A 56,311-nucleotide genomic window follows, 5' to 3' on the forward strand; every position below is an offset into this window, starting at 1 on the left:
CCGGGTTTCGTGCAGGTGTACATGCGCGGTGTGGCCAGCGGTGGCGATGGCAACCACTCCGGCTCACAGCCCAGCGTGGGCATGTATCTGGATGAGCAGCCGATCACTACCATCCAGGGCGCGCTTGATATCCACATGTACGACATCGACCGCGTCGAAGCACTGGCCGGCCCGCAAGGCACCTTGTACGGGGCCAGCTCGCAGGCTGGTACCGTCCGCATCATCACCAAAAAACCAGATCCCTCCGGCTATGCGGCCGGTTTTGCAGTGGAAGCCAATGCCATCGACGGTGGCGGCATCGGGCATGTGCTGGAAGGCTTTGTCAACTTGCCGATCAACAGCGGCAGCGCGGTGCGTTTGGTGGGCTGGCAAAAGCACGATGCCGGCTATGTGGACAATCTGCATGGCACGCGCAAGTATCCCACCTCCGGGATCGTGGCCGACAACGCCAACTTGGCCGAGAACAACTACAACACCGCAGACACTGCCGGTTTCCGTGGTGCTGCGCGTTTTGATATCAATGATCGTTGGACGATTACGCCGCAGATCATCGCGCAGAAGCAGAAGGCCTACGGCAGTGCCGGCATCGACCCGATGGTGGGCAGTGCCGCCGCAGGCTATGACGCATCCACCGCAGGAATGGCGGTCAAGCATTTCCATCCGGAATCGTCCGATGACCGTTGGTGGCAGGCGGCGCTGACGGTGGAGGGCAAGATCGGCAATTTCGACCTGACCTATGTGTTCTCGCATCTCAAGCGCGACGTGGATTCCGAATCGGACTACAGCGATTACGGTTATTGGTACGACGCACTGGCCGGCTACGGCGCGTATTTCTACGACAACAGTGGCGCGCTGGTGAATCCATCCCAGTACATCCAAGCCACCGATGGCTACACCCGCACCAGTCATGAGTTGCGCATTGCCTCGCCGCAGGACAACCGTTTCCGCGTAGTGGCCGGGCTGTTTTGGCAGCAGCAGGAACACCAAATCCATCAGCGTTACCGGATCGACAATCTGGCCGATTCGTTGTCGGTCAGCGGTTGGCCCGACACCATTTGGCTGACCCAGCAGGAGCGCCGCGACCGCGACCAGGCGATCTTCGGTCAGCTCAGTTTTGATGCGACGGACAAGTTGGAATTGAATGCCGGCGGGCGTTGGTTTACCACCCGCAATAGCCTCAAGGGTTACTTCGGGTTTGCCAATGGCTATTCGTCCGGCAGCAGTCTGGATCCTGTCAATCGCTATGGCGAAGCCGGTTGTTATGCGCAGTACGGTGCCAAATCGAATTGGGTGCCGTTTGAAGGTGCGCCGTGCGTGGTGGTGGATAAGGGGGTGAAAGAAAACGATGCCATCTACCGCCTCAATGCCACCTACAAGATCGATGACAAGAAGCTGGTGTATGCCACGTGGTCGCAGGGCTACCGCCCTGGTGGCATCAATCGGCGCGGGACCTTGCCGCCGTATGTGTCGGATTTCCTGACCAACTACGAGCTGGGTTGGAAGACGTCGTGGGCCGACGATACCTTGATCTTCAATGGTGCACTGTTCCGCGAAAACTGGAAAGATTTCCAATTCTCTTATCTGGGCCAAAACGGGTTGACCGAAATCCGCAATGCCAACCAGGCCAAGATCGACGGCCTGGAGCTGGATTTGACTTGGGCGGCCACCTACAACTTGCAAATCTCCGGTGGTTTCGCATGGTATGACGCCAAGCTCACCGCCAACTTCTGCGGCTGGCTCAAGCCCGATGGCAAGCCCGAAACCGTATGCCCGGCCGGCTCCCTGGACCCCAATGGCAATGTGATCAGCGGGCCACAGGCACCCTCAGGCAGCCAGCTGCCGGTGACGCCGCGCTTCAAGGGCAGCTTGAATGCTCGTTACACCTTCGACTTGGGGTCTGGCGAGGCGTATTGGCAGGCGTCGTTGTCGCATGCGGGCAAGCGGCGCGTGGATATGCGGCAGGCTGAAACCGCGTTATTGGGTTATCTGGACAGTTACAGCTTGCTGGATCTCTCCGCTGGTTGGCGCAAGGACAGCTGGGCGATTGATGTGTTCTTGAAGAACGCCACCAACGAGCGCGCGCAGATGAGTCGTTTCGCCCAATGCGCGGCGCTGACCTGTGGCCACGAGCCCTATACCGTGATCGCCCAGCCGCGTACATTGGGGGTACGGTTCAGCAAGGAATTCTGAGTTCAGTGGACCGGACGTTGTAAGCCGAAGGCCGCCGAAAGGCGGCCTTCGTGTTGCATGCAGTGGCGAATCATTTCCTAGCCGCCTTGTCCATTGTTTCCCGCACCGGCAAGCTGACATTGCACAGGTCGATATGGCCCGGTGGGTCGGTATAGAAATCGTCCTTGCGGTTGCGGCGTGCCTCGGTGGCGTCGATAAAGGCCTGGCTGTCGGTGCGCAGCAATTGCAGCGGGGTGCGTTGTTCCACCGGGACTTCACTGGCCAGCTTGATCGACACAATCGGCGTGCGCAGTTTCGGGTCGGTGTAGAAGCCCATCGGGGCCGGCCCTCGCGGGATCACGCTGAGCAACTCCATGCCTTTCACCACCCGGCCCACCACGCTGAGCTGATGATCCAGTGCACGTGGCGATTGGCCGGTGACGACATACAGCTCGGCGCCAATACTGCTATCCGGGGCATTGTTGCGGCCCGCGCCCAGCGTGCCGTAGCAATGCGTTATCCACACCTTGCCGGTCTTGGGGTTGCGCCCCACCGGGAAGCCATCCACAAAGCCTACCTGCGGTGCCCAGCCATCCACATCGGGCAGGCGGTCGAAGTGCACGCCGTTGTCGCTGCGGGTGAATTCGGCGGGTAGATGGGTTTGGGTGCCGGCAGGATACGGTTTGGCTTTGCCGGCTTCCTCGCCATCGGGGTCACCAAACTGCACCACGAAATTGTCTTGCGAGCGGTAGATGTTCAAGCCATCCCAGAACCCGCCTTTGGCCATGGTCTTGATATTGGCCACGTGCTCGGGGGCAAACCCCGGCGCCAGTTCAATGATCACGCGGCCGCTGGCCAGCTCCATGTACAAGGTATTGGCCGGATCGAGATCGCGCCACGCACTGGCCGGCGCGGCGTCGATGATGGCTTGCGCGGATTTTTGCTTGGCCGGCGTTGCGGCGTCGGCGGCCAGTGCGGGCAGGGCAATGCTGGCCGCGATGGCTAGCGTGAGCAGGTGGATACGCATGGACACCTCCGATGGATGTGCCAAGCGTAGCTGTTGCCCGTCAGTTCGGCGAGCCCCGCTGTTGCCGTGTGGCGGATACTGCGGCGCCTGTGTGCGCGGCAATGAACTGCCGCACCTGCGGGTACACCTCGGTGCGCCAGCGACGGCCACTGAAAATGCCGTAGTGGCCAGCGCCTTGCGCGGTCAGGTGTTTGCGATGTGGTGCCGGAATGCCGGTGCACAGGTCATGTGCGGCGCGGGTCTGGCCTTGTCCGGAAATATCGTCCAGCTCGCCTTCGATGGTGAGCAGGGCGCAGTCCTGGATCTTCGAGGGGTCCACCCGCTCACCGGCCACATCCCACAGTCCGCGTGGCAGCAAGTGCTCCTGGAAGACGGTGCGAATGGTGTCGAGGTAATACTCGGCCGGCATGTCCAACACCGCGTTGTATTCATCGTAAAACTTGCGGTGTGATTGCGCCGAACTGAGATCGCCCTTGACCAGATCCTGATAGAAATCCCAATGCGAGGTGCCGTGGCGCTCGGGGTTCATCGCCACAAACCCCATGTGTTGCAAAAAGCCCGGATACACGCGGCGACCTGCGCCGGGGTAATTGGCCGGCACCGTATGGATGACGTTGTTTTCGAACCACCACAACGGCTGGCGGGTAGCCAGATTGTTGACCGAGGTGGGGGATTGGCGGGTGTCGATGGGTCCGCCCATCATCGTCATGGAACACGGCACCGCTTCGCCGCGTGCGGCCAACAGCGAGATCGCCGCCAATACCGGCACAGTGGGCTGGCACACGCTGATCACGTGTAGATTGTCGGTGCCGATATGGCGAATGAATGCTTGGATGTAGGCAACGTAATCATCTAGCGTGAACGCGCCGCGCTCGGCCGGCACCATGCGTGCGTCGGTCCAGTCGGTGATGTACACCTTGTGGTCGGCAAGCAGGGTGCGCACGGTGTCGCGCAGCAGGGTGGCGTGATGGCCAGACAAGGGTGCCACCACCAGCACCACCGGGTCATCTTTCATGCGCGCCAGCCCGTCGGCTTGGTCGTGGTAGCGCTTGAAACGCAGCAAGCGGCAGAACGGTTTTTCCACCGCCACGCGCTCCACCACCGGGATGGAGAGCCCTTCCACGTCAATCTGATGGATCCCGAATTCCGGCTTTTCGTAGTCCTTGCCCAGCCGGTACAGCAGCTCATAAGAGGCCGCCGTGCGTGGCGCACCGGGCAGGCTGGACAACCAGCTTTCATGATTGGAAAACATCTTGGCACCGGCGTCGGCCCAATAGGTGCAGGGCGCCAAGCTGGCGCGCCAGAGTTCATGCCATTGGTAAAGCATCATTAGTGTGGTTCAACCCCATTTGCGGCGATGCAGCATACCGTATCGCATGTTAGCGGTTGTGACCTGGGTCGCGGATCAGCCTGGAAGCTCCAATGCAGTGGCGTGTGCTACCAGCGCCGGTGACAGCCAGCAATGCGAGCCTAACGGGTGCAGGCCAAGTGCGCGCAAGCGGTTGCGATAAAACACGGCGCTGCGCAGCTTGAATTCGTGCTCGTCACCCACCGCACCATCGCTGCGTGTGAACACTTCGATGAAGGCCACGCCGCCACACAACTCGGCCAATGCGGGCAAGCCCAGATCCAATTCGCGTGCCTCCAGATAATGCAGCACATCGCTGCACACCAACAGATCGACCGGCGCACAGGGGCGCAGATGCTGGAAGTCGGCAAAGCGTGCGTGATGCAGATTGCGGGCGCGGCCATGCCGCGCAATCGCATAGTCGCTGCTGTCAAAGCCTAGGTACTGTACTTTGGGGCGCAGTTTCAGCAGTGCTGCGCGCCACGCACCCTCGCCACAGCCAATGTCCAACACGCTGCGTAGCGGGCGCTCCAAGTGGTATTCGGCGGTAGCCACGGCCAGCGCTACCTTGCGCGCCAGCCGCGCTGCGCCACCAATTCCTCCGCTGCGATACCAGCGGTCGAAATAGGCGCGATCGTAGAGTTTGCTCATCGTGGCATCCTAGCGGCAATTCGTATTCGAGACCTGGCATGGCCTACTTGCTGACCAAAACGCTGCATATTGTGTTCGTGATGGCATGGATGGCGGCGGTGTTCTACCTGCCGCGTATCTTGGTCAATCTTGCCGAAGTGGGCGATGCACCCGCTGTGCGCCAACGTTTGCTGTTGATGGGGCGGCGGTTGTACCACTTCGGGCATGTGATGTTTGCCATCGCATTCTTGCTGGGCTTGGTGTTGTGGCTGCATTTCCACATCGCCGGTGGCTGGCTGCATGCCAAGTTGCTGCTGGTGGCACTGTTGCTGGCGTACTACATCGTGAGTGGTCGCAAATTGAAGCGTGCAGCGCAAGGCATGCAGCTGGGATCCTCCACGGCACTGCGCTGGTTCAATGAGTTGCCATTGCCGCTGCTGGTGATGATCGTGTGGCTGGTGTTGGCCAAGCCGTTTTGAGCTGGGTGAGAGCAGCGCTTGGCTGCGCCCGACATGTCACGGTTTTGGCAGATTCACCGGTACGCCATTGCCGTCACATGCGCCCTTGGCGCACAGCGCCGCACGCAGGCGCGGAGTGGCTTGCACGATGATGTGATACAGCGCGTTTTGCTCCAGCGAGCCACGCACCGCGTGGCTGCCGGGGCCGCTGGCCCACACGCCCACGTCTTCGCCACCGTGGGTTTCGCCGTTGAGTGGTACCAACGCTTCCTGCATGTAATCGACGGCGGTGGTGTCCACGTTGGACAGGTCAGGCCGGCCACTGGCGGGCATTACCAGCTGCCTGGGCCAGTGCGGATAGCGCTTGGGTCCAGCCGGTTGTGCGTCGGTGCCGCCGGTATTGCCTGCGCCGTTGGCATAGTTCAGGGTGGTGTAAGGCAGGCCCGCCAAATCCAGCGCCAGCTTGCCGGGTACGCCGTCAAAACTGTTGCTGCCGCGCACCTTGCCCAGGATGGGATTGCCTCGCGTGGGGTAACCGACAAAGTTGAGGGTGTGCGAATGATCGGCGGTTACCAGGATCAAGGTATCCGTGGTTGATGTCATGTCCATCGCAACCCGTACTGCATCCGAGAACGCAATGGTTTCATCGAGTGCGCGGAAGGCGTTGCCATCATGGCTGGCCATGTCGATGCGTGCACCTTCGACCATGAGGACATAGCCCTCGCGATGGCGAGACAACTGCCGGATGGCAGCGGCGGTCATATCGGCAAGGCTGGGTTCGACTGCGCCATCGGCTTTGCGATCCACATCAAATTGCATGTGGTCGTAATTGAACAACCCCAAGACCGGGGTGTTGTTGGGGTGAGCGGCCAATTGTGCAGCGGTTTCGACATAGGCCCCTTGCGGGTGTGCCTGCTGCCATTCCTGAATCAGGTTGCGCCCATCACGCCGCAGGCCGTGTTTGTCGGCAAGCCGTGAATCACTGTCGGCTGTTGTCAGGAATTCTTTGCGACCGCCCCCCAGCAAGACCGATGGCCCGCGCCCGGCGCGGGTGGCCTCGATCAATTGCAGGGCGATGTCCTTGCAGCCTTCAGTCACTGCCTGCGCGGGCAGGGTGGCATCGTTTTCCCAGTTGCGATTGGGTACGTGTGCATAGGTCGCCGCCGGTGTGGCATGGGTGATCCGTGCGGTCGTCACGATGCCAGTGGCAAGGCCTGCGGCATCGGCCAATTCCAGCCAGGTTTGGGTGTGCTTGTCCAAGCTGTCGGCGCAATTGTTTTTGTCGCCGGCGGCAACCCCAATGGCACCCATGTGCGATTTCACGCCGGTGGTAATGGCCGTCATGGTGCCGGCCGAATCCGGGACTTGGGAGTCGGTGTTGTAGGTTTTGCTAAGGGCGGTGGCCGGGAAATCCTCCCAGCTCAGGCGGTTTTCTTCGCCACTGCTGCCCTTGCGTTGGCCTTCCAGAATGCGTGCTGCGGCGACGGTGGTCAGGCTCATGCCATCGCCCAGGAACACGATGACGTTTTTGGCCCGGCCGCTCATGGCGCCGCGCTGTGCAGCCTGTGCGGCTCCATCACGGTACCACCAAGCAGGCGTTTCTCCGGCCGGGTGCGCCACGCGGGGAACATCGACCTGGATGGAACTGGCTGCAGGATTTGGCGGCGGCACACTGGCGCAGGCGGCAAGCACCAGGCTGAAGGTCAGTGCGAGTGGGCCAGCGATGCGATGCGAGATGGTCATTGCATCATTATGGCTTGTATCCAAGTCCGCAGTGTTGCACGCATGACACTGCCGCAAGGACGAGCCGTCAGGTATCGTTTGCGCTGGTTTGGATGAGCTCGCCCGCATGTTTGATTGGTGGTTCCGCATCAAGTTCTGGAAGCGCGTGGCCGCGGGCTTCGTGCTGGGCGCGCTGGCGGGATGGATCTTCGGGCCGAATGCAGATGCCTGGTTCAGCCCGTTGGGGGATCTGTACGTCACGCTGATCAAAATGATCGCGGTGCCCTTGGTGTTTTTTGCCGTGATCAATGCGGTGGCTTCCTTGAGCGGGCAAAAATCCATCGCCGCGCTGGCCGGGCGCACCTTTTTGTGGTTTGCACTGACTGCGATACTGGCGGTGGGCGTCGGCTTGTTGTTTGGCTGGTTGATCCAGCCGGGTGCCGGCGTAGGCACTTTGAAGATTGCATCGGACTATTCGCCCAAGGATGTACCCAGTGCGCTGGACATGCTGATGAATCTGGTGCCAGCTAACCCCTTCCAAGCCTTGGGTGGTGCGGCAAGCGCGGAATTGAGTGATGGCACGAAAGTATTGGTGCCGCGTAATGGCACCGTGCTGCAGGTGATTTTCTTCGCGGGGCTGGTCGGCTTTGCGATGGTCAAGCTGGGCGAAAAAGTAGCCGGCGTGCGCAAGTTGGTGGGCGAAGCCAGTGAGGTGATGATCCAGGTCACCCGCTACGTGCTGGAGTTCACCCCATTGGGGACGTTTGGTTTGATTGCGGCCTTGGTCGGTGGTTATGGGTTTGATCAGCTGCGGCCGTTGCTGATGTTTGTGGTGGCGCTGTACGCCGCTTGCGCGTTCCATATGGCAGTTGTTTACAGCAGTTTGTTGCTGCTGCACGGGCTTAACCCGCTGAAGTTTTTCCGGGGTGCGGCTCCGGCGATGGAAGTGGGCTTTGTGGCCTCCAGCAGTTTTGCCGCGCTGCCGGTCTCGCTGCGCAGTGCAACCCACAATTTGGGTGTGGACAAAGATTACGCCGCATTCGCGGTCCCGCTGGGGGCCACCATCAAAATGGACGGTTGCGGCGCGATTTACCCTGCATTGGCCGCAGTGTTTATTTCGCAATATGCGGGAATTGAATTGTCGTTGACGCAATACCTGATTATCGCGTTGGCTTCGGTCTTGGGAAGTTTTGGTACCGCCGGGGTGCCGGGTACCGCCGTGATCATGGCCACCGTGGTGTTGTCGGCGGCAGGGTTGCCACTGGAGACCATCGGTTATTTGTATGCCATCGACCGCGTGCTGGACATGATGCGCACGATGACCAATGTCACCGGCCAGGTGTTGGTGCCGGTCTTGGTGGCGAAAGAAACCGGGATGCTTGATCGTGCAATCTATGAGGCTGCACCGACCAATGTCGGCCTGCGTGAGGGTGATCCCAGCTAGCGGTTTTGATTTGTGTGGTCGTAGATTGCGATTGCTCCTGCAGATAGGCAGCCCTTGCTGAACAGGGACAAACGCAGTGTGCCTGCGGCGGGTATGGCTTGGTGAAGATTCAGCTGGCGCGTGCTGAAATCGACTGCGGATCAGGGGAACACCCAGCGGAGTAGCCAACATGCCCAAGAACAATACCATCGCCGTCGCTGTGGCCGCCTTATTGGTTGGTGGCGTGGCCACCGCCGGCTACATGAATAGCCGCAGTCACTCAAACACGACTCCCGTGCCACAGGCCGTGCCCGTCGCCGCACAATTACCTGCACCGACCACCGCAACTGCCTCTGCACCAGCGACGATGGCGGCCCCGCTTGCAACTGGCTTGATCTATGCCGATGTGCTGGATGTCAAACCAATCAACGCACGCGAGCCGCTGTATGCCAGCGTGATTGGCAGTGAGCCGATTCGCGAATCCAATACCGTCAACACGCCGCAGCAGGAATGCCGTGACGTGGTAGTGCAAGAACGTTTACCCGAACGCGATGGCAATGTCGGTGGCACGGTGGCCGGCGCGCTGATCGGTGGTTTGGTGGGCAATCAGGTGGGGCGTGGCAATGGCCGCAAGGCCGCGACTGTGGCCGGTGCGGTCGGTGGCGGCTATCTCGGGCATGAAATCGACAAGCGCCACCAGGGTGGTCGCGTGGTCGATCGCACCGAGCGTCAATGCCATACCGTGAATGCGTCCTCCACCCGTTCGCAAACCGTGGCTTGGAACGTCACCTATCGCAATCCCGATGGCAGCACCGGCCAGATGCGCATGGACAAGAAGCCCGGCAGTCGCATTGCGTTGGGTGATGGCAGCAGGACCGTGGGCTATGACGTCACCTATCGCTACAACGGCCAGCAGCGCACCGTGCGCATGGATCATGCGCCGGGCACGCAGTTGCCTGTGATCGATGGTCAGGTGGTTACGCAAACGGCATCGGTCGAGGGGCCGGTCAGTCGCTGAGCCTGTTGCGACAGTCGTGAACCGCCCCAACGGGGCCGGACACTCCGGCCCCGTTTGCTTTCCGGCAGAACGTTCGCGGACACTGGCAAGAACGGCATTTTGCACAGAATAATTGGGCAAATCGAACGTACCGATTGCACGGCCTGCGCGATTACAATGGCGGTTCGTCCAAATCGACCTCGCATCCATGGCCCTGCATCCGTACGATCTGTTTGATGTCCGTTCCCTGCTCAGTGAAGAAGAACGTGCGGTGCAGGACACCGTGGCGCGCTTCACCGACGAACGCGTGATTCCGATCATTGGCGATGCCTTCGACCAGGGCCGTTTCCCCAAGGAATTGGTGGCGGAAATTGCCGATCTGGGGCTGCTGGGCAGCTCGCTTCCCGAGAAGTACGGTTGCGCGGGTTTGAATGGCGTCAGCTACGGCCTGATTTGCCAGGAGCTGGAACGCGGTGATTCGGGTATTCGCAGTTTCGTGTCGGTGCAAAGCTCGTTGTGCATGTACCCGATCTATGCCTATGGCAGCGAAGAGCAGCGCCAGCGCTGGTTGCCGGACATGGCGGCAGGCAAGGTGATCGGCTGCTTTGGTTTGACCGAACCGCACGGCGGTTCCGATCCGGCCAACATGAAAACCCACGCCAAGCGCGACGGCGATGATTGGGTGATCAATGGCAGCAAGATGTGGATTACCAACGGTAATCTGGCCGATATCGCCATCGTGTGGGCGCAGACCGACGACGGTATCCAGGGCTTCCTGCTGGAAAAGGGCATGCCCGGTTTTTCCGCGCAGGAAATCAAGCACAAGATGAGTCTGCGTGCGTCGGTGACGAGCGCGCTGTTCTTCGACAATGTGCGCGTACCTGATGCCAGCCGCCTGCCCAATGTGAAGGGCTTGAAAGGCCCGCTGGGCTGCCTGACCCAAGCCCGCTACGGGATCACCTGGGGGCCGATCGGTGCGGCGATTGCCTGCCTGCATGAAGCGCTGAATTATTCGAAAGAACGCATCTTGTTCGACCGCCCGGTGGCGGCCACGCAAAGCGCCCAGCTCAAGCTGGCCGACATGGCGCGTCGCATCACCACCGCGCAATTGCTGGTGCTGCAATTGGGCCGCCTGAAAGATGCCGGCACCATGCAGCCGGCACAGGTGAGCTTGGCGAAGTGGAACAACTGCCGCATGGCGATTGACATCGCCCGCCAGTGCCGCGACCTGTTGGGCGGTGCCGGCATCACCACCGAGCACGCCGCCATTCGCCACGCACTGAATCTGGAATCGGTGATTACCTATGAAGGCACCGAGACCGTGCACCAGTTGGTGATTGGCCGCGAGCTGACCGGCATCAACGCGTTCTGATCTTGCTCGTCATTCCGGCGTTTGCTGGAATGACAAATCGGAGAGATCATCATGGCGTTCCCCGACATCCACATCGAAACCGAGCGGCTGATCCTGCGCCCACCGCATGCCGAAGATTTCGATGATTTCGCGCAGATGCAGGGCGATCCCGATGCCGCGCGCTTCATCGGTGGCGCGGTGAGCCGTGCGGAAGCTTGGCGGCGTTTTCTGTGGCAACCCGGCGCGTGGCTGGTGCAGGGGTTTGGCATGTTTGGGGTGATTGAGAAGGCCACCGGATTGTGGCTGGGCCAGATCGGGCCGTGGAAGCCGGAAGGCTGGCCGGGCAACGAGATTGGCTATGCGTTTCACCCGCGTGCTTGGGGTAAAGGCTTTGCCACAGAAGCCGGTAGTGCCGCCATTGATTGGGCATTTTCCAGCCTCGGCTGGAGCGACATCATCCACTGCATCGATCCGGACAATATCGCCTCACAAAATGTGGCGAAGCGCTTGGGCTCGACGCTGCAGGGCCCGGGCACCTTGCCGCCGCCGTTTGAACATGTGGCCATCGAGGTCTGGGGCCAGACCCGTGTGCATTGGCAACAACGACACCTGCCTTAATTCAATCACGAGAACAGCATGAGCTTCGCCACCGTTCCCAATCCCATTCCGGCCCGCATGAAGGGGCTCAACCGCGCTGAAATTTGCGATGTCAATTTCAGCGAGTTTGTGAAAGGTTGGGCGGGCACGCCACAGTCAAAGCCGGCGCCGGGGGAAGCCATCCTCGAGGGCAGTGCACTCACTGCGCAGGGCTTTCGTGAGCTGTTTGAATCGCAGTTGATTTCACGGCATCTGGATTTGATGGCGCGTGTGCTGCGCGTGCAAAACAAGGTTTTCTACACCATTGGCTCCAGCGGTCACGAAGGCAATGCGATGGTGGCGCGGGCGGCGCGGCATACCGACCCGGCCTTCTTGCACTATCGCAGCGGCGGCTTCATGGCCGAGCGCTTCCGCAAATTGCCCGGCATGGATCCGATCATGGATTCGGCACTGAGTTTTGCCGCCAGCGCCGAAGACCCGGCCAGCGGTGGCCGCCACAAAGTGTGGGGCAGCAAGCCGTTGTGGGTGTTGCCACAAACTTCGACGATTGCTTCGCACCTGCCCAAAGCATTGGGCACGGCGGTGGCGATTGAAGCGGGCAAACGCATTGGCCATGCATTGCCAATCCCCGAGGATAGTATTGCTATCTGTTCCTTCGGTGATGCCTCCAGCAACCATGCCAGCGCGCAGACCGCGTTCAACGCCGCCTCTTGGACGGCCTATCAAAAACTGCCCGCACCGGTGCTCTATGTGTGCGAAGACAACGGTATTGGCATCTCGGTAAAAACGCCAAGTGGCTGGATCGTGGAGAACTTCAAGCACCGTCCGGACCTGGACTATTTCTTTGCCGATGGGCTGGATTTGGCCGCCGGCTACGGTGATGTGCTGCGTGCGGTAGAGCACTGCCGCAAGACGCGCCGGCCCACTTTTTTGCATCTGCGTACCAACCGCATCATGGGTCACGCCGGCACCGATTTTGAAATCGAGTGGCGCTCGATTGAAGAATTGTGCGCGGTGGAAGCGACCGATCCACTGCTGCGCAGCGCGGCCATCGCGCTGGAGTCGGGCTTGATGGGCAAGGACGAGATCCTTGCGCTGTACGAGGACACCCGGCGCAAATGTTTTGCCGCCGCCGAAGATGCCGACCAGCGCCCGCGCATCGAAACACTCGAGCACGTGATGGCCCCGCTGGCCCCGTACACGCCGGACAAGGTGGCCGCGGAAGCGGTGCGGATGCCATCGCTGGAGGCGCGCATCAAAGCCTTCGGTAGCGAGGACAAGTTGCCGGAGAAGCAAGTCCAGAAGCATCTGGCAATCCAGATCAATCAAGCGTTGCACGATTTGTTTGCGAAATATCCAGAGACGCTGCTGTTCGGCGAGGACGTGGCGCAAAAGGGCGGCGTGTACACGGTCACCAAGGGCCTGCACAAGGCCTTCGGCAACAAGCGCGTGTTCAACACGTTGCTGGATGAAACCATGATCCTCGGCATGGCGCAGGGCTTTGCCAACATGGGCATGTTGCCGATTCCCGAGATTCAATATCTGGCGTATTTGCACAACGCGATTGATCAGCTGCGTGGCGAAGCGTGTTCGCTGCAATTCTTCAGCAATAATCAATTTGCCAACCCGATGCTGGTGCGTATCGCCGGGCTGGGCTACCAACGTGGGTTTGGTGGGCACTTCCATAACGACAACTCGGTGACTGCGCTGCGCGATATTCCGGGGCTGGTGGTCGGTTGTCCCTCGCGGGGTGATGATGCCGCGATGATGCTGCGCACGCTGGCCGCGCTGGCCAAAGTGGACGGGCGCGTGTGCGCCTTCCTCGAACCCATTGCGCTGTACATGACCAAGGATCTGTACGCGGCCGGCGATGGCCAATGGCTGACCGACTACCCGGCGCCCAACCAAGCCCTGACCTTGGGCGAAGAACGTGTGTACCACCCGGACGCCAGCGACTGCGTGATCTTCAGCTTCGGCAATGGCATGCCGATGAGCCTGCGCGCCGCACGCCAGATCGAGGCCACGCATGGCTGGAAGGTACGGGTGGTGGATCTGCGCTGGCTGGTGCCACTCAACCACGCCGCCATCGCCAAACATGCCGGTGAATGTGCGCGCATCCTTGTGGTCGATGAAGGCCGCCACAGCGCCGGTATCAGCGAAGGCGTGATCACCGCGATCACCGAAGCCGGCCACGGCGGCAAGCCACTCCAGCGCGTGGTGGGGGCGGATACCTACACCCCGCTGGCCGGCGCGGCGTTCCTGGTCATCCCCAAGGATGAGGACATCGTGGCGGCGGCGGGGTTGCTGGCAGCGTGATACCCGCCACACGCCTTCCATCTTGGAAGGCGTGTGGTAGCCACAAGGTCAAGCCAGCGCCAAGCCCACAATGGCTGCAAACACGCAGGTGGCAAGCCCCATCACGCTGAAGACCAGTGTGCGCGGGCTGCGGCCACGGGCCCACATCCAGATCCCCGACAGGCCCAGCAACACCATGCCGATGGCGAAGCTGTCGGCCAGCAGCACCCACAGCAGGCCACCGCCAATGGCTTTGTGCAGGCGGTTGAGTGCGGCCAGCGGCGAGTGATGGCTACGCTTGAGGGTGGCGGTGTCGCTACCCGGCATGTATTCCACCGACCACGAATTGCCCGCCGTGCCGCCACTCAAATTCCACTTCGGGGCAGGCTTGCCTTCACTGCCACCCGGCCCACTCTTGCGGATGAGCTGGGCATCCAATTGCCGATGCTGGCGCAACCACAGTGAGAGCTGCTCTGGTGTTGCGCGGGCGTCTGCCGGAATACGGAGTGTGATGCGTGCGGTTTCGGTGCTATCGCCTTGTGGCCAAGCGCCATCCCCGATGCGATGGTTCATCACCAGCCCGGTATAGCCGTACAACATTGCGGCCAGTGCGCCCCAGGCGCCAATCCATAAATGCAGCTGACGCACCCAGCGGTAGGTGATATTGCGGCGGCGATTTTGCGTGGTGGTGTCCATCGTGATACTCAGAACCGGAAGTTCACGCTGACCCATGCACTGCGCGGTGCGCCGGGGCTGATATTGCTATTGCTGTTGGCACTGGCGAAATAGCGTATGTTGCCCAGATTTTCCACATTGAGCTGGAGCTGCAAGCTGGGGTTGAGCGTCCAATACAACGCGGCATCCACGCGGGTGAATGCAGGAATGGCGACCATGTTATCCACGCTGGCATAAAAATTACCGCGATAGATCACGCCCAGTCCTGCGCCAAACCGGTCGCTGAAGTCATAGCGGTTCCATAGCGATGCCGAATGGTTGGGCAGTTGCGCCAGCGTGTTGCCTTTTACCGCCGTGGCCGATTGCGTGGTGGTGATCTCACCGTCTTGCCACGCATAACCGCCCATCACTTGCCAGTGCTCGGTCAGGCGGCCGGCCAGGCCAATTTCCACGCCCTTGCTGTATTGGCCATCAACCAAGATGAGCTTGGTCGAATCCGCAGGATCCGTCACTGCGACATTGCTGCGCTGCAAGCGGTACACCGCAAGACTGGCTTGCAGATCCTTGCGGATATCCCACTTCGCGCCGATTTCGCGGTTGCGGAAACTTTCCGGCTTCAGCGCGGCATTGCTGGCCGACAGCGAGGCCAGTTGGTCCCCGGCGCGTGGCTGGAACGCTTTGCTGTAGGTGGCGTAGAACGACACCGTGTCCAGCGGCTTGTAGATCAAGCCCGCACGCGGCGACAGCATGCCGTCACTGCTGCTGAAGTTTTGGCCATTGCGGTTGTTGTGCAGGTCCACGCGGAAATCGTCGTGGCGCACGCCTACGATGGCCTGCCACTGCGGCGAGAATTCAATTTGATCTTGCAGATACAGCGCCGCGGTTTTGGCGATGCCGTGGTTGTCGGCATCGGTAGCACTTTGGCTGAAGGTTGCCGGCACATTGACGTTGGGGTTGGATAGCGGAACGATATTCGCGCCCGGTGCAAAGTATGCGGTGGTGCGGTAGTTATCCGTAGCCTGGCGTGCCAGCTCCACACCGGCAAGGACGGTGTGATGGAGCGCACCGGACGCCACTTTCCACACTAGATCCGTTTGGTTGAACAGGTTGCGGCGCGAGCTGTCACTGCGATAACCGGCCAGCGTCACCCGTGTGCCGCTGGCATCCACGCTGCTTGGGAAAATGTTTTGGTAGTACTTGTCGTAATTGGCCAGGCGCAGGTGGTTGCGCAGGTTGAGGTTGTCGCTGAATGCGTGGTCGAGGATGGCGTCGAACGCCGCCACATCGGCTTCGGTGCGGCTGAGTTTTGGGTTGCCGAAGAACGTTGATGGGGGGGTGTTGACCGGGCGGCCATTGAACGATGGGATGCCGCGGTCAGCGGTGCGGTCATCGTGAAACCTTTCAAACGACAGTTGCAGGCGTGTGGCCGCACCGACGTCAACGCTGAAACTGGGGTTGATGCCGTAGCGCTTCAAATACGCATCGTCACGGAAGCTGTTCGAATTTTCATAGACCGACGTCAGGCGGAAGCCGGCCGACTCGCCAAAGCCAATGCCGTAATCCAAGGTACCACGCCGGCGCAGGCCGGAGCCCAATTGCAAGGTGCCGCTGGCATGGTTCATGCCATCGGCCAACTTAGTGATGCGGTTGATCACGCCGCCGCTGCCGCCACGGCCAAAGATCATCGCGTTGGCACCTTTCAATGCTTCGGCGCGCTCCAGGTTGTAGGTATCGCGGTAGTAGGCGATGTCATCACGGATGCCATCCACATAGAAATCGGCATTGCTGCTGTTGCCACGCATCACCGCTTGGTCGCGGTTGCCCTCGCCCTGTGAGGTGCCCACGCCGGGGATGTAACGGAAGGTATCGGACAGGGTGGTGATGGCCTGGTCGGCCACCAGTTTGTCGGTAATCACGGTGACGGCTTGCGGCACATTGATCAGCGGGGTGTCGGTCTTGGTGGCACTGCGCGTTTGCCGCACCTGATAGTCCGGCAGGTAGCGTTGGCCGACCACGATCACCGTATCCACATTCTTCGTGGGGTCGCGCTTGGCGTCCTCTTCGCTGGCGTCACCGGCAAAGGCGTGGGCACTCAGGATCAGGCCGATGGCCAAGGTCAGTGGGGTGCGAAGCGGACGAAAAGCAGCAGAACAGGAAGGCGACATGGGGTCTCATGGGCATGTTGCAGCGCAAAACGCGCCGAAGTTGCGCATGCTAACGAGAATGATTCGCAAATGCAATAATGAGGGTGGACAAAGCAAATCAGCGATCGTCACGCACCAGCACTTGGCCGTTTTCGACCTTGACCGGGAACTTTGCCACTGGCTCATAGGCGGGCGCGCACAGTGCTTTGCCATCGCGAACATCGAACTTTGCGCCATGCAGCACGCATTCCACTTCGCCGCTGCCGGCATCGAAATGGCCGGCCGACAGCTCGAAATCCTCATGTGTGCACTGGTCTTCCAGCGCGTACAGCATGCCATCCAGATTGAACACGGCGATGGGTGTCCCGGTGATGTCATCGAATGCCACTTTCATTTCGCCGGGCAGCAGCTCGGCAGTGGTGCAGACGAAGGTCCAAATGTCGCTCATGCAGTGGTTTCCACGGGCAGCGAGGTTTCAAGCAAGGATTTTTCGAGGACTTCAAAGCGCAGGTCGTCCCGCTTGGGATGACCGAAGCGTGCATCGCCATATGGAAAAGGCTTGAATACGCCAGTACGGTGGTAGCCGCGGCGCTGGTAAAACGCGATCAGTGCATCGCGCACGTCAATCACCGTCATGCGCATGACGGGGAGTTGCCAGTCCTGTTGGACGATGCGCTCGCATTCGGCCAACAGTCGCTTGCCAATGCCGCCGCCTTGCAAGGTGGGGGCGACCGCAAACATGCCAAAGTAGCCTGCGCCGTCATCCTCGGCCACATGTGCGCAGGCAAGCAGGTTGCCGGCCTGTTCCAACACCACGATCTTGCTGCGTGCTCGCGCAAGGTCATGCCGCAACACGGCAGGGTCGATGCGCTCGCCTTCCAGCAGATCGGCTTCGGTAGTCCAGCCGGCGCGACTGGCATCGCCGCGATAGGCGGAGGTCACCAGCGCAACCAATGCGGGGATGTCATGCAAGGTGGCGAAGCGCAAATCTGCAGAGTTCGTGGCATCCATCCGCGTATGCTAGCGCGTGGGTCATTCTTGCGGTGGGAACTCGGTCTCGGGAAGCGCAAAAAATACCCAGAACGGAATATCCCGTTGTTGCCAATCCAGTGCGGCGGTATCAAGGATGTCCAGCAAGATGTCGAAGCTGGCTTCGTCGGCATCACGCAGGTCTTCGGTATGCGACAGCAGCACACTGTAGCCGTCCGCAGCCGGCAGCCAGGACAGGTCACGCAACTGGTCGGACAGGGCATCCCAATTGCGGCCTTGATCGGCGGGAAACTCCAGGGCATTGGCCAAGTGCAGCAGCAGCGCGTCTTTGTCGGTGCAGTCGCGTAAGTCGATGGTGCGCAGCAATAACCGGGCGTCATGCGTGGAGTCGGCGAGCGTGCCCAGATCGTCCTCGGTGACGAAATAGACACCAGCCTGATTGGCGTCATGCAGGTCCAAACTGAAGGCTTCGTCGTCGTGCATGGTGTGCCTCAATGAACGTCGAAGCGACGGAAGCTGGCGTAGTGATCATCGGTGTAATACCACTCACGCGGCGGCGTACCACCGGTGATGATGCGGCGCGTGCCGCGATTGCGCGCACCCGGGGTTTCCACCGTGTATTCGTGATACCAGCCACGCGGTTGGCGCGGCAAGTGACTTTCAAAATTGCCGAATACACCGCCATCCTGGTAGTGTGGGAACGGTCCGCCGCGTTGAATCAGCGTGATGCTGCGCAAGGCTTCGGCAGGCAGAAAATCCGGGAGTGCACTTGCAGCAGAGCTGGTAGTGAGTCTTGCAGCAGGTCCACCCCGCGATGCTGCGGTAGTCTGTGCGGCAACCGTGCGGGCGCCGTTCGCAGTCGACACCGTTGGCGTGCGTGCACTCCCCACCTGCGCGGAGCGATCTTGCATCCACCAAACACCAGCCAGCACCAATAACAGCAGACCCCACGTCAGTGGCTTACGCATGCAGGAATCCAGGCTCAGAATGGGCGGATATGAAAGGGCGGATGCTCATTCAAGCGACCATCCGGCTCCAAGGTGGCAAACACTTTGCGATCGCCATCGAAGATCACCGGGACGGACGCTTTGAACAGAGGTTTGCGGATGAATTTGAGTTCCCAGCCAAAACGTTCCAAGCCGACCAAGGTGTCGATTTGCGCTTCGTTGAGCTCACGCCGCAGCGTGCGACTGAGCGGGGTGATCGTGCTGCGACGTTCGGCAGTGGCCATGTCGCCCCCTGTTTTCGTGGTTGACACCGGCGCAGAATGCGCGCAAGTCCATTTGTGTGCAACTGCCATGCCCCATGACCCACGTATCGACGCTTACATCGCACGCGCCGCACCGTTCGCGCAACCCATTCTCACGCATGTACGCGGGTTGTTGCACGATGCCTGCCCGGATGCCGAGGAAACGATCAAATGGGGCATGCCGACCTTCATGTATGCGGGCAGCATCCTGTGCGGGATGGCGGCGTTCAAGCAGCACGCTTCGTTCGGCTTCTGGAAGCATGCGCTGGTAGTGGGTGAAGGCGAGCCACACGACGGCATGGGCAGCTTTGGCAAACTGACCTCAGTGGATGACCTGCCATCGAAGCGAACCTTGCTGATGCAGATTCGCAAGGCGATGAAGCTCAACGAAGATGGCGTGAAGTCGCCGCCGCGTAGGTCTTCATCGAAGCCGCAGGCGGAAATGCCAGAATCATTGTTGGCTGCATTGAAGAAGAACAAGGCCGCGCAGGCGACATTCGAGGCATTTCCACCAAGCTGCAAACGCGAATACATCGAATGGATCGCTGAAGCCAAGCGTGAGGAAACTCGCAGCAAGCGAGTGACGCAGGCGGTGGGATGGATGGCCGAAGGCAAGCGCCGCAACTGGAAGTACGAGAACTGTTGAATCCTCAATAAGCCGTGCCCGTACGCAGCACCGGATAGCGGTTATAGCCCAGGTCCCACGCCGGGTGCCGACGCGCGAAAAAATCCAGACGCGCCATCGGGTTCTTGGCGAATTCGGGATCGTCTTTCAACTTCTTGTCAAATTCGGCCTGCAGCGCGGAATCTTTGGCCAGCATCAGCCGCGCCTGTTCTTCGGCCACGTAGCTTTCCATGTATTCCTTGCGCTCAAAACTGTTGTTGAAGCCGCCCCATGCGGCGATGGAGTCGGGGGCTTGTGGCTCAAGAATGGCCATGACCAGGCGTGCCTTGGCTTGCGCGATGGGCACAAATAGCGCCCCCGCCACCAGGTTGGCGGATGCAGGCTTCCAGTTGCCGGTGAGTGTGGTGCGCTGGTGGCCTTCGCTAGGCGCGGCTGCAAACTTCACGCTGTCGGCGATAAAGGACTCCACCTCGGCGTTGGCCTGCGGTGTTGCAAGTGTGCGAAATTCAATGCCGTGCAAACGCAGCGCAGCGCCGACTTGTGCGGCGTATTCGGCAGGCACCAGATAACCGGCCTTGGGCGCGATGACGGTAATGCCGGGAACGATGGTGTCACGCAGCGGCAGCATCCACAGCTGCGGGGTGCGCTCGTCATACACCACCATGTCGGTGCCGGAAACCGTGGATGGCATGCGCTTGTAGGCATAGCCAAGGAAGTCGATGATGCGTTTTTCCTCGGTGGTTTTGTAATCCAGCGGGACGGGTTTTCCGGCCAGTTGCGCGGCGCGCGTGTCGGCATCGAGCTCCAACTGCCGCCACTGGCTGCCGTGTTGCGCCACCAGTTCCAGTGTATCCAGCACGGCGTTATATGTGCTGTGCACGCGCTCGGGGTAGGTCTTCCACGAGTGGGTTTCGATCAGCATCACCAGCCGGTTGCGCAGCGGGAAATAGCCGCTGGAAAAGCGCGGGGTGTAGGCGGTTTCCACAAAGCCGCTGGCGGGGTCGTCATAGTCGGCAAAGCTGGGGTAGAAATCCACCGGCAGCGAGCCCTGGGTTTTGAGCTTGGCAATGATGCCGGCCTTGAGCGCCTTGCCGGCTTCGCGCAGGGCGGTATCGCCCACGTTGACCGGGTCGCCGGTGACGGAAATGTCGTGGCGGAATTTGGCGCCATCCGTGACATGCAAATCCAATGTGGCCAGCGGATCCCAGGCATTGACCAGCGCCAGCATCGCCTGCATTTCCGGGGCGTCGGCTTTCACATAATCACGGTTGAGGTTGTAGCGCTGGGCGGTCACCCGGAACCCCATTTCCGCCGGCCCGCGCTGGTTGGGGCGGTTCCATGCTTTGAAGTTTTCGTGGCCATCGACATTGAATACCGGCACGAACAGCAACACCTGCTTGTCCAGCAGACCCTTGCCAACCTTGCCCTGCAACAGATCGCGCAGCAGCCCGAAGCCAGCGTCCTTGCCGTCGATTTCACCGGCATGGATGCCGCCCTGCGCCAACACCACCGGCACGCCCTTGGCACGGGCATCGTCAGCCGTCAGTGCGCCACTGGTGGACACCGCCAGCGCCTTCATTGGCCGGCCCTGCGGGCTGGTGCCGAAGTCAAAGCAGCGTGCTGATTGCGGAAATACCTGTTGGAAGGCGGCACACAGGGCAATGACCTCATCATAGCGACCGGTCTGCTGGTAACCGCTGCGTTCGGCCACGGTGCCAAGATTGGGTTTGGCGGCCATCGCAATGGTTGGCACGGCGGTTAGCAGGGCCAATGCAAGAATGCTGTGACGCATGGGGGAGTCTCCTGAACGGTGCAGGGATGGTAGTCCACGGTGACCGTTGCGCAGGACTGCCCAAAGTCACGCTGCGCTGGCATGGGCATGTGTGAGAATGGGGCATCTCCCGGATTGGATGTGGATGCTGCGATGACGACCTTGCTGTATTACGCCCCCGGTTCAGCCAGTTTTCTGGTGCATTGGCTGATGCTTGAATTCGACATGCCCTACGAGTTGCGGTTGGTCGATTTTGCAAGCCGCGCGCAGAAATCTCCCGAGTATTTGGCGCTCAATCCGAACGGCGTGGTGCCCACACTTGTCGTGGATGGCAAGCCGCAGCATGAGGCCGCAGCATTGGCGCTTTGGCTGGCCGAACGCCATCCGCAGCACGGGCTTGCGCCGCGTGTGGATAACCCATTGCGGATGGATTTCCTGCAATGGATGTTCGATCTGGCCAACGAAGTGCAGCCGCTACTGCGGCAGTGGTGGTATCCGGGTGAAGTGGCGGGTGAGGACAATCGCGATGCCGTGCATGCGCATGTCGCGCAGCGTGTGGCGGCACATTGGCAGCGTCTGGATGCCCACCTGACGGCGCACGGGCCGTACCTGTTGGGAGATGCGCCCAGCGTGCCGGATTTCTATCTGGTCATGCTGATGCGGTGGGCACGCAATACGCCAACCCCGGCCACTGACTTCCCGCAGTTGGCCGCACTGGCGGCGCGCATGAAAGCGCGGCCGTCGTTTGCCAAGTTGTATGCCGCCGAGGGGCTGACCGAATGGGCTTGAGCGAGGTGGCGCGGCTGCCGCGGCAGATTCCATACATCATCGGCAATGAAGCTTGCGAGCGCTTCAGCTTCTACGGCATGCGCAACATCTTGGTGCAGTTCCTCGTCTCCAGCGTGATCTTGGCGTATGTGCCGGAAACCGAACGGCAAGGTGTGGCCAAGGATGTGTTCCACAGCTTCGTGATTGGGGTGTATTTCTTCCCGCTGTTGGGCGGCTGGCTGGCTGACCGCTTCTTCGGCAAGTACAACACGGTGCTGTGGTTCTCACTGATTTACTGCACTGGCCATGCCTGCCTTGCATTGTTCGAGAGCGATCGCAGCGGATTCTATACCGGCTTGTTTTTGATCGCGTTGGGCAGCGGTGGGATCAAACCGCTAGTGGTGAGTTTTTGTGGTGACCAGTTCACCAGTGCCAACAAGCATTTGGCGAAACTGGTGTTCGATGGCTTCTACTGGACGATCAATTTCGGCAGCTTTTTTGCGTCCTTATTGATGCCGTTGTTGCTGCGCAACCTTGGGCCAGCCGTCGCGTTCGGTATTCCTGGCGTGCTGATGTTCATTGCCACCATCCTGTTTTGGTTAGGGCGTGGCCAGTACGTGCGGGTGCCGCCAAGCCACGGTACAGACCCGGATGCGTTTTTCCATGTGGCCCGCACTGCACTGCTGGCGCAGGTGCCGGGGAAGCGGCGATGGGGGCTGCTGGTTGCCAGTGCGGGTGCGCTGCTGGCGATGGCAATGTTGTCATGTTGGGCGCTGCAGGTTGGCTTTGGTGTCGCGCCGGCATTTTGGCCGCAGGCATTTCATTTCGTGATTACGGCGTGCCTGGCGCTGGGTACGCTGATCGCATTTGGCGGCATCGGGGTGTCAATGCAACTGGAGCGTGCGCGCGGTTTGCACCCGGATGCAGCGGTGGATGGCGTGCGTGCGGTGTTGCGCATCTTGATCGTGTTTGCGCTGACCACGCCGTTTTGGTCGTTGTTCGACCAGAAAGCCAGCACTTGGGTGATTCAAGGCAAGGCGATGAGCATCCCGCACGCGCTGTGGTGGTGGCCCAGTTGGCTGGTGCAGGAGGCAGGCCAGATGCAGGCTCTGAATCCGCTGCTGATCATGCTGTTGATCCCGTTCAACAACATCGTGTTGTACCCGGTACTGCGTCGTTTGGGCTATCAGCCAACGCCGTTGCGGCGGATGGGCTGGGGCATCATGTTTGCCGGCATCGCATGGGTGATCGCCGGGTTGTTGCAACTGCAGATTGACAATGGCGTGCCCACGTCCTTGGCATGGCAGACTTGGCCGTATCTGTTGTTGACGTTTGGGGAAGTGCTGGTGTCGGCCACGGCACTGGAATTTGCTTACAGCCAGGCCACCGCCGGGATGAAAGGCGTGATCATGGCATTTTGGTACCTGACCAGCACCTTCGGTAGCCTGTGGGTACTGCTGACCAACGTGGCGGTGCGCAATGAAACGGTAACCGCACGGATCGCCAGCAGCGGTTATAGCGAAAACGCATTTCTGATGTTTTTCTTCGCCCTGTTTGCATTTGTCGCGGCCTTGGCATTTGCGGCCTACGCCCGCACGTATCCCATGCAAGATAACTACCGGATGGCTTGAGCCGTGTTCACTTACATCATCATCGCCATCACCGTATTGGTCAGTTGGCGCAGCTTCAGTGATCAGCACTTGCTGGCGCGCTTGATCCTGTGGCCGCCGGCGGTACAGCGCAACCGCCAATACGATCGCCTGCTGACCTACGGTTTCGTGCATGCGGACTGGACACACCTGCTATTCAACATGATTACGTTCTGGTCGTTTGGCAGTGCGGTAGAGCGGGTGTTTTCGGCATGGATCACGCCGCTGGGGTTTGTGTTGTTTTATCTGTCGGCCATCGTGGTGTCGATCCTGCCCACCTTCATCAAACACCAGCGCGACCCCAACTACCGAAGCCTGGGCGCATCGGGTGGGGTGTCGGCGGTGCTGTTTGCGGCAATTTTGTTCGACCCGTGGACCAAACTCATTATTTTCCCGATCCCGGTGCCGATCCCGGCGTTTTTGTTTGCCGTGTTGTATGTGGGCTACAGCATCTGGATGGATCGCCGTGGCGGCGGCAACGTCAATCACAGCGCGCATTTGTGGGGTGCGGCCTACGGTGTGTTGTTCACGGTGCTGCTGCAGCCGGCCATCCTGGGGCATTTCAGCCGCAGCTTGTTGGGATGATGCAAATTTTCAGGAGTCTGTCATGACGGCTGTCACGCACGACAACGCGGCGCATCGTTTTATCACCCAAACCGATGGCCATCATGCCTATGTGGAATACGCAATGGGCGATGGCCGTATCGTCATCACCCACACCATCGTGCCTAGCGAGATTGGTGGGCGCGGAATTGCAGCGGCCCTGGTGAAAGCGGCGTTGGAATACGCCCGTGACCACGGCTTGCAGGTGGAGCCGCAGTGTTCCTATGCCGATGTATGGATGCGCCGGCATCCGGAGTTTGATGGCTTGCGTGTCTGAAGACTGCGGACCTGATGCCGATCACGCCTCCTGATAGCTAACCGCGATGATGGCGAAGCGCATCGTGCCGCCGGGGAGCTGCACTTCGATTTCATCATCCATGCGCTTTTTCAGCAGCACGCGTGCCAAGGGGGCGTCGATACTGATCCAGCCGCGCTTGGCATCGGTTTCATCCGGGCCCACGATGCGATAGTGCACGGTGTCACCCGAGGCGATGTTCTCCAGTTCCACCTGCGCACCAAAAAACACAGCCTCGCGGTCGGAAGGTGCCGTGTCCACGATCTTCAAGTCAGGCAGTCGTTTGCTGAGGTAGCGCACACGGCGGTCGATTTCACCCAGCTGTTTCTTGCGATAGGTGTATTCGGCATTTTCAGAGCGATCGCCTTCCGCCGCCGCCGCCGCCAAGGCTTTCACCACCTCGGGGCGTTTGATGCGCCAGAGTTCATCCAGCTCCGCTTTCAGCCGGTCATGGCCTGCGCGGGTGATCAGTGCCGTACTTTTTTCGGCAGGCGGACGCCAGCGGCCCATGCGCTTACTTGCGGGTGAGGGTGTGGTTCAGTTGGCCCTCGATCGCTTTGCCTTCGCGGTCGAGCATGGTGAGCTGCGTGGGCGACACGATGGCGTAATACCCGTCGTACTCGTCCTTGTTGCTTGGCCGCAGGTGCAAGGTCTTGCCGCTGCTTTCCAGTGAATACTCACCTTCGGAAACAAAACTGCTGTGATCTTTATCCTGATAGGCATCGGTCAAGTGGTATTTGCCATCGGCCGTCAGCACCAAGGTACTGTCGATACCAGCACAATCGGCGCAGGGCAGAGTGCCGGAAAATGTGCCCGTGATCGTTGCCGGTGCTTGCGCAGCGGGAGCAGTGGCGGTGCTGACGGGCGCTGCCGGTGCCGGTGTCTGTGGCTTGCAGGCGGTCAGGGTGATGGCTGTGAGCATTGCACTCACGATGGCGAAGGATTTCATTGAGAAGTTCTGTCGATGAGGGGTGAATTGGGAGTGCGCGGCAGCGAGGTCAGCGCTTGCCGCCAAAAATGCCGCCCAGCAGCCCGCGCATGATCTGCCGGCCTACTTGGCTGCCCACGGTGCGGGCGGTTTGCTTGGCCATGGATTCGATCATGCCCTGCCGGCGGTTGGTGCCAAACAGCGCATCTTTCACTGCATCGCCAAAGCCGTGGCTGGCACTCGCTTGGTCCTGTTCGCGGGTCTGCGCTTGCGGGGCTTGTGCTTGTTCGGCCTTGGCCTGGGCTTTCCTGGCCAGCAATTCCGAGGCGGATTCGCGGTCGATCAAGGTGTCGTACTTGCCACCCACCGGGCTGCCTGCGCGCACTTGCGCACGTTCGGCATCGGTAATTGCACCCATCCGGCAGCGCGGGGGGGCGATCAAGGTTTTCTCGACCGGCATTGGCACACCCTTGTCCATCAACATCGAAGTGAGGGCCTCGCCCACACCCAGTTGGCCAATGGTGTTGGCAACATCCAGATCGGGGTTGCTGACAAAGGTTTCAGCGGCGGTTTTCACGGCCTTCTGATCACGCGGGGTAAACGCACGCAAGGCGTGTTGAACGCGGTTGCCCAGCTGACCCAGGACATTGGCGGGGATGTCATCCGGAAATTGCGAGCAGAAATACACGCCCACGCCTTTGGAGCGAATCAACCGGACCACTTGTTCGATGCGCTGCTGCAGTGCGGGTGGGGCATCGTTGAACAGCAAATGCGCCTCATCGAACACAAACACCAGCTTGGGCTTATCCAGGTCACCCACTTCCGGCAGGGTTTCAAACAGTTCCGACAGCAGCCACAGCAGGAAGCTGGAATACAGCTTGGGCTTCAGGATCAATTGATCGGCAGCCAGAATATTGACCACGCCGCGACCGTCGTAATTGACCCGCATGATGTCGGCCAGTTCCAGTGCAGGCTCGCCAAAGAACATTTGCGCGCCTTCTTGTTCCAGGCGCAGCAGCGCACGTTGAATGGCGCCGATGGATTGCGTGCTGACCAGGCCATACGAGGTGCTGATGTCCTGGCGTTCTTCGGCAATCAAATTCAGCAGGGCGCGGAAATCGGCCAGATCCAGCAGCAGCAAGCCACGGTCATCGGCCAGTTTGAACAAGATATCCAGCACCCCGCTTTGGGTGTCATTGAGTTCCAGGATGCGGCCCAGCAACGTGGGGCCCATTTCGCTCACGGTGGTGCGCACCGGGTGCCCGGCCTTGCCCCACAAGTCCCAGAACACCACGGGTGCGGCTTCGTTCTTGTAGTCGGTGATGCCGAGTTGTGCAATGCGCGATTGCAATTTTTCGCTGCTGCTTCCGGGCATCGCCAAGCCTGCGACGTCGCCCTTCACATCGGCCAGAAACACCGGCACGCCCAAGCGCGAAAAGCCTTCCGCCAACGTCATCAAGGTGACAGTCTTGCCGGTACCGGTGGCGCCGGCCACAAGGCCATGGCGGTTGCCGTACTGCGGCAACAACACGACATTGCCGCTGTTTGGGGTGGTGACAGCCTTGCCAACGAAGATAGGGTTCATGGTGATCCGCAGGGTGGGGGCAAGCTTGGATTCTATAGCGATGCTGAGCGAACGATGACTGCGAAGGTTGCGGCACCTATCTGCGGCGGCTAACCTGCTGCCCCGTGTTGCATGTTGCTGGTCTGATGAATCCTCGCTTGAAGCACCTCGTTGTTGCGCTGTCGTTGTCACTGTTGGCGGCAGTGTTCACCCCGGCACACTCGGCCGATACCAAAAAAGCGGATGCGGCCGCTGTGGTGCAATTGCAGCAGCGCATGGATGCGGCAGAAAAGCATTATCGCGATGCCATGTTGGCCGAGGACGAGGACGCCGCGGCCACCGCAACCACCAGTGCGCTGGCGGAAATGAAAGCGGTAGTGGATGCGTGCACCAAGCAGCGCGGCTGCGCCGTGGACACCATGCTGACCACCTACGAGCGCCTGCTCAAAGCGACCCCGCAGTTTGACGATGGCATGCCCGCTGCCGATGAAGACCCGTTGGATGAGCGCGATTTCACTGCTGCCAACGTGCCCGATACCGCCAATGCCGCGTCCTTGCTCAGCGAGGATGGCCAGCGCTTCGTCAAGATGGTGCAGTTCAACCCCGCGGTACAGGCAGGTATTCGACGCTGGTTGACCGACATGCGGCCATCATTGATGGACAGCTACGAAAACTATCGCTACATGCAGGCGCAGATGGCCCCGGCGTTCAAGCAACATGGCCTGCCGGAGGCGCTGTTGTTCGGGATCATGGCCAAGGAATCCAATGGCAAGGTGCATGTGGGCTCGCGCGCGGGCGCGGTGGGGCCGCTGCAGTTCATGCCGGCTACCGGGCGGCGCTTTGGGCTGGGCAATGATGGCAGTGGGTTCGATACCCGCTACGACCCCAAAGCCTCCGCCGACGCGGCGGCGCAGTATCTCAGCGAACGCATGGCCCAGCTCAATAACAGCATCGAACTCTCACTGGCTGGCTACAACGGTGGCGAAGGCCGCGCCCTGCGGGTGTTTCGTGATACCGGCGGGCGCAGCTTCTGGGATCCCGATGTGTACAACCAGTTCCCGGCTGAAACCAAGGACTACGTGCCGATGGTGATTGCCGCAGCATGGTTGTTCTTGCATCCGAAGGAATACGGCATCCGCTGGCCCAGCGTCAGTAGCCGCCCGTCCACGATTACCTTGGCGCAGCCGGCATCGCTGTATGAGTTGACGATTTGCCTGGGCAATTGGGGCTCGCGCGATGGCTACCTGCGTGCACTGCGCAATCTCAACCCGCGCTGGGCCGCAGACGACATGCTACCGGCCGGAACAAGCTTGAACGCGACGTTCCGCATCAGCTGGCTGTACCGTTTCAACTGCGCACACGGCCAGCGCATGGCCTTGGCCAAGCAGCTGATGGCCAGCAATGTGCAATCTGCATTAGTGCGGGTGGGCGAGCCCACACCTGCGGGTAGCCCGCAAGTGGCAGTGGCCACGCCTGCACCTTCCGCAGCGGCGGCGGTGCCGGAACGCAAACCCGCCAAGCCCGTCAAAGCCAGGCACTACAAGGTCAAGCGCGGCGACACCATGAGTGAAATTGTGCGCAAGTTTGATTGCGATCTGGGTGATTTGGCGCAGGCCAACAAATTGAGGAAACCCAGGTACGCGCTGAAGCCGGGGCAGAGTTTGAAGCTGGAGGGCTGCAAGGGCTGAGCCTGCTGGGTCCGGTGATGGGGTTGATTGAGGAAACTTGAAACTGGGATGCTATGACGCCATGGCCACCGACACCGATTTCATCGCCTATCTCACGGAACAGGCCGGCTTAGGCGCCCGCCTGACCCACCGCCGCATGTTCGGGGAATACGCTCTGTACGTGGACGAGAAAGTGGTGGCCTTTGCCTGCGACAACAGCCTTTTCATCAAGCCTTCCGATGCCGTCACGCACTTGGCCGCCAGCCTGCCAACAGCGCCGCCATACCCCGGTGCCAAAGACTACCCGGTGGCCGACGAACTGCTGGACGATGGTGACCGCTTGCGTGAATTGCTGCTGGAAACAGCCGCGTTGATGCCTGAGCCAAAGATGAAGCAAGCAAAGGATGCCAAACCCGCCAAGCCGGGCAAGCGCAGGTGATGGCGATGTCAGCTCAGACCCGCGGTCTCATCAATATGGTGATGGCGTGTGCGCACTCCTTGGGCGTGATGGCGTAGATGGAGGCAACATGAGCACGTCAATCCTGTTGGCAGGTGTGCTGTTTGGCGCGGTTGGCGTTGGTTACGTGCTGTACGGGCGCAAACAGCGGGCACCGCTGCCGCTGGTGAGCGGCGTGGCGCTGATGGTCATTCCTTATTTTCTGAGCAATGCGGTGCTGCTGTTTGTGCTGGGTATTGCGTTGGCGGTGCTGCCTTGGGTGGTGCGTCTCTAAGCGGTGCCGTATCAGGCAGCCTTAGCCACGCAGCCCCAACCGCTGCCCCAATTGCACCGGGCTTTCTGCACCCAGCAAGGGTTCCAGAGCGGCCACGCCCTTGGGCAGCAGCACGATGACGGTGCTGCCGTAGTTGAAGCGGGCCATTTCCGCGAAGCGCTCCAGCGTGATGCCTTTGCCACGATAGTCCTTGCGGGTGATGGCGTCGCCGTAGGCGGGGATTTCCACGCCGCTCCACACGGTTTCCACGCCGGAGACCAGCAGCGCGCCCACCATCACCTGCACCATGGGGCCGAAGTCGGTGTCGAAGTGGCAGACCAGGCGCTCGTTGCGGGCGAACAGGCGCGGCACGCCGGCCACGGCGGCGGTACCCACCGAGAACAGCCGTCCCGGCACGTGCACGGTTTCGCGCAGGGTGCCGGTCCACGGCATGTGCACGCGGTGGTAGTCGCGCGGCGACAGGTACACGGTGGCGAAGCTGCCGTCGCGGAACGGCGCGGCATCCGCCTCGCTGCCCAGCAGTTCGGCGGCGGTGAAGCCCTGGCCCTTGGCCTGGAAGATGCGGCCGTCCACGATCGGCCCGCACTGGCTGATGTGGCCGTCGGCCGGCATCAGCAGGGCGCGCGGGTCGGCGTCGGGCGTGCGCGCACCGGGCTTCAGCGCGCGGGTGAAGAAGGCGTTGAAGCTGGGGTACGCGGTGGGGTCGGGCTCCGCGGCTTCGCTCAGGTCCACACCGAACTTGCGGGTGACCGTGTCGATGAGCCATTGCTTGATCGAATGATTCGTCGAATACGCCAATTTGCGTGCCAGTGACGACAGCAGGCGATGTGGCAGGACGTAGGTCAGGGCGGTCAGTGGAGTCATTTTACGGTCTTGGTCAGCGTGGCAAGGTCGGCAGCAATGCCCTTCACATCCAGCGGCGGTTGCACCACGCCAGCCATCCGCACCTGCGGATCCAGCAGTACCAAGGCGGCGCTATGGTCGATGCTGTAATCGTCGGCGGCACCGCTGGCACCGGGTACTTTCATGAACACCAATGACAGCGAGCGAGCAAACGCTTGCAACTGCGGCAGCGGCGCGGTGGCGGCGAGGGTGTCCGGGTGGAAGGCGTGGGCGTATTGCGCTACCAGCTGCGGAGTGTCGCGTTCGGGGTCGGCGGAGACAAACAGCAGGCGCGGACGCGTGGTTGCGGGCAGAGTGGCCCATTGCTTCTGCGCGCCGGCCAATTGCGCCAACGTGGTGGGGCACACGTCCGGGCAATGGGTGAAGCCAAGGAATACCAGCGTCCAGTGGCCTTGCAGTTGGGTGGCTGCGAGCGGCTTGCCGTCGGCCTGTTGCAGCGTAAACGCCGGCACTTCGCGGGGAGTCGGGAATAGCGTAATGGCCTGCGTTGCGGGCAATGCAGGCATTGGTTGTGCTGGGGTGGCCGGGAAATACCGTTGTGCGGCCCACACGCCAACGGCAGCCGCCAGTGCGGCCAGACTCAATAGCAGGGCAGGGCGTTTGGCCATGGGGATTTCGGAAACGGTCGGGCCCCCATGATACCTGCGCACCCCCGCTATAATTAACGGTCTTGTCCGCGCGTGGCCGCCATGTCCCTTGAATTGCAAACCATCATCGACCTGATCCGCTATGGCGCCAGCCGCTTCAACGCGGCCGGGTTGACCTTCGGTCACAGCTACGACAACGCACTGGATGAAGCCACTCAGCTCACCTTGCACGCGTTGCACCTGCCGCACGATCTGCCACCGGCGTATGGCAATGCACGGGTAACGGAAGCCGAGAAAGAGGATGTGCTGGGGCTGTTCCTGCGCCGCATTGAAGAGCGCATTCCCGCCTGCTACCTGACCGGTGAGGCTTGGTTTGCTGGCCTCAGCTTCAAATCTGACCCGCGCGCGCTGGTGCCGCGTTCGCCGATTGCCGAACTGATCGAAGCTGGTTTTCAGCCGTGGCTGGGCGACCGCGAAGTGCGCCGCGCACTGGATCTGTGCACCGGCTCTGGCTGTATTGCCATCGCGATGGCGCACTACAACCCGGACTGGCATGTGGACGGCGTGGACATCAGCGACGATGCGCTGGCGCTGTCACGCGAAAACGAGCAGCGCCTGCAGGTTGAAAATGTGCGCTTTGTGAAGTCTGATTTGTTTGCCGGGCTGGGTGGGCAACGCTACGACTTGATCGTCACCAATCCACCGTATGTCACCAATGACGAAACCGACGCCCTGCCGCGCGAATACGCACACGAGCCCGAACTGGGCCTGCGCGCCGGCGACGACGGCCTAGACCTTGCCTTGAAGATTCTGCGCGACGCCCCACTGCACCTGACCGAAGACGGGCTGCTGATCTGCGAAGTGGGTGAATCCGAGCGTGCGTTGGTCAAGCTGCTGCCCGAATTGCCGCTGGCGTGGGTGGAATTCAAGGTTGGCCAGATGGGTATTTTTGTCGCCGAATGCGCTGACTTGATCGCACACAACGCAGCCATCACCCGCTTGGCCAATGCGCGTGAGCATGCGGGGACACGCACCGCCTGAGGCAGATTGCCCGCGGCCGTGCACACCGCCTGCGGCGTTATCGCGCCAGTTGCGATGCCGCCTGCGCCAACTGCCCAATCCGCGCCCAATCGCGCGCTTGGATGGCATCGTTTGGCAGCATCCATGAGCCGCCCACGCAGGCCACATTGGGCAGCGCCAAATACGACGGTGCCTTGTGCATATCAATCCCGCCGGTGGGGCAAAAGCGCGCCATCGGCAGTGGGCCGGCAAACCCCTTGAGTGCGGCCACGCCGCCGCTGGCTTCGGCGGGGAAGAATTTGAAACGCTGCCAGCCGTGTTCCAGTCCGCGCATCAATTCACCGGCGGTGGCAATCCCGGGAATCAGTGGCGTGGCGCAGTCTTTGGCAGCGTTGTAAAGCGTATCGGTGACCCCGGGGGAGATGGCAAACGCAGCCCCGGCCTTGCTGACGGCATCCAGATCACGCGCATTCAATACGGTGCCAGCCCCGACGCAGGCCTGTGGCAATTCGCGCACCAGCAGGGCAATCGCGTCCAGTGCGCAGGCGGTGCGCAGGGTCACTTCCAGCACCGGCAGGCCGTTATCGGCCAACGCCCGACACAGCGGCAGGGCATCGCCCAAGTGTTCAATCGTAATCACCGGTACCACCGGTGCGCGGGCAAACACGGTATCGACCAATTGGTTGTGACGGATGGTATCGAACATGCTTCAGGACTCCGTGGCGCGTAGCGCACAAGCAGCACCCAACAGGCCGGGGTGGGGATGGGTGATGACGTGGATGGGCACCGATTCCAACAGGGCGGCCATGCGGCCCTTGGCAAGGAAGCGTTCGCGGAAGGCGCTACTGCGCAGGAAGGGAATGAAGCGCGGCATGATGCCGCCGGCAATCACCACGCTGCGTGCGCCGTGGATCAAGGCGCAGTCGCCGGCAACACTGCCCAATACCGCACAGAATCGCGCCAATGCTTGTCGTGCGGGGATGTCGTGGCCTTCCAGCGCGGTTTGCACCACGTCGGCGGGGTCACGCAGTGGTGGCATTTCCAGGCTGGTTTCAGCGCCTGCACTGCGCAGCACGGCATCAATTTCAGACAAGCCTTTGCCGCATAACAGGCGCTCGGTGGAGGTGCGTCCGTGCTGTGCGGTGAGCCATGCCGAAATGGCACGCTCTTCATCACCAATCGGGGCAAACCCGACATGCCCGCCTTCGGTTTCCACCACCTGCCAGCCGCATTGCGGTGAGCCCACCAGCAGCGCCACGCCCAGCCCGGTGCCGGGACCCAGCACGCTGATGGGCCCCTGCAATGGGGTTTCGAAGGTGCCGTGCAGGGTCACCAGGTCATCGGCTTGCAGGGCGGGGATGGCCCACGCCACCGCGCCGAAGTCGTTGAGCATGCGCAATTCGGAAAGCCCCAGCGTGGCTTGCAACTCGCGCTGTGAGAACGACCATGCACGATTGGTCAGGCGGATCTCATCGCTGCCCACCGGGCAGGCCACTGCCAGTGCGGCGCGGCGCGGCTGCGCGGATACGCCCGCTAGGTAATGTTCGATGGCGTGTTGCAGGCTGGCGAAATCGGCATTGGCCAATGACTTGGATTCGCGCAGTTCAATGCCGGGTGCGGACAAGTCCACCAAGGCAAAGCGTGCATTGGTGCCGCCAATATCGCCCACCAGTGCCAGTGCGGACGTACTCATTCAACTGCACCCAACAGCGCGCTGGCGCCATGTTCAGCCGAACCGGCATGGCCGCGCATCAGGCCGAATAATTCACGGCCCATGCCATGTTGGTTGCCGCTTGAATCCAACGGCGCGGCGCTGCGTGCGGCCCATTCGACGGCATCCACCAACGCATCCATCGTGCCGGCTTCGGCATCAATGCGCACAAGATCGCCTTCGCGCAACTTGGCTAATGCACCGCCGGCCACCGCTTCCGGCGTCACATGGATGGCTGCCAATACCTTGCCCGATGCGCCGGACATGCGGCCATCAGTGAGCAGGGCCACGCGCTGGCCACGGTCTTGCAATGCGGCCAGTGTGGGCGTGAGTTTGTGCAGCTCGGGCATGCCATTGGCACGCGGCCCTTGACCGCGCACGACAGCAATGAAGTCGCCGTGAAAGTGCTCGCTCTTGTCCAATTGCCCGGCTTTGAATGCGGCAATCAGCGCATCCTGTGAGTCAAAGATACGCACCGGCGCTTCGTGCTTGCGATATGGCAGCGCCACCGCAGAAACTTTCACTATTGCGCGCCCCAAATTGCCTTGCAGGCAACGCAAGCCGCCTTCGCTATCAAACGGGTTGGCCATTCCACGCACGATCTCGCTGTCTTGCGATTGCGCGGGGGCATCGCGCCAGCACAGTTGCAGATCATCCAAATAAGGTTGCTGCGTTTGCTGGCGCAAGTTGCCGCCGTGCACGCAGAGCACATCTGCGTGCAGCAGGCCGGCATCCAGCAGTTCGCGGATCACAAAGCCAATGCCACCAGCGGCTTCGAAGTGGTTCACATCAGCTGACCCATTGGGGTACACGCGTGCCAGCAGCGGTGTGGCTTTCGACAGCTCGTCCAGGTCACCCCAATCCATCACGATGCCGGCCGCACGCGCCACGGCGACCAGGTGCAGCGCGTGGTTGGTGGAGCCGCCGGTTGCCGCCAAGCCCACCATCGCGTTGACGATGGCTTTTTCACTCACGACGTGCGCCAACGGACGATACGCATCCCCCAGCGCGGTGCTGCGTAGGGCTTGTTCGGCCGCAGCCACGGTCAGCGCGCTGCGCAGCGGCGTATTCGGCGGGACGAAAGCGGTGCCGGGCAGATGCAGACCCATTACTTCCATCAACATTTGATTGGAATTGGCGGTGCCGTAAAAGGTGCAGGTACCGGGTGCGTGGTACGACGCCGCTTCGGCGTCCATCAATTCGTCTTGCGATGCCTGCCCCAGCGCATAGCGTTGGCGCACCTCGGCTTTTTGCTTGTTGGGGATGCCCGATGGCATCGGCCCTGCGGGTACGAAGATCACTGGAAGATGGCCGAAACTGAGCGCGCCGATCAACAGCCCCGGCACGATCTTGTCGCACACGCCCAGCATCAAGGCGGCATCAAACGTGTCATGCGACAGTGCGACCGCGGTGGCCATTGCAATCACATCCCGCGAGAACAGCGACAACTCCATTCCGGCGCGGCCCTGGGTGACACCGTCGCACATCGCCGGCACGCCGCCGGCCACCTGCGCGCTGCCGCCCATGTTGCGCGCCGCCATGCGGATCAACGCGGGGTAGTGCTCCATCGGCTGATGCGCGCTCAGCATGTCGTTGTAGGCCGTCACGATGCCCAAATTGCCGCCCTGGCCGTAGCGCAGCGCCGGCTTGTCATCGCCACTGGCGGCAAATCCATGCGCTTGATTGCCGCAGGACAGTTTGTAGCGATACGGGCCGGCCTGGCGTGCCGCATCCATGCGTGCCAGATAGTCGTTGCGCAATACCCGGCTGCGTTCGGTGATGCGGGCGGTGACACGTTCAACGACAGGATGCAGCGCAACGGTCGGCATTCAAGGGCTCCAGTGGATGTGGATGGGGGTGGCGGCATTGCCGTGCAGCAGCGCCGCGATGGGATAGGGGCTGTGCGATTGTTGTTGCGCTTCACGCAACACGCGGCGCTTGTCTGCGCCGGTGACAACTAAATGGATGGCAGCAGCGCGCAGCAGGCGCGGCAAGGTCAGGCTGATGCGCGCAAACGGCGCTTCGGGGGGCAGTGGATTCGGGGTGGTGGCGATGGCGTCCATGCCGCTGTCCAGTGCCAAGCCATCGGTCACATTCGCTGCGCCCGGGAACAACGAGGCGAAGTGGCCATCACCGCCCATCCCCAACAAGACCGCATCGAAGTCTTGCGGATGTGCAGCCAGCCATGTGCGTGCCAGTCCGAGTGAGGCATCCACATCGCCATCGGTGGTGGTGAGTGGCTGCACTTGGAGTGACGCATCGGTGGCGAACGCCTCGCGCAGATTGCGCAGATTGCAGGCTGCGTGCGTGTGTGGCACGCAGCGTTCATCGCCGGGAATGGCGGTGAGTGTGCCGCGCAGCCTGGCATGCGCCAGATGCGCATAGATCGGTAGCGGTGTGCGACCGCCGGCCAAGCACAGCAACGCAGACCCGTGCGCAGCGATTGCGCTGCGGCAGGTGGCTTCAAACACGGCTGACACACCGGCCACCAGGGCCTGCGGATCAGGGTACTCATGCTCAATCCACGCCATCGTGCTGCCCTTATTCGCGCCAGCCGTGACCAAGCCGGTCCACCAGTGACACCGTGGCACTGGGCCCCCATGTGCCGGCCGGGTAGGGCTTGGGTACCATGCCGGCCTCGCGCCAACCGCTGGCAATGGCATCCACCCACTGCCACGCGGCTTCGGTTTCGTCGCGTCGCACAAACAAGGTGCCGTTGCCTTCGATGGCATCCAGATACAGGCGTTCGTAAGCGATGCGCTTGCGGGCGTTGGAGAATTCTTCGTGCATATCCAGATCCAGTGCGACTTGCGACAGGCGCAAGCCATTGCGATCCAGTCCCGGGGTCTTGCTCATCAAATCCAGCTCAATACGCTCTTCCGGTTGCAGCTTGATCAGCAAGCCATTGGGCTGCATATCGGCACCAGCCGGGCCGCCAAAAATCGAATACGGCACCTTGCGAAACTGGATGTAGATTTCGGTGCTGCGCGAGGGCAGGCGCTTGCCGGTGCGCAGATAAAACGGCACGCCCGACCAGCGCCAATTGTCCACGTGCGCACGCAGGGCAACGAAGGTTTCTGTGCGGCTGGCGCGGCCCAATTCTTCGGCATAGCCGGGCACCACTTTGCCTTCACTGGCGCCGCCGGTGTACTGGCCGATCACCGATTCGGTGGCCACGTTGCGGCCATCAATCGTGCGCAATGAGCGCAGCACCTTGATCTTTTCGTTGCGCACCGCCGTGGGGTCAAAGCGTGCAGGGGGCTCCATCGCCACCAGGCAGAGTAGTTGCAGCAGATGGTTTTGCAGCATGTCGCGCACGGCGCCCGATTCGTCGTAGTAGTCGCCGCGGCCTTCCACGCCCACGGTTTCACCCACCGTGATCTGCACTTGTTCGATATGCCGCGCGCTCCACAGCGGTTCGAACAGGGAATTGCCGAAGCGCAGCGCAATGAGGTTCTGCACGCCTTCCTTGCCAAGGTAATGGTCGGTGCGAAAGATGCGCTCCTCATCAAACGCCTTGGCCACGGCATCGTTGATGGCGATGGCGCTGGCCAAATCCTTGCCGATCGGTTTTTCCAGCATCACCCGGGTGCCTGCGCCCGCGGCTCCGTGCGCGGCCAGTGCCTGGCAGGCCGGACCATAGAACTTCGGCGCGGTGCTCATGTGATAGAGCACATCGCCGTTGCGCAGGGTGTTTACTCGGGTTGCCAACGCCGCCATCGAGGCATCGTCATCGGCACTGGCCGCGCAGTAATCCAGACGCTCCAGCAGGCCGCGCAGGGCAGCCTCATTGTGTTCAGTCGCGGGGATGCGATCCCGGATGCTGTCGGCCACTAATTGGGTAAAGCCTTCACGATCCAGATCACTGCGCGCGGTGCCCAAAATGCGCATGTCATCGGGCAGCAAGCGTTCGGCTTGCAAGCTATACAGCGAAGGCAGCAACATGCGGCGGGAGAGATCGCCGGTGGCACCAAAAATGGTCAACAGTGAGGCGGGCGTGGCTTGCGTCACGGAAGCGTTCCGGAAAATGTGAAGTGCTTCGAGCTTAATACGGTTTCAGGCCGAATGTTGCAGTGCACACGTATTCAATGGTTTCCATTTGATATCCGTTTTTGTTTTACCCGGACAAACCGTAAACACTTCGTTATTTGGATGGCAGCCGAGCAATACCTCTAGGTATGGTCTGGGGGCTGCGTTTACACTCTCCTATTTCCTGCTGGGCCAGTCCATGACCCGTGCTTCATCATTTACCCGCGAGCAGTTGCTCGCCAGCGCTCGCGGTGAGTTGTTCCCCAACAGCACCGCACGTTTGCCGTCCGACCCGATGCTGATGTTTGACCGTATTGTCGAGATCAATGACAACGGCGGCAGCCACGGCAAGGGCTTTGTGCGGGCTGAACTCGACATCCACCCGGATCTTTGGTTCTTCCAGTGCCATTTCCTCGGCGACCCGGTGATGCCCGGCTGCTTGGGGTTGGATGCCATGTGGCAATTGGTGGGCTTCTATCTCACTTGGCTGGGTGCCCCCGGGCGTGGCCGTGCCTTGGGCTGTGGTGAAGTGAAGTTCAGTGGGCAAGTACTGCCCACGGCCAAAGTGGTCACCTACGAAATCGACGTCACCCGCGTGATCAACCGCAAGTTGGTGATGGCGCAGGCCGATGCACGTACCTTGGTCGATGGCCAGGAAATTTACGTGGCCAAGGATTTGCGCGTAGGGCTGTTCAACGCGACGGAGGGTACCTGACATGCGGCGTATTGCGATTACCGGAATGGGCATCACCTCCTGCCTCGGCAATGATCTGGATACCGTCTCGCGTTCACTGCGCGAGGGCCGTTCCGGCATCCGCACACTGCAAGATTCGGTGGAACGCGGTCTGCGTAGCCAAGTCGGTGGCGCGGTCGAGTTGGATTTGGATGCGGTTATCGACCGCAAACTCAAACGCTTCATGAGCGATGCGGCGGCGTACAGCTATGTGGCCATGCGTGATGCCATCGCCCAAGCCGACCTGAGTGAAGACCTGGTCAGTCACCCGCGCACCGGCCTGATTGCCGGCTCCGGCGGTGGTTCCAGCCGCTGGCAAGTGGAAACTGCCGATATCCTGCGCGAGCGTGGCGTGCGCAAGGTCGGCCCGTACATGGTGCCGCGCACGATGTGCTCCACGGTGTCGGCCAATCTTGCCACGGCATTCAAAATCAAAGGCCTGAGTTATTCGATCAGCGCCGCCTGCGCAACGTCCGCACATTGCATTGGCGCTGCGGCCGACCTGATCCGCCACGGTGCGCAAGACATCATGTTTGCCGGTGGCGGCGAAGATTTGGACTGGACGATGACGGTAATGTTCGATGCGATGGGTGCGTTGTCGTCCGGCCGCAACGACGCACCGGAGCACGCCTCGCGCCCGTATGACGTGGCCCGCGATGGCTTCGTCATCGGCAGCGGCGGCGGCATGCTGGTATTGGAAGCGTGGGATCACGCGGTCGCGCGCGGTGCCAGCATCCTGGCCGAATTGGTCGGCTACGGCGTCACCTCGGACGGCGCCGACATGGTCGCCCCCAGCGGTGAAGGCGCGGTGCGCTGCATGCAGATGGCGCTGGAAGGTGTAAATCGCCCGGTGGATTACCTCAACACCCACGGCACCTCCACGCCACTGGGCGACATCGTCGAGCTGAAAGCCGTGCGCGAAGTATTCGGTAATGCGGTACCGCCGATTTCGTCGACCAAAGCACTTTCCGGCCACTCGCTCGGCGCGGCCAGCGTGCACGAAGCGATTTACAGCCTGCTGATGCTGCGCGACGGCTTCATCGCCGGCTCCGCCAATATCGACCAGCTCGATTCCGGTGCCGAGGGCTTCCCGATCGTGCGCGAAAGCCGCGATGCCAAGCTCGACGTGGTGATGTCCAACAGCTTCGGCTTTGGCGGCACCAATGCCGCGCTGGTATTTGCACGCGCCTGACGTTCGCCGCGCATTGACTGACAACGGTCGCCGCCACTGCGGCAGCGCTCCACGATGACCCCGCCCCATGCCCCCGTACCGGTGGCTGTGGTGGGGTTTTTTTCGTGATGGTGATAGCAGGATTCCTGCCGCGAGTAGGGGTAAAATACAAGCATATTGATGTTATAAACATCATTTATATTGTTTTATATCCCACCCCATCAGGACGGAGCAGAGCCGTGATCACTTCAGCCCAGATGCGCGCCGCACGTGCGCTGCTTGGCATCGACCAGAAGGCGCTGGCACAGATGGCCGGGCTATCCCTGCCCACCATCCAGCGCATGGAACTCAGCCAGGGGCAGGTGCGCGGCGTGGTCGATTCGCTGGTCAAGGTGGTGGCCGCGCTGGACGTTGCGGGGATCGAGCTGATCGGCGAGCGCGCCGCCAGCAGCGGTGGCGGCCGTGGTGTGCGCTTCAAGGCGGAGGCGGCGGCATGATCGCGCTGGTCGAAGCCGCGCGCGCCGGATTGTTGCGCCGTGCCCACTGGCTGCCCAACATTACCGCCGGGGTAATCGTCGGGGTAGTGGCGCTGCCGCTGGCGATGGCGTTCGCCATTGCGTCCGGAGTCAAGCCGGAGCAGGGGCTGTACACGGCGATCATCGCCGGCATCACGGTATCGCTGTTTGGTGGGTCACGCATCCAGATCGCCGGGCCGACCGGCGCGTTCATCGTGATTCTGGCCGGAGTGGTGGCGAAGTTCGGGGTCAGCGGGCTGCTGCTGGCGACCCTGATGGCCGGGGTGATCCTGGTGGCGATGGGGCTGGCGCGGCTGGGTGCGGTGATCCGGTTCATCCCCGACCCGGTGATCGTCGGTTTCACCGCCGGCATCGCGGTGATCATCTGGGTCGGCCAGTGGCAGTACTTCTTCGGCCTGCCGGCACCCGGCAACGGACCGTTCTACCTGAAGACCTGGCATCTGCTGCAGTCGTTCGACCACCTGCATCCGGCGACTTCCCTGCTGGCCCTGCTCAGCCTTGCGCTGGCGGTCTGGGGCTCGCGCATTCCCGGGTTGACGCGCGTGCCCGGGCCGCTGCTGGCGATGGTCGTGGCCACCGCCGTGGTGATGGGCTTCAACCTGCAGGGCGTGGCCACCATCGAGTCCACCTTCGGCGCGATCCCGCGTGCGCTGCCGGCGCTGCAGTTGCCCGCGGCGGGCTTCGACCGGCTGGTGGAGCTGCTGCCGTCGGCCTTTACCATCGCCATGCTCGGGGCGATCGAGTCGCTGCTGTCGGCGGTGGTCGCCGACGGCATGGCCGGTACCCGCCATGATTCCAACCAGGAGCTGATCGGGCAGGGCGTGGCCAACATCCTGTCACCGCTGTTCGGCGGCATCGCCGCCACCGGTGCGATCGCCCGCACCGCCACCAACATCAAGAACGGCGGCACCTCGCCGCTGGCCGGCGTGGTCCACGGCATCACCCTGCTGCTGATCCTGCTGGTGCTGGCACCCTATGCCGGCAAGGTGCCGTTGGCGGCGCTGGCCGCGATCCTGTTTCTGGTGGCGTGGAACATGAGCGAGGCGCGCCGCTTCCTGCGCATGGTCCGGCAGGCGCCGCGCGCGGATGTCGCGATCCTGCTGATCACCTTCACCCTCACCATCGTCACGGATCTGGTGGTGGCGGTGAACATCGGCGTGATTCTGGCGATGTTCCAGTTTCTGCGGCGGATGAGCGCGTCGGTGGCGGTGGTGGAACACGGCCAGGCCAACCTGCGCCACGAGCTGGCCGAGGCCGGGCTGGAGGCGCTGCCGAAGGACGTGCTGGTGTATGCCATCGAGGGGCCGTTCTTCTTCGGCTCGGTCGATTCGCTGGAGCGCGCGCTGGCGTGGTCGCGGGAGCCGCCGCGCTGGGTGCTGCTGCGGTTGGAGCGGGTGCCGCTGGTGGATGCTACCGGCCTCAAGCGGCTGGAATCGACCATCGAGAATTTGCGTCGCCGCGGCGTGCAGGTGCTGCTGAGTGGCGCCAACCTGCGCGTATTGCGCAAGCTGGTGCGTGCGGAGATCGTCCGCCGCGACGGACCCGCCGTCTATTTCGGCGACCTCGCCACCGCGCTGCGCCACGTGCACGCAGCGCGGGGTGCCGGCTACAGCACCTCGGAGGCGTAATCGGCCAACCGCGAGCGTTCACCGCGCCGCAGCGTGACGTGTGCGCTGTGCGCCCAGTGCTTGAAGCGGTCCACCGCGTAAGTCAGGCCCGAGGTGGTTTCGGTGAGGTAGGGCGTGTCGATCTGTTCGACGTTGCCCAAACACACGATCTTGGTGCCGGGGCCGGCGCGGGTCACCAGCGTCTTCATCTGTTTGGGGGTGAGGTTTTGCGCCTCGTCCAAAATCAGATAACGCGAAAGAAAAGTGCGCCCACGCATGAAGTTCATCGAGCGGATCTTGATGCGCGATGCCAGCAGATCATTGGTGGCGGCGCGCCCCCAACTGCCGCCTTCCTGATTGTGGGTGAGCACTTCCAGATTGTCGGTGAGCGCGCCCATCCACGGGGTCATTTTTTCTTCTTCGGTGCCGGGCAAAAAGCCGATGTCCTCGCCCACGCTGACGGTGGCACGGGTCATGATGATTTCCCGATAGCGTTGCTGGTCCATGGTTTGCGCAAGACCTGCGGCCAGCGCCAACAGCGTCTTGCCGGTGCCGGCGGTACCCAGCAGGCTGACAAAATCAATCTCCGGGTCCATCAATGCGTTCAGCGCAAAATTCTGTTCGCGGTTGCGCGCCACGATGCCCCACACCGAATGCTGGCTGTGGCGGAAATCATCGACGATCTGCAAGACCACGTTGTCGCCATCCACCTTGGTGACTTTCATCTCAGACTGTTCATCGCCGGGCAGGTACACGAACTGGTTGGGATGCCAGTCATCTTCTTCGCTGCGGGCGATTTCGTAGTAGGTGCGGCCCTTGTCGGTCCACGATTTCAGTTCTTTGCCGTGGCGCTGCCAGAAGTCTTCGGGCAGCACGGTGGCGCCGGTGTAGAGCAGGCTGAAATCATCCAGCGCCCGGTCGTTTTCGTAATCTTCGCTGACGATGCCGGCAATCGAGGCTTTGATCCGCAGATTGATGTCCTTGGACACGAACACCACCGGTGCGCCGGGGTCGGACTCCTTCAACACCAGGATCGCGCCGAGGATATTGTTGTCCGGGATCACCGTGCCAAAACGCTTGCCGGCATTGAAATCACTGGTTTGGAACAGCAGCCGGCCGGCGCTGGCCGCGCCGCGCAATTGCAGGCCTTGCGGGCGTGCCAGTGCGATGCCTTGGCTGACATCGGTGCTGCCGTGGGCTTCGATCAATTCGTTGAGGAAGCGGCTGACTTGGCGCGCGTTGCGGCTGGCTTCGCTGGTGCCCTTCTTGCCGTTATCCAGCTCCTCCATCACCTGCATTGGCAGATAGACATCGTGTTCCTCGAACTTGAACAGTGCGGTAGGGTCATGCATCAGCACATTGGTGTCGAGCACATAGATGCGCTTGCCATGGGTCATGCGTGGGCTCCTGCGGGCAATAAACAGTGGCTCACCGCGTCCCGCTTTGCGGGGCAGTGACGAGGGATGAAAACAGGGGTGATCACTTGGTTTGTTCGGCCTTCAGTGCGTCAAGCACGGCTTGCGCATGACCGGCGATTTTCACCGGCTGCCATTGCTGGCGGATGACACCGGCAGGGTCGATCAGAAAGGTGCTGCGCACGATGCCCATGTATTCACGGCCATACAGCTTCTTCAACTGCACCACGCCGAAGGCATCGCACAGCGCACCATCGCTATCGCTGACCAGCTCGAACGCGAAGCCCTGCCTGGTGCAGAAATTCTGATGCGATTTGAGCGAATCCTTCGACACCCCCAACACCTTGGCGCCTGCGCGCTTGAACTCGGGCAGCAGGGCATTGAAGTCCAACCCCTCGGTGGTGCAGCCGGGGGTGGCGTCTTTCGGGTAGAAATACAACACCAACCAGTGGCCAGCGTATTCGGCCAACGTGGCGTGGGAGCCGCTGGACAGTGTCAGCGGCAAGTTGGGGATACGGTCGCCGATGGTGATCATCGACCTCAATACTTCATGGGATCCATGATCGCGTCAAGGTTTAAGTGATCGCAGAACTCAAGAAAATCATCGCGCAGTGAAGCAATATGCGTTTCCGCCGGAATACCGATGGTGAGCTGGGCCGAAAACATGTCGGCACCGGTCTGCATTGCGCGGTAGCGGGCGCAGTTCAGGCTTTCGATGGTGATGCCCTGGTGGTCGAAGAAGTCGGCCAATTGGAACAGGATGCCGGGCTTGTCGGCGGCAATCACTTCCACCACATACGGCAGCAGATTGGACTGCATCGGCTTGGGGCCGGTGCGATACCACATCAATTTCAGGCCCTCCTCGCGCTCCAGCTTGGTCAGCATGGTCTCGAGCTTTGCCACCGCATCCCACGAGCCGATTACCAGTGCGGTGACCGAGACATCGCGCCCCACTGTGGCCAGCCGGGTATCCACCAAGTTGCAGCCGGAATCGGCAATACGGCGCGTTACCGCCAATAGCGGGGTCTGCGGATGCGTGGTGTACGCCGTGATCAACAGGTGGTTTTCTTGCGGGGCGGGCCGGGCGGCAGTTTTGCTCAAAGCGATATTCCGGAAAATTCAAGGAAAATGCCGTCAGCACATGAGGGCATGGCGGCCAGCATACTTGCCGGCGGTTTACAGCCGCAAGTAAGATCATCCAGTTAATCGTGCTTCCCCCCACACGCGTAGCGGCTCCGTTGCGCCCCAAGTCGAGTCAGTCCTTTGCAACTTACCGGCAGCATTACCGCGCTGGCGACCCCGTTCACGGTGGCCGGTGACATTGATTTTCCCGCATGGGAACGATTATTGCAGGCGCAACTGGACGCCGGCACCCACGCCATTGTGGTGGCAGGTTCGACCGGTGAAGCGGCGACTTTGTTCGATGACGAATACGATGCGTTGTTGCGCAGTGCAGTGACCTATTGCGCCGGTCGTCTGCCGGTGTTGGCCGGCACCGGGCAGTCCAGCACCGCCAAAACCATTCGCTTCAATCAGCGTGTGGCGGCACTTGGGGCGGATGCCGCCTTGGTGGTGGTGCCGCCGTATGTGCGGCCCAGCCAGGCTGGATTACTGGCGCATTTTCGGGCGGTAGCGGACGGAGGTGGGCTTCCCGTTCTGCTGTATAACGTGCCCGGCCGCACCGGCTGTGACATGACAGCCGAAACCACCGGCGAGCTGTCGCTGCATCCCAATATCATCGGGATCAAGGAAGCGCGCGCCGATGCGGAGCGCATGGAGGCCCTGTTGCCGCTGCGGCGTGACGGCTTTGTCGTGCTCAGTGGTGATGACCCGACTGCGTTACGCGCCATGCTGGCAGGGGCCGATGGTGTGGTGTCGGTGGCCTCCAACGTGGTGCCAGGCAGCTTTGTGCGCTTATGCGCGCTGGCGCAGGCGGGCGATGCGGCTGGCGCACGCGCGCTGGATGACCGTTTAGCCGAGCTTTATCACTTTCTTGGGCTCGAATCGAATCCGATCCCGGTCAAAGCCTTGCTGACGCTGAACGGCATCGGCCACGGCCTGCGTTTGCCGCTGCAACCGCTATCATCTGCTCATGTCGCGCAGGCTAACCGTCTGCATGCGACCATTGCCCAACTTGAAGAATGCAGCCGCAACATCGCGGCCTGACAGGAGAACCAGATGCACCGTACTTCCCGCATGTCCAAGGCCGCCGCCCCGTTGGTTGCAGTGTTACTGGTGACCAGTTTGTCCGGTTGCCACTGGTTCAAGAAAAAAAATGACCTGTACACCCAAAGTGCGGAACTACGGCCGTTGGAAGTGCCGCCAGGTCTGGATAAGCCGTCGGCGGAACGTGCCATGGCGCTGCCTAACGTCACACCCGGCACTACCGCCAGCGCCACAGCGCAGCCCGTGGCCAACCCCACTGGTTTTGCGGTTGCCGGTGAGCGCGATGCCGTGTTCGCCAAGGTAGGCGAAGTGTTGGCCGCCACCAGCGGTGTGCGCATCGCCAGCAAAGCCGAGATTCTGGGCACCTACGATGTTGATTATCTGGACAGCAAGTTCCTGGTGCGGGTCACCAAGGCCGGTGACAAGCTGTATGTGGCGGCGGTGGATCCGCGCGGCCTGCCGCCTTCGGGTGATGCTGCCGGCAAGCTGATTGCCGCACTGAAGGCGGTCATTGCCCCGTAAGTTGTTTGCGGCTCGGAGCTCACAAAAAAGGCGCCGGGAGGTGCCTTTTTTGTATCGATGGCGCGCTCTGATCAGCGCTCCAGCAACGGTAGCTTATTGGGCTTGCCATCCCAGTCCGCATGATCTGGCGGTGGGTCTTTGCGCACCGTCAGTACCGGCCATTCCTTCGCCAGCTCAGCATTGAGCGCAACGAACAGCTCTTGGCCTGCGGGCACGTCTTCTTCGGGATAGATCGCGCCAACGGGGCATTCCGGCTCACACAGCGTGCAATCAATGCATTCGTCGGGGTCGATCACCAGAAAATTCGGGCCTTCGTGGAAACAATCCACCGGACACACTTCCACACAGTCGGTGTGCTTGCACTTGATGCAGTTTTCGGTGACAACGAAAGGCATGGTGGTGTCCGTGGATCCGTGTTGCGGGATCGAATATTTTAGCGCGATTGCAAGACGATGAGCCGAGCGCCGTGTTCAGTATTGCGCTGGCGGAAAAGCTCGCTTGCCGGTACAATCCGCCCTCGCCTAACCCCCCTCCGCTCCGAACCGGCAGCCCCGCTTCGGCGCTTTCTTGCAACCTGACGCAAGGCGACGCACTTGAAGAATCCTGCACTCTTGGCACTTGAAGACGGCACCGTCTTTGAGGGCATTTCCGTGGGCGCGCCCGGTTTGTCCGTGGGCGAAGCGGTGTTCAACACCGCCATGACCGGGTATCAGGAAATCCTGACCGACCCCTCCTACGCGCAACAACTGGTCACGCTGACCTATCCGCATATCGGCAACACCGGTTGCACCGAGCACGATGACGAGGCCAGCAAGGTTTGGGCCGCGGGCCTGATCGTGCGCGACGTGCCGCGCCGGCCCAGCAACTGGCGCAGCCAAACCTCGCTACCCGAGTGGCTGCAGGTGCGCGGCATTGTGGCGATTGCCGGGATTGATACCCGCAAATTGACCCGCATCCTGCGCGAGCGCGGTTCGCAAAACGCGGCGCTGCTGGCAGGCTCGCGTCATGACGAGGTATTAGATGCCGAGCACGCCATCGAAGCGGCGCGCAAATTCCCCGGTTTGAAAGACATGGATTTGGCCAAGGTGGTCAGCACCACCGCAGGCTATCGCTGGAGCGAGGGCCAGCTGGATCTCGACAGCAATACGTTCGTTCGCGCTGAACCCAAGTGCAAAGTGGTCGCCTACGATTTTGGCACCAAGCGCAACATCCTGCGCATGCTGGCCGAGCGCGGCTGCGATGTGCATGTGGTGCCCGCACAGACGCCGGCGTCGGACGTATTGGCGATGCAACCCGATGGCGTGTTTTTGTCCAACGGCCCCGGCGACCCGGCGCCATGTGATTACGCGATTGCCGCCATCCGCGAATTCCTGAACGTCAAAATCCCGCTGTATGGCATCTGCCTGGGCCACCAGCTCTTGGGCCTGGCGATCGGTGCGCAGACCGTGAAGATGGCGCATGGCCATCACGGTGCCAACCACCCGGTGCAAGACCTCGACAGTGGACGGGTGATGATCACCTCGCAAAATCACGGCTTCTGTATCGATGAGGCCACACTGCCGGCGCGTGCGCGGGTCACCCATCGCTCGCTGTTCGATGGCACCAATCAAGGCATCGCACTGACCGATGCCCCGGCCTTCAGCTTCCAAGGCCATCCCGAAGCCAGCCCCGGTCCGCAGGACGTGGCCCCGCTGTTCGACAAGTTCGTTGCCCTGATGTTGGACAAGCAATCTGAGAACACCAAAAATGCCTAAGCGCAGCGATTTGAAAACCATCCTCATCATCGGTGCTGGCCCGATTGTCATTGGCCAGGCCTGCGAGTTCGATTACTCCGGCGCGCAGGCGTGCAAGGCGCTGCGTGATGAGGGCTATCGGGTGGTGCTGGTCAACAGCAACCCGGCCACCATCATGACCGACCCGGACATGGCCGACGCGGTGTATATCGAGCCGATCAATTGGCAGACGGTCGAAAAGATCATCGCCAAGGAAAAACCCGACGCCATCCTGCCCACCATGGGCGGGCAAACCGCGCTGAACTGCGCGCTGGATTTGGCCGACAACGGTGTGCTGGAGAAGTACAACGTCGAGTTGATCGGTGCCAAGCGCGAAGCCATCCGCATGGCCGAAGACCGCGAGCTGTTCAAGCAGGCGATGTCCGAAATCGGCCTGTCCAGCCCGAAATCGGAAGTGGCGCGCAGCTTTGCGCAGGCGCTGGAGATTCAAGCGCAAGTAGGCTTTCCCACCATCATCCGGCCCAGCTTCACTTTGGGTGGCACCGGTGGCGGCATTGCCTACAACAAGGAAGAATTCGAGGAGATCACCAAGCGCGGCCTGGAGCTTTCGCCTACGGGTGAAGTGCTGATCGAAGAATCCGTGCTGGGCTGGAAAGAGTTTGAAATGGAGGTGGTGCGCGACACCGCCGACAACTGCATCATCGTGTGCAGCATTGAAAATTTCGACGCGATGGGCGTGCACACTGGCGACAGCATTACCGTTGCACCTGCGCAAACCCTGACCGACAAGGAATACCAGCGCCTGCGCGATGCCTCGATTGCGGTGTTGCGGAAAATCGGTGTGGATACCGGTGGCAGCAATGTGCAGTTCGGCATCAATGCCAACGATGGCCGCGTGGTGGTCATCGAGATGAATCCGCGGGTGTCGCGCTCATCCGCATTGGCCTCGAAAGCCACCGGCTTCCCGATTGCCAAGGTGGCCGCCAAGCTCGCTGTGGGCTACACCCTGGATGAGCTGAAGAATGAAATCACCGGCGGCCTGACCCCGGCTTCGTTCGAGCCATCCATCGACTATGTCGTCACCAAGATTCCGCGTTTTGCCTTTGAGAAATTCCCTGCCGCCGATGCGCGCCTGACCACCCAGATGAAGTCGGTGGGCGAAGTGATGGCGATCGGTCGCAGTTTCCAGGAGTCGCTGCAAAAAGCGCTGCGTGGTTTGGAAATCGGCAAGATCGGGCTGGATCCCACCGGGCTGGATCTGGTCAACGAAGATGATCTGCGCACGCTGCGCCGCGAGCTGAAAGAGCCGGGCCCGGAACGCATCTTCCACATCGCCGATGCGTTTCGCGCCGGCATGAGCGTGGAAGATGTGCACGCGCTGTCATTCGTTGACCCGTGGTTCCTCGATCAGGTCGAAGAATTGATCGATGCCGAAATCGACGTGGTGCATCGCGGCCTGGATGGGCTGGATGCCAAGCGCCTGCGCGGCCTCAAGCGGATGGGCTTCTCCGATGCGCGCATTGCGCAACTGGCCGGCACCAACGAAACCGCGGTGCGCGCGCTGCGCAAAGCCTTCGCGGTGCGCCCGGTGTACAAGCGGGTGGATAGCTGCGCCGGCGAATTTGCCACCAGCACCGCCTATCTGTATTCGACTTACGAGGACGAGTGCGAGGCCAACCCCAGTGATCGCAAAAAGATCATGGTGCTGGGTGGCGGCCCCAACCGCATCGGCCAGGGCATCGAGTTCGACTACTGCTGCGTGCACGCCGCGCTGGCGCTGCGTGAAGACGGGTTCGAGACCATCATGGTCAACTGCAACCCGGAAACCGTATCCACCGATTACGACACCTCCGACCGTCTGTACTTCGAGCCACTGACGCTGGAAGACGTGCTGGAAATCGTGGAGCTGGAAAAGCCCTATGGCGTGATCGTGCAGTACGGCGGGCAAACCCCGCTGAAACTGGCCAAGGCGCTGGAAGCCAATGGCGTGCCGATCATTGGCACCTCGCCCGATTCCATCGATCTGGCGGAAGACCGCGAGCGCTTCCAGAAACTGGTGGAAGCACTGGGTCTGAAGCAGCCACCCAACCGCACCGTGCGCAGCGCCGAAGAAGCCCTGGTGCAGGCGCGTGAGATTGGCTATCCGTTGGTGGTGCGCCCCAGTTATGTGCTGGGTGGCCGTGCGATGGAAGTGGTGCATGCCGACGCGGATTTGTCGCGCTACATGCGTGAGGCGGTGAAGGTCAGCCACGATTCGCCGGTGTTGCTGGACCGCTTCCTCGACAATGCGGTGGAAGTGGATATCGACGTGATTGCCGACCGCGACGGCAATGTGCTGGTCGGCGGGGTGATGGAGCACATCGAAGAAGCCGGTGTGCATTCCGGCGATTCGTCGTGCTCGTTGCCGCCGTATTCCTTGTCTGCACGCACCCAGGAACGCCTGCGCGAGCAAGTGGTGGCGCTGGCCAAGGCACTGCATGTGGTGGGCTTGATGAATACCCAGTTCGCGGTGCAAGTGGGTGTGGCCGAAGGCAGCGAAGCCGACACGATTTATCTGCTGGAAGTGAACCCGCGTGCCAGCCGCACGGTGCCGTTTGTGTCCAAGGCGATTGGCCAACCACTGGCCAAGATTTCAGCGCGTTGCATGGCCGGGATGACGTTGGCCGAACAAGGCGCGACCCGCGAAATCATCCCGAATTATTATTCGGTCAAAGAAGCCGTATTCCCGTTTGCCAAGTTCCAGAACGTGGATCCGATCCTCGGCCCGGAAATGCGTTCCACCGGTGAGGTGATGGGCGTGGGTCGCAGCTTTGAAGCTGCATTCGCGCGTGCCGAGGAAGCGGCCAATATCAAGGCCCCGCAGCCGGGCAAGGCGTTCATTTCGGTGCGTGATCCGGACAAGGTGCGGGTGTTGCCGGTGGCCAGGTACATGCTGGAACGCGGTTTCAGTATTGTCGCGACCAGCGGTACTGCCGAGTTTTTGAAGACCCATGGTGTGGTCTGTGAGCAGGTCAACAAAGTGGCCGAAGGCCGTCCGCATATCGTCGACCTGATCAAGAATGGCGAAATTTGCTACATCGTGAACACGACCGAAGGCCGTGCGGCGATTGCCGACTCGTTCTCGATCCGGCGCGAGGCGCTGCAAGCGCGCGTCACCTATTCCACCACCGTAGCCGGTGCCAACGCACTGCTACATTCATTGGACCACCGCGGCAAGGGCGACGTGCTCTCGCTGCAAGAACTGCACAAGGAGCTGGCATGAGCCGTGCACCCATTACCGCCAAAGGCGCGCAACGTTTGCGTGCCGAACTGGATGAACTGAAGTCGATCAAGCGCCCGGCCATCATTGAAGCGATTGCCGAAGCGCGTGCGCATGGCGACCTCAAGGAAAACGCCGAGTACCACGCCGCACGCGAACAGCAAGGCTTTATCGAAGGCCGCATCAAACACCTCGAATCCGAGTTGTCGCATGCGCAGGTCATCGATATCGCGCAGTTGGCGGCCGGCGATAAAATCGTCTTCGGTGCGACCGTGGTGTTGGTCGATTGCGATACCGATGAAGAAAGAACCTACCAGATCGTGGGTGATCTCGAAGCCGACATCAAGCAGGGCCTCATCGCGATTTCCTCGCCGGTGGCGCGTGCGCTGATCGGCAAACTCGAAGGCGATGCCATCACCATCGAAGCCCCCGGCGGCACCCGCGAATACGAGGTTGTGTCGGTCAAGTATTTGGGCTGAGTCGTGGCACGCCTGACGCTGCTGTTGCCCGCACTTTCGCGGTTTGCCGGACAAGCCTTGCCGGATGCATTAGGCAGGGCATTGGCGTGCGCCAACCGCAGTCGGCGTGAGGCAGGTGAAGTTGCGCAATTGATGCGGCATCTGCGGCCATTGCCCGCACGTTGGCCGCAGGCGGCGTTGACGCGGCTTCTGGATGCCGGCGAGGACGACGCCCGTGCTGCGCAGTGGTTGCGCGCAGATCCTGCGCATATTCGTCCTGATATCAACGGTGCGCGATTGCTGGGCATCGGTCGCAATCTGGGTATCGAACAGACCGACGTGGATGCGTTGCTGCCGGCCTTGCGGCCATTGTTTGGCGATGCCGGATTTGTGCTGGATGCGCCGCATCCGCAGCGCTGGTATCTGCGTTTGCCGCGCGGCAGTGCGGTGCCGGAATTTGCATCGCCCGATGCGGCATTGGGTGATGATGTGTTTCAACATCGCGCAGAAGGACCGGATGCGCGTCGCTGGCGCGTGTTGGAAAGCGAGGTGCAGATTGCGCTGCACAACCATCCGCACAACGCCACACGATTGGAGCACGGCCGGGTAGCGATCAATGCGCTGTGGTTCTGGGGGGGAGGGGTATTGCCCGACAGTCTTGCAAGCACTGCGGTGACCGTGTTTTCCGATGATCCCGTCGTGCAGGGCGCTGCGCTGCTGGGCACACTGGCGTGCATGCCGCTTGCCGATGTTCAACCGTCCACCGCGAATGCACTGGTGGACCTGCGCCATCAGCGCGATGTAGGTCGCTTGCTGCAGGAGTGGTTGCTGCCGGCTTGCGCGGAGGATGCACAGTTTGATTTTGCCGATGGCACCCTCTTCACGCTGACACGCGGGCAACGCTGGCGGTTCTGGCGCAGGCCATTGACCAGGCTTACGGCATGAATGTGCTGCGCCGCATTGTGCGCCGCCCGCCGCAGGCCGCAAGCGGCGAGTGGCCCACGCATTGGCCGGAGGTGTTGCGCCGCGTGCATGCCGCACGCGGCAGTGATGCGCGCAGCGCGCTGCCGCGCTTGGCGGATTTGTTGCCGCCCGAAGGTTTGAAAGGCATCGACGCGGCATTGGATTTGCTGCAGACCGCCATTGGAAATGACGCGCATATCCTGGTGGTCGGGGATTTTGATTGCGACGGCGCCACCGCCACTGCGGTGGCGGTACGCGGCTTGCGGATGTTGGGCGTACGCCGGCTCTCGCATGCGGTGCCCAATCGCATCGTGCATGGCTACGGGCTGACCCCGGCGTTGGTGGAAGAACTTGCGGAGTTGCAGCCGGATCTGTTGGTGACGGTGGATCACGGCATCGCCTGTCACGCCGGCATCCACGCGGCGAAAGCGCACGGCTGGAACATCCTCGTCACCGATCACCACTTGCCAGGGCCAGTACTGCCGCCGGCGGATGCCATCGTCAATCCCAATCAACCCGGCTGCAGCTTCGCCAGCAAGGCACTGGCAGGCGTGGGCGTGATGTTTTATGTGTTGCTGGCGCTGCGTGCGCGTTTGGGTGTACAGGCCGATCTTGCGACGTTGCTGGATCTGGTGGCGGTGGGCACGGTGGCCGATATGGTGCCACTGGATGCCAACAATCGAGCCTTGGTCGGCGCGGGGCTGCGCCGGCTGCGGGCAGGGCAAGGCTGCGCCGGTTTGCAGGCCTTGCTGGAGGTCTCCGGGCGCAAGGCCGGCACGCTGTCCACCACCGATATCGGGTTTGCCATCGGCCCGCGCATCAATGCCGCGGGTCGCTTGGAAGACATGGGCATCGGCATCGAATGTTTGTTGACCGATGATGCTGGCCAAGCGCGCGGGCTTGCCGCCATCTTGCAGGGCATCAACGAAGAACGCCGCGCCCTGCAAACCGACATGCAAGACATGGCAGAGGCCAGTTTGGATGGCATCGACACCCGGTATGCCGCGTGTTTATTTGACCCCGACTGGCACCCCGGCGTGGTCGGACTGGTAGCATCGAAACTCAAAGAACGCCTGCATCGTCCGGCGATTGCCTTCGCCCCCGCTGAACCCGATAGCCCCATGCTGCGTGGCTCGGCGCGTTCGATCCCGGGCTTTCATGTTCGCGATGCACTGGCGCTGGTGGATGCCCGCCACCCGGGCTTGATCGCCCGCTTTGGCGGTCACGCGATGGCGGCCGGCATGAGCCTTGCGCGGGAGCAATTCGAAGCCTTTCGCAGTGCGTTTGTCGCGGTCAGCGCCGAGCTGCTAAGTGAAGATTTGTTGGTGGATGTGTTGCGCAGTGACGGTGGTCTGTGCGCCGATGAATTTCACATCAGCACAGCACATGCCCTGCGCGATGGCGGCCACTGGGGGCAGGGTTATCCGGAGCCGCTGTTCGATGATGCGTTCGAAGTATTGCATTGGCGTGTTTTGAAAGAACGTCACCTCAAGCTGGAGCTTGGGCTGCATGGGCAACGCTTCAACGCCATCCAGTTCAACGGCTGGGACGGCGTGGAGCCGGCACGAAAAGCACGCATCGCGTATCGCATCGTGCCCGATGACTGGCGTGGCGGTGAGGCTATCCAATTGCAGGTGGTGCATCGGGAAGCGGCAGCCGCGTCCTCTCCCGCTTGAGCCCAAACAGCGGGCGCAGCCATTGCACGCGACGAATCAGGCACTCGTGCAGCACAAGGCAGCCGGCCAGCGTGCCGAAGATCACCAGCGATGCTTCGATGCCGGCACCCAGCCGCATCGGAATCAACCAATAGGCCAGCACCACGATCAAGGTCTGGTGCAGGATGTACCAGGAAAACACGGCTTCCGTGCAATAGGGGAGCCAGTGGAAGGGGCGGTTGAGGAGGGCGCGCGCCCAGCCGAACAGGGTGAGCAGTGCGATCCAGGTGTAGATCACGCGGGCGATACGCTCGATCAAATACCACGGCAGCAGCATGGCCCAATCGGGAATGGGGCCGGAGGGTGGGTAGTGGCTGATCCAGCGCAGGCCAAGTTCCACCCCGATGGCGAACAGTGCCAGCGCCAAGGTGATCCAGCGTAGCCGCTGCACTGCGTCCCAAAACCACACATGCGTCGCCAACAGGTAGCCCAGCAGGAACAAGGGCAGCGATTCCGCATGCACCGCCCAATCGTCGAACAGCGCATGGGTTTCCGGGAACTGCGGTGCCAGCCACAGCCGAACGCTCAATAGCCACACGATAGGCAAGATCACCAGCCCTGCGAGGGTGCGTGGCGACGGCAGCAGCCAACGTCTGGCCTGCTGCAGCAGTGGTGTGGCGAGCAGCAACAGCAAGGTGTAGGGCAGCAAATAGGCCAGATACCAGAGATGATTCCAAGTGGGCGTCAGCATGCATTGGCTGGCGCGGCAAAGCCCATGGGTCAGGTAAAGCGGGTAGAAGTGCAAGAGAGTGCCGGTATAGCCGTATTGCGCGCTGACCTGGACGTGGGTCTGTGGCGGTACCACCAGCAACATGCCGAACACCAGCGGCATCAGCAGGCGCAAGCTGCGTGCTCCGGCGAAGCGCCAGCGGTGCCCTTCAATCCCAGCAAGCCCAATCGCAATTCCGGAAATCATGAACAAAAGAGGCATCCGCCAGCGGTTGAGCGCGATCATTGGGTACTGCAACCATTCGGCTTGGTAGCTGCTTTTGATGTGGAAGTCCCAGCCGGCCACATAGACCATCGCCGCGTGGTACAGGATCAGCAAGCTGAAGGCAATGACGCGCAGGGCGTCGATATCGTGACGGCGTTGCATGCGGTGGATTCCGCTTCCCAGAAGGTTGCCAGCATCGGCACCCACGCGCGCTCCGGCTATCCAGAAGTGACCGTGCGACGCGGGTTTGGGACGAACCGCGGAACGCGGTGACGAGTCGGGATGGGCGGGTTTCCAGTACCACCTACAATGCGCAGATGCAGACTTCGCCGCCACCGTTCTACCAGCGCTATCAACCGTGGCGACGCGGCGTTGAGGTTGGCTATTGGGTTGTCCAGTACCTCGTCAGTGCATTGACCAACAGCATCACCGTGACGATGGATGTTGAACGCGCGCAATTGGGGTTCAAGGCATGGCAGCCAGTCGTCTGGGAAACCAGCTCCGCCGTGGTCGGGTTGGTATTGGTGCCGGCGGTGGTGTGGTTTACCCGGCGCTTCCCGCTGCATCTGGATACTTGGCGACGGGTACTCCCCATTCACCTTGTGGGCAGCCTGCTGTGGTCGATCCTGCATGTGCTGGGAATGGTGGCGCTGCGCAAGCTGGCCTATGCCAGTATCGGCGACCACTACGATTTTGGTTCGTGGTGGCGGGAGTTTGGCTACGAATACCTGAAGGATGTGCGCTCTTATGCCGGCGTGGTGCTGACCATCGAGGGCTACCGCTTCATCCTGCGCCGACTGCAAGGAGAGGCCAGTGTGCTGGATGCCCCCGATGAAGGCACACCGGTGGAACCAGTGGATCGGCCGGAGCGGTTTTTGGTGCGCAAGCTGGGTCGCGAATTCCTGATCGCGGCCAACGATATCGAGTGGCTGCAAGCCTCCGGCAATTACGTGAACCTGCATGTGCGCGGCCACGACTACCCGTTGCGCAGTACGCTGGCCAGTATCGAGGCGAAGCTGGATCCGGCGTGCTTTACCCGTATCCATCGCAGCTATATGGTCAATCTGGATCGTATCGCTTCAATTGAACCGCTGGAGACCGGTGATGCCCGTATTCATTTGAACGATGGGAGCAGCCTGCCTTGCAGTCGTACCTATCGTGGCGGATTGAAGC

The 56,311-nt window shown here is 61.4% G+C and carries 55 protein-coding genes (2 of these 55 only partly in view); 28 read left to right on the forward strand and 27 right to left on the reverse strand.

From position 1 onward, the window contains the following. Positions 1 to 2,190 carry the 3' portion of a TonB-dependent receptor gene (locus K7B09_RS02920; protein WP_223626590.1) on the forward strand. The gene continues 351 nt to the left of window position 1, outside the view, so the window shows 2,190 of its 2,541 coding nt (coding positions 352-2,541); its start codon lies off the left edge, out of view; it ends in the stop codon at positions 2,188 to 2,190. Positions 2,191 to 2,260: 70 nt separating this feature from the next. Here K7B09_RS02920 and K7B09_RS02925 read toward each other — a convergent pair whose 3' ends face one another. The 3 genes from K7B09_RS02925 to K7B09_RS02935 all read right to left on the reverse strand — a co-directional run bounded on the left by K7B09_RS02925 (position 2,261) and on the right by K7B09_RS02935 (position 5,195). Beyond that, on the reverse strand, positions 2,261 to 3,196 hold the full coding sequence (locus K7B09_RS02925; protein ID WP_223626592.1) for a peptidylprolyl isomerase: 936 nt from the start codon (positions 3,194 to 3,196) through the stop codon (positions 2,261 to 2,263). A gap of 40 nt (positions 3,197 to 3,236) precedes the next feature. Continuing rightward, positions 3,237 to 4,523 (reverse strand): polyhydroxyalkanoate depolymerase, encoded by a 1,287-nt coding sequence (locus K7B09_RS02930; protein WP_223627730.1) that lies wholly within the window; start codon positions 4,521 to 4,523, stop codon positions 3,237 to 3,239. A 78-nt stretch (positions 4,524 to 4,601) separates the two neighbouring features. Then, a complete protein-coding gene (locus K7B09_RS02935) occupies positions 4,602 to 5,195 on the reverse strand; it encodes a class I SAM-dependent DNA methyltransferase (RefSeq protein ID WP_223626595.1) in 594 nt (197 codons plus the stop codon). Positions 5,196 to 5,233: 38 nt separating this feature from the next. On the opposite strand from K7B09_RS02935, the gene K7B09_RS02940 reads away from it, so the two are divergent. After that, positions 5,234 to 5,653 (forward strand): CopD family protein, encoded by a 420-nt coding sequence (locus K7B09_RS02940; RefSeq protein WP_223626597.1) that lies wholly within the window; start codon positions 5,234 to 5,236, stop codon positions 5,651 to 5,653. A 36-nt stretch (positions 5,654 to 5,689) separates the two neighbouring features. Here K7B09_RS02940 and K7B09_RS02945 read toward each other — a convergent pair whose 3' ends face one another. Beyond that, a complete protein-coding gene (locus K7B09_RS02945) occupies positions 5,690 to 7,375 on the reverse strand; it encodes an alkaline phosphatase (RefSeq protein WP_223626599.1) in 1,686 nt (561 codons plus the stop codon). A gap of 106 nt (positions 7,376 to 7,481) precedes the next feature. On the opposite strand from K7B09_RS02945, the gene K7B09_RS02950 reads away from it, so the two are divergent. The 5 genes from K7B09_RS02950 (at position 7,482) to K7B09_RS02970 (ending at position 14,038) form a co-directional block, all read left to right on the forward strand. After that, positions 7,482 to 8,798: a dicarboxylate/amino acid:cation symporter gene (locus tag K7B09_RS02950; RefSeq protein WP_223626601.1), complete on the forward strand. Its 1,317-nt coding sequence runs from the start codon at positions 7,482 to 7,484 to the stop codon at positions 8,796 to 8,798. Positions 8,799 to 8,967: 169 nt separating this feature from the next. Further along, on the forward strand, positions 8,968 to 9,795 hold the full coding sequence (locus tag K7B09_RS02955) for a glycine zipper 2TM domain-containing protein (RefSeq protein ID WP_223626603.1): 828 nt from the start codon (positions 8,968 to 8,970) through the stop codon (positions 9,793 to 9,795). Between the two features lie 187 nt (positions 9,796 to 9,982). Then, on the forward strand, positions 9,983 to 11,146 hold the full coding sequence (locus K7B09_RS02960; protein WP_223626605.1) for an acyl-CoA dehydrogenase family protein: 1,164 nt from the start codon (positions 9,983 to 9,985) through the stop codon (positions 11,144 to 11,146). A 51-nt stretch (positions 11,147 to 11,197) separates the two neighbouring features. After that, positions 11,198 to 11,743: a GNAT family N-acetyltransferase gene (locus K7B09_RS02965; protein ID WP_223626608.1), complete on the forward strand. Its 546-nt coding sequence runs from the start codon at positions 11,198 to 11,200 to the stop codon at positions 11,741 to 11,743. A gap of 18 nt (positions 11,744 to 11,761) precedes the next feature. After that, complete coding sequence (locus K7B09_RS02970) at positions 11,762 to 14,038, forward strand: thiamine pyrophosphate-dependent enzyme (protein ID WP_223626610.1); 2,277 nt, start codon at positions 11,762 to 11,764, stop codon at positions 14,036 to 14,038. 48 nt (positions 14,039 to 14,086) lie between these two features. On the opposite strand, the gene K7B09_RS02975 is transcribed toward K7B09_RS02970, so the two are convergent. The 7 genes from K7B09_RS02975 to K7B09_RS03005 all read right to left on the reverse strand — a co-directional run bounded on the left by K7B09_RS02975 (position 14,087) and on the right by K7B09_RS03005 (position 19,057). After that, complete coding sequence (locus K7B09_RS02975; protein WP_223626612.1) at positions 14,087 to 14,713, reverse strand: PepSY-associated TM helix domain-containing protein; 627 nt, start codon at positions 14,711 to 14,713, stop codon at positions 14,087 to 14,089. Between the two features lie 8 nt (positions 14,714 to 14,721). Next, positions 14,722 to 16,857 (reverse strand): TonB-dependent receptor, encoded by a 2,136-nt coding sequence (locus K7B09_RS02980; RefSeq protein ID WP_223626614.1) that lies wholly within the window; start codon positions 16,855 to 16,857, stop codon positions 14,722 to 14,724. Between the two features lie 97 nt (positions 16,858 to 16,954). Next, positions 16,955 to 17,284: a non-heme iron oxygenase ferredoxin subunit gene (locus K7B09_RS02985; RefSeq protein WP_223626616.1), complete on the reverse strand. Its 330-nt coding sequence runs from the start codon at positions 17,282 to 17,284 to the stop codon at positions 16,955 to 16,957. Further along, positions 17,281 to 17,847 carry a GNAT family N-acetyltransferase gene (locus K7B09_RS02990; protein WP_223626618.1) on the reverse strand — a complete coding sequence of 189 codons (567 nt, stop codon included), beginning with the start codon at positions 17,845 to 17,847 and terminating at the stop codon, positions 17,281 to 17,283. The genes K7B09_RS02985 and K7B09_RS02990 overlap by 4 nt, the downstream gene beginning before the upstream one ends. Before the next feature lie 21 nt (positions 17,848 to 17,868). Continuing rightward, the gene (locus K7B09_RS02995) at positions 17,869 to 18,309 is read right to left on the reverse strand and encodes a barstar family protein (RefSeq protein WP_223626621.1); all 441 of its coding nucleotides are present in this window, start codon (positions 18,307 to 18,309) and stop codon (positions 17,869 to 17,871) included. Positions 18,310 to 18,317: 8 nt separating this feature from the next. After that, the gene (locus K7B09_RS03000; RefSeq protein ID WP_223626623.1) at positions 18,318 to 18,794 is read right to left on the reverse strand and encodes a guanyl-specific ribonuclease; all 477 of its coding nucleotides are present in this window, start codon (positions 18,792 to 18,794) and stop codon (positions 18,318 to 18,320) included. A 14-nt stretch (positions 18,795 to 18,808) separates the two neighbouring features. Further along, positions 18,809 to 19,057: a hypothetical protein gene (locus tag K7B09_RS03005; protein WP_223626625.1), complete on the reverse strand. Its 249-nt coding sequence runs from the start codon at positions 19,055 to 19,057 to the stop codon at positions 18,809 to 18,811. 67 nt (positions 19,058 to 19,124) lie between these two features. On the opposite strand from K7B09_RS03005, the gene K7B09_RS03010 reads away from it, so the two are divergent. Next, the gene (locus tag K7B09_RS03010; RefSeq protein WP_223626627.1) at positions 19,125 to 19,721 is read left to right on the forward strand and encodes a YdeI/OmpD-associated family protein; all 597 of its coding nucleotides are present in this window, start codon (positions 19,125 to 19,127) and stop codon (positions 19,719 to 19,721) included. Between the two features lie 4 nt (positions 19,722 to 19,725). Here the strand turns inward: K7B09_RS03010 and K7B09_RS03015 are convergent, their stop codons facing one another. Then, on the reverse strand, positions 19,726 to 21,492 hold the full coding sequence (locus K7B09_RS03015) for a M14 family metallopeptidase (RefSeq protein WP_223626629.1): 1,767 nt from the start codon (positions 21,490 to 21,492) through the stop codon (positions 19,726 to 19,728). A gap of 132 nt (positions 21,493 to 21,624) precedes the next feature. Between K7B09_RS03015 and K7B09_RS03020 the strand changes: the two genes are divergently transcribed. The 4 genes from K7B09_RS03020 to K7B09_RS03035 are packed head-to-tail and all read left to right on the forward strand — an operon-like array spanning position 21,625 to position 24,768. After that, complete coding sequence (locus tag K7B09_RS03020; RefSeq protein ID WP_223626631.1) at positions 21,625 to 22,260, forward strand: glutathione S-transferase family protein; 636 nt, start codon at positions 21,625 to 21,627, stop codon at positions 22,258 to 22,260. Next, a complete protein-coding gene (locus tag K7B09_RS03025; RefSeq protein ID WP_223626633.1) occupies positions 22,251 to 23,870 on the forward strand; it encodes a POT-type proton-dependent oligopeptide transporter in 1,620 nt (539 codons plus the stop codon). Before K7B09_RS03020 ends, K7B09_RS03025 begins: the two co-directional genes overlap by 10 nt. 3 nt (positions 23,871 to 23,873) lie before the next feature. Continuing rightward, positions 23,874 to 24,473 carry a rhomboid family intramembrane serine protease gene (locus K7B09_RS03030; RefSeq protein WP_223626635.1) on the forward strand — a complete coding sequence of 200 codons (600 nt, stop codon included), beginning with the start codon at positions 23,874 to 23,876 and terminating at the stop codon, positions 24,471 to 24,473. A 22-nt stretch (positions 24,474 to 24,495) separates the two neighbouring features. Beyond that, positions 24,496 to 24,768, forward strand: coding sequence for a GNAT family N-acetyltransferase (locus tag K7B09_RS03035; RefSeq protein WP_223626637.1), 273 nt, complete (start codon positions 24,496 to 24,498; stop codon positions 24,766 to 24,768). A gap of 21 nt (positions 24,769 to 24,789) precedes the next feature. Here the strand turns inward: K7B09_RS03035 and greB are convergent, their stop codons facing one another. Genes greB through K7B09_RS03050 form a run of 3 tightly spaced genes read right to left on the reverse strand, consistent with a single transcriptional unit; the run spans position 24,790 to position 27,299 of the window. Next, positions 24,790 to 25,296, reverse strand: coding sequence for a transcription elongation factor GreB (gene greB, locus K7B09_RS03040; RefSeq protein ID WP_223626639.1), 507 nt, complete (start codon positions 25,294 to 25,296; stop codon positions 24,790 to 24,792). A gap of 4 nt (positions 25,297 to 25,300) precedes the next feature. Further along, complete coding sequence (locus tag K7B09_RS03045; protein ID WP_223626642.1) at positions 25,301 to 25,735, reverse strand: copper resistance protein NlpE; 435 nt, start codon at positions 25,733 to 25,735, stop codon at positions 25,301 to 25,303. Between the two features lie 49 nt (positions 25,736 to 25,784). After that, on the reverse strand, positions 25,785 to 27,299 hold the full coding sequence (locus K7B09_RS03050) for a helicase HerA-like domain-containing protein (protein ID WP_223626645.1): 1,515 nt from the start codon (positions 27,297 to 27,299) through the stop codon (positions 25,785 to 25,787). 125 nt (positions 27,300 to 27,424) lie between these two features. Here K7B09_RS03050 and K7B09_RS03055 point away from each other — a divergent pair, with 125 nt between their 5' ends. From K7B09_RS03055 to K7B09_RS03065, 3 genes are all read left to right on the forward strand, one after another. Next, positions 27,425 to 28,966 carry a transglycosylase SLT domain-containing protein gene (locus K7B09_RS03055; protein ID WP_288969663.1) on the forward strand — a complete coding sequence of 514 codons (1,542 nt, stop codon included), beginning with the start codon at positions 27,425 to 27,427 and terminating at the stop codon, positions 28,964 to 28,966. A gap of 61 nt (positions 28,967 to 29,027) precedes the next feature. Then, positions 29,028 to 29,384, forward strand: a complete 357-nt coding sequence (locus tag K7B09_RS03060) for a TfoX/Sxy family protein (RefSeq protein WP_223626649.1) — start codon at positions 29,028 to 29,030, stop codon at positions 29,382 to 29,384. An 88-nt stretch (positions 29,385 to 29,472) separates the two neighbouring features. Then, positions 29,473 to 29,676 (forward strand): hypothetical protein, encoded by a 204-nt coding sequence (locus tag K7B09_RS03065; RefSeq protein ID WP_223626651.1) that lies wholly within the window; start codon positions 29,473 to 29,475, stop codon positions 29,674 to 29,676. Between the two features lie 21 nt (positions 29,677 to 29,697). Here K7B09_RS03065 and asd read toward each other — a convergent pair whose 3' ends face one another. Then, positions 29,698 to 30,540 (reverse strand): archaetidylserine decarboxylase, encoded by an 843-nt coding sequence (asd, locus tag K7B09_RS03070; RefSeq protein ID WP_223626653.1) that lies wholly within the window; start codon positions 30,538 to 30,540, stop codon positions 29,698 to 29,700. Continuing rightward, complete coding sequence (locus K7B09_RS03075; protein ID WP_223626655.1) at positions 30,537 to 31,187, reverse strand: SCO family protein; 651 nt, start codon at positions 31,185 to 31,187, stop codon at positions 30,537 to 30,539. The genes asd and K7B09_RS03075 overlap by 4 nt, the downstream gene beginning before the upstream one ends. 81 nt (positions 31,188 to 31,268) lie before the next feature. On the opposite strand from K7B09_RS03075, the gene prmB reads away from it, so the two are divergent. After that, entirely contained in the window at positions 31,269 to 32,207 is a 939-nt protein-coding gene (gene prmB / locus K7B09_RS03080) for a 50S ribosomal protein L3 N(5)-glutamine methyltransferase (RefSeq protein ID WP_223626657.1), read from the forward strand. A gap of 37 nt (positions 32,208 to 32,244) precedes the next feature. Here the strand turns inward: prmB and K7B09_RS03085 are convergent, their stop codons facing one another. Genes K7B09_RS03085 through zwf form a run of 5 tightly spaced genes read right to left on the reverse strand, consistent with a single transcriptional unit; the run spans position 32,245 to position 37,908 of the window. Next, a complete protein-coding gene (locus K7B09_RS03085; protein WP_223626660.1) occupies positions 32,245 to 32,892 on the reverse strand; it encodes a bifunctional 4-hydroxy-2-oxoglutarate aldolase/2-dehydro-3-deoxy-phosphogluconate aldolase in 648 nt (215 codons plus the stop codon). A gap of 3 nt (positions 32,893 to 32,895) precedes the next feature. Continuing rightward, on the reverse strand, positions 32,896 to 33,879 hold the full coding sequence (glk, locus tag K7B09_RS03090; protein ID WP_223626662.1) for a glucokinase: 984 nt from the start codon (positions 33,877 to 33,879) through the stop codon (positions 32,896 to 32,898). Next, positions 33,876 to 35,726 (reverse strand): phosphogluconate dehydratase, encoded by a 1,851-nt coding sequence (gene edd / locus K7B09_RS03095; protein WP_223626665.1) that lies wholly within the window; start codon positions 35,724 to 35,726, stop codon positions 33,876 to 33,878. The genes glk and edd overlap by 4 nt, the downstream gene beginning before the upstream one ends. After that, the gene (gene pgl / locus K7B09_RS03100) at positions 35,727 to 36,428 is read right to left on the reverse strand and encodes a 6-phosphogluconolactonase (protein ID WP_223626667.1); all 702 of its coding nucleotides are present in this window, start codon (positions 36,426 to 36,428) and stop codon (positions 35,727 to 35,729) included. Between the two features lie 10 nt (positions 36,429 to 36,438). After that, complete coding sequence (gene zwf / locus K7B09_RS03105; protein WP_223626669.1) at positions 36,439 to 37,908, reverse strand: glucose-6-phosphate dehydrogenase; 1,470 nt, start codon at positions 37,906 to 37,908, stop codon at positions 36,439 to 36,441. Between the two features lie 217 nt (positions 37,909 to 38,125). On the opposite strand from zwf, the gene fabA reads away from it, so the two are divergent. From fabA to K7B09_RS03125, 4 genes are all read left to right on the forward strand, one after another. After that, entirely contained in the window at positions 38,126 to 38,641 is a 516-nt protein-coding gene (fabA, locus tag K7B09_RS03110; RefSeq protein WP_223626671.1) for a 3-hydroxyacyl-[acyl-carrier-protein] dehydratase FabA, read from the forward strand. A 1-nt stretch (position 38,642) separates the two neighbouring features. Further along, positions 38,643 to 39,851, forward strand: a complete 1,209-nt coding sequence (gene fabB, locus K7B09_RS03115; protein ID WP_223626674.1) for a beta-ketoacyl-ACP synthase I — start codon at positions 38,643 to 38,645, stop codon at positions 39,849 to 39,851. Between the two features lie 218 nt (positions 39,852 to 40,069). Then, positions 40,070 to 40,327, forward strand: a complete 258-nt coding sequence (locus tag K7B09_RS03120; RefSeq protein ID WP_223626676.1) for a helix-turn-helix domain-containing protein — start codon at positions 40,070 to 40,072, stop codon at positions 40,325 to 40,327. Next, the gene (locus K7B09_RS03125) at positions 40,324 to 41,994 is read left to right on the forward strand and encodes a SulP family inorganic anion transporter (RefSeq protein ID WP_223626679.1); all 1,671 of its coding nucleotides are present in this window, start codon (positions 40,324 to 40,326) and stop codon (positions 41,992 to 41,994) included. The genes K7B09_RS03120 and K7B09_RS03125 overlap by 4 nt, the downstream gene beginning before the upstream one ends. Here K7B09_RS03125 and K7B09_RS03130 read toward each other — a convergent pair. From K7B09_RS03130 to K7B09_RS03140, 3 genes are all read right to left on the reverse strand, one after another. After that, positions 41,973 to 43,370, reverse strand: coding sequence for a PhoH family protein (locus K7B09_RS03130; protein WP_223626682.1), 1,398 nt, complete (start codon positions 43,368 to 43,370; stop codon positions 41,973 to 41,975). The two genes, K7B09_RS03125 and K7B09_RS03130, sit on opposite strands and share 22 nt — an antisense overlap. A gap of 82 nt (positions 43,371 to 43,452) precedes the next feature. Next, complete coding sequence (locus tag K7B09_RS03135; protein ID WP_223626683.1) at positions 43,453 to 43,923, reverse strand: peroxiredoxin; 471 nt, start codon at positions 43,921 to 43,923, stop codon at positions 43,453 to 43,455. A 5-nt stretch (positions 43,924 to 43,928) separates the two neighbouring features. Continuing rightward, positions 43,929 to 44,495, reverse strand: a complete 567-nt coding sequence (locus K7B09_RS03140) for a glycine cleavage system transcriptional repressor (RefSeq protein ID WP_374349956.1) — start codon at positions 44,493 to 44,495, stop codon at positions 43,929 to 43,931. Positions 44,496 to 44,651: 156 nt separating this feature from the next. On the opposite strand from K7B09_RS03140, the gene dapA reads away from it, so the two are divergent. Together dapA and K7B09_RS03150 are read left to right on the forward strand one after the other, a co-directional pair. After that, positions 44,652 to 45,554, forward strand: a complete 903-nt coding sequence (dapA, locus tag K7B09_RS03145) for a 4-hydroxy-tetrahydrodipicolinate synthase (protein ID WP_223626688.1) — start codon at positions 44,652 to 44,654, stop codon at positions 45,552 to 45,554. Between the two features lie 12 nt (positions 45,555 to 45,566). Next, positions 45,567 to 46,076 (forward strand): hypothetical protein, encoded by a 510-nt coding sequence (locus K7B09_RS03150; RefSeq protein WP_223626690.1) that lies wholly within the window; start codon positions 45,567 to 45,569, stop codon positions 46,074 to 46,076. A gap of 71 nt (positions 46,077 to 46,147) precedes the next feature. Here K7B09_RS03150 and fdxA read toward each other — a convergent pair whose 3' ends face one another. Continuing rightward, positions 46,148 to 46,471 carry a ferredoxin FdxA gene (gene fdxA / locus K7B09_RS03155; RefSeq protein WP_223626692.1) on the reverse strand — a complete coding sequence of 108 codons (324 nt, stop codon included), beginning with the start codon at positions 46,469 to 46,471 and terminating at the stop codon, positions 46,148 to 46,150. A gap of 198 nt (positions 46,472 to 46,669) precedes the next feature. On the opposite strand from fdxA, the gene carA reads away from it, so the two are divergent. Genes carA through recJ form a run of 5 tightly spaced genes read left to right on the forward strand, consistent with a single transcriptional unit; the run spans position 46,670 to position 54,165 of the window. Beyond that, positions 46,670 to 47,830: a glutamine-hydrolyzing carbamoyl-phosphate synthase small subunit gene (gene carA, locus K7B09_RS03160; RefSeq protein WP_223626694.1), complete on the forward strand. Its 1,161-nt coding sequence runs from the start codon at positions 46,670 to 46,672 to the stop codon at positions 47,828 to 47,830. Next, complete coding sequence (carB, locus tag K7B09_RS03165) at positions 47,823 to 51,071, forward strand: carbamoyl-phosphate synthase large subunit (RefSeq protein WP_223626697.1); 3,249 nt, start codon at positions 47,823 to 47,825, stop codon at positions 51,069 to 51,071. Before carA ends, carB begins: the two co-directional genes overlap by 8 nt. Before the next feature lie 11 nt (positions 51,072 to 51,082). Then, complete coding sequence (greA, locus tag K7B09_RS03170) at positions 51,083 to 51,547, forward strand: transcription elongation factor GreA (RefSeq protein ID WP_223627731.1); 465 nt, start codon at positions 51,083 to 51,085, stop codon at positions 51,545 to 51,547. A gap of 3 nt (positions 51,548 to 51,550) precedes the next feature. After that, a complete protein-coding gene (locus K7B09_RS03175; RefSeq protein WP_223626699.1) occupies positions 51,551 to 52,471 on the forward strand; it encodes a phosphoglycerate mutase in 921 nt (306 codons plus the stop codon). Further along, positions 52,468 to 54,165, forward strand: coding sequence for a single-stranded-DNA-specific exonuclease RecJ (recJ, locus tag K7B09_RS03180; RefSeq protein ID WP_223626702.1), 1,698 nt, complete (start codon positions 52,468 to 52,470; stop codon positions 54,163 to 54,165). The genes K7B09_RS03175 and recJ overlap by 4 nt, the downstream gene beginning before the upstream one ends. Here recJ and K7B09_RS03185 read toward each other — a convergent pair. Further along, positions 54,110 to 55,300 (reverse strand): acyltransferase family protein, encoded by a 1,191-nt coding sequence (locus K7B09_RS03185; protein WP_223626703.1) that lies wholly within the window; start codon positions 55,298 to 55,300, stop codon positions 54,110 to 54,112. The two genes, recJ and K7B09_RS03185, sit on opposite strands and share 56 nt — an antisense overlap. 155 nt (positions 55,301 to 55,455) lie before the next feature. On the opposite strand from K7B09_RS03185, the gene K7B09_RS03190 reads away from it, so the two are divergent. Further along, on the forward strand, positions 55,456 to 56,311 hold the 5' portion of the coding sequence (locus K7B09_RS03190; RefSeq protein ID WP_223626704.1) for a LytTR family DNA-binding domain-containing protein. 29 nt of this gene lie beyond the right edge of the window; only the first 856 of its 885 coding nucleotides appear in the window; its start codon is at positions 55,456 to 55,458; its stop codon lies off the right edge, out of view.

The organism is Thermomonas beijingensis (genome assembly GCF_020034655.1).
GTDB lineage: Bacteria > Pseudomonadota > Gammaproteobacteria > Xanthomonadales > Xanthomonadaceae > Thermomonas > Thermomonas beijingensis.

Coding starts and splice junctions, on each gene's coding strand:
- K7B09_RS03065 (WP_223626651.1), top strand. CDS start 29,473: ATGAGCACGTCAATCCTGTTGGCAGGTGTGCTGTTTGGCGCGGTTGGC.
- K7B09_RS03005 (WP_223626625.1), bottom strand. CDS start 19,057: ATGGCCACTGCCGAACGTCGCAGCACGATCACCCCGCTCAGTCGCACG.
- glk (WP_223626662.1), bottom strand. CDS start 33,879: ATGAGTACGTCCGCACTGGCACTGGTGGGCGATATTGGCGGCACCAAT.
- K7B09_RS03130 (WP_223626682.1), bottom strand. CDS start 43,370: ATGACCCATGGCAAGCGCATCTATGTGCTCGACACCAATGTGCTGATG.
- prmB (WP_223626657.1), top strand. CDS start 31,269: ATGTCCCTTGAATTGCAAACCATCATCGACCTGATCCGCTATGGCGCC.
- greB (WP_223626639.1), bottom strand. CDS start 25,296: ATGGGCCGCTGGCGTCCGCCTGCCGAAAAAAGTACGGCACTGATCACC.
- K7B09_RS03125 (WP_223626679.1), top strand. CDS start 40,324: ATGATCGCGCTGGTCGAAGCCGCGCGCGCCGGATTGTTGCGCCGTGCC.
- K7B09_RS02970 (WP_223626610.1), top strand. CDS start 11,762: ATGAGCTTCGCCACCGTTCCCAATCCCATTCCGGCCCGCATGAAGGGG.
- carB (WP_223626697.1), top strand. CDS start 47,823: ATGCCTAAGCGCAGCGATTTGAAAACCATCCTCATCATCGGTGCTGGC.
- K7B09_RS03025 (WP_223626633.1), top strand. CDS start 22,251: ATGGGCTTGAGCGAGGTGGCGCGGCTGCCGCGGCAGATTCCATACATC.
- K7B09_RS02950 (WP_223626601.1), top strand. CDS start 7,482: ATGTTTGATTGGTGGTTCCGCATCAAGTTCTGGAAGCGCGTGGCCGCG.
- K7B09_RS02925 (WP_223626592.1), bottom strand. CDS start 3,196: ATGCGTATCCACCTGCTCACGCTAGCCATCGCGGCCAGCATTGCCCTG.
- K7B09_RS02940 (WP_223626597.1), top strand. CDS start 5,234: ATGGCCTACTTGCTGACCAAAACGCTGCATATTGTGTTCGTGATGGCA.
- K7B09_RS02965 (WP_223626608.1), top strand. CDS start 11,198: ATGGCGTTCCCCGACATCCACATCGAAACCGAGCGGCTGATCCTGCGC.
- K7B09_RS03050 (WP_223626645.1), bottom strand. CDS start 27,299: ATGAACCCTATCTTCGTTGGCAAGGCTGTCACCACCCCAAACAGCGGC.
- K7B09_RS03075 (WP_223626655.1), bottom strand. CDS start 31,187: ATGGCCAAACGCCCTGCCCTGCTATTGAGTCTGGCCGCACTGGCGGCT.
- K7B09_RS02955 (WP_223626603.1), top strand. CDS start 8,968: ATGCCCAAGAACAATACCATCGCCGTCGCTGTGGCCGCCTTATTGGTT.
- K7B09_RS03060 (WP_223626649.1), top strand. CDS start 29,028: ATGGCCACCGACACCGATTTCATCGCCTATCTCACGGAACAGGCCGGC.
- K7B09_RS03015 (WP_223626629.1), bottom strand. CDS start 21,492: ATGCGTCACAGCATTCTTGCATTGGCCCTGCTAACCGCCGTGCCAACC.
- K7B09_RS02975 (WP_223626612.1), bottom strand. CDS start 14,713: ATGGACACCACCACGCAAAATCGCCGCCGCAATATCACCTACCGCTGG.
- K7B09_RS03000 (WP_223626623.1), bottom strand. CDS start 18,794: ATGCGTAAGCCACTGACGTGGGGTCTGCTGTTATTGGTGCTGGCTGGT.
- K7B09_RS03035 (WP_223626637.1), top strand. CDS start 24,496: ATGACGGCTGTCACGCACGACAACGCGGCGCATCGTTTTATCACCCAA.
- K7B09_RS02935 (WP_223626595.1), bottom strand. CDS start 5,195: ATGAGCAAACTCTACGATCGCGCCTATTTCGACCGCTGGTATCGCAGC.
- K7B09_RS03085 (WP_223626660.1), bottom strand. CDS start 32,892: ATGTTCGATACCATCCGTCACAACCAATTGGTCGATACCGTGTTTGCC.
- edd (WP_223626665.1), bottom strand. CDS start 35,726: ATGCCGACCGTTGCGCTGCATCCTGTCGTTGAACGTGTCACCGCCCGC.
- K7B09_RS02945 (WP_223626599.1), bottom strand. CDS start 7,375: ATGACCATCTCGCATCGCATCGCTGGCCCACTCGCACTGACCTTCAGC.
- pgl (WP_223626667.1), bottom strand. CDS start 36,428: ATGGCGTGGATTGAGCATGAGTACCCTGATCCGCAGGCCCTGGTGGCC.
- K7B09_RS02930 (WP_223627730.1), bottom strand. CDS start 4,523: ATGCTTTACCAATGGCATGAACTCTGGCGCGCCAGCTTGGCGCCCTGC.
- K7B09_RS03185 (WP_223626703.1), bottom strand. CDS start 55,300: ATGCAACGCCGTCACGATATCGACGCCCTGCGCGTCATTGCCTTCAGC.
- recJ (WP_223626702.1), top strand. CDS start 52,468: ATGAATGTGCTGCGCCGCATTGTGCGCCGCCCGCCGCAGGCCGCAAGC.
- K7B09_RS03135 (WP_223626683.1), bottom strand. CDS start 43,923: ATGATCACCATCGGCGACCGTATCCCCAACTTGCCGCTGACACTGTCC.
- K7B09_RS03150 (WP_223626690.1), top strand. CDS start 45,567: ATGCACCGTACTTCCCGCATGTCCAAGGCCGCCGCCCCGTTGGTTGCA.
- K7B09_RS02980 (WP_223626614.1), bottom strand. CDS start 16,857: ATGTCGCCTTCCTGTTCTGCTGCTTTTCGTCCGCTTCGCACCCCACTG.
- asd (WP_223626653.1), bottom strand. CDS start 30,540: ATGACTCCACTGACCGCCCTGACCTACGTCCTGCCACATCGCCTGCTG.
- K7B09_RS02990 (WP_223626618.1), bottom strand. CDS start 17,847: ATGGATGCCACGAACTCTGCAGATTTGCGCTTCGCCACCTTGCATGAC.
- fdxA (WP_223626692.1), bottom strand. CDS start 46,471: ATGCCTTTCGTTGTCACCGAAAACTGCATCAAGTGCAAGCACACCGAC.
- K7B09_RS02960 (WP_223626605.1), top strand. CDS start 9,983: ATGGCCCTGCATCCGTACGATCTGTTTGATGTCCGTTCCCTGCTCAGT.
- fabB (WP_223626674.1), top strand. CDS start 38,643: ATGCGGCGTATTGCGATTACCGGAATGGGCATCACCTCCTGCCTCGGC.
- K7B09_RS02985 (WP_223626616.1), bottom strand. CDS start 17,284: ATGAGCGACATTTGGACCTTCGTCTGCACCACTGCCGAGCTGCTGCCC.
- K7B09_RS03020 (WP_223626631.1), top strand. CDS start 21,625: ATGACGACCTTGCTGTATTACGCCCCCGGTTCAGCCAGTTTTCTGGTG.
- fabA (WP_223626671.1), top strand. CDS start 38,126: ATGACCCGTGCTTCATCATTTACCCGCGAGCAGTTGCTCGCCAGCGCT.
- K7B09_RS03055 (WP_288969663.1), top strand. CDS start 27,425: ATGAATCCTCGCTTGAAGCACCTCGTTGTTGCGCTGTCGTTGTCACTG.
- K7B09_RS03045 (WP_223626642.1), bottom strand. CDS start 25,735: ATGAAATCCTTCGCCATCGTGAGTGCAATGCTCACAGCCATCACCCTG.
- K7B09_RS03010 (WP_223626627.1), top strand. CDS start 19,125: ATGCCCCATGACCCACGTATCGACGCTTACATCGCACGCGCCGCACCG.
- K7B09_RS02995 (WP_223626621.1), bottom strand. CDS start 18,309: ATGCACGACGACGAAGCCTTCAGTTTGGACCTGCATGACGCCAATCAG.